This is a genomic window from Neobacillus piezotolerans (assembly GCF_003362805.1).
GTDB classification, from domain to species: Bacteria; Bacillota; Bacilli; order Bacillales; family Cytobacillaceae; genus Bacillus_D; species Bacillus_D piezotolerans.
This window is the reverse complement of sequence record NZ_QNQT01000001.1, coordinates 459,212-516,882: the sequence shown is the minus strand read 5'-3', so window position 1 is coordinate 516,882 and position 57,671 is coordinate 459,212. Positions and strand designations below refer to the sequence as shown.

The following is a 57,671-nucleotide window of genomic DNA, read 5'->3' as shown; positions in this document are numbered from 1 at the left end:
TTGATTCCATGACAGCTCCGGTATATTCCTCCGGTACATCGATTTGAACCCTCTCGATTGGCTCGCAGCGTACTCCATCTACTTCTTTTACAATAACTTCGGGTTTTGAAACCTGGAGTTCATACCCTTCACGGCGCATATTTTCAATCAGGATGGAAAGGTGAAGTTCACCCCTTCCAGAAACAATCCAGGCATCGGGTGAATCCGTGTTTTCAACCCTCAGGCTTACATCTGTCTGAAGCTGGGCCAGAAGCCGCTCCTCAATCTTCCTGGAAGTTAAATACTTTCCTTCCCTTCCCGCGAACGGGCTGTTATTGACAGCGAACGTCATTTGAAGAGTGGGTTCATCAATATGGAGTACAGGCAAAGCTTCCTGGTGCTCAACAGGGCATACAGTTTCACCGACATTGATGTCTTCCATCCCCGATACGGCAACGAGGTCCCCTGCAAAAGCTTCCTGGATCTCCTGGCGCTTCAGCCCAAAGAAACCGAACATTTTTGTAACGCGAAATTGTTTGACTGAACCATCAAGTTTCATTAATGCCACCTGCTGGCCGACCTTCATCGTCCCGCGGAAAACCCGTCCAATCCCAATCCTGCCAACATAATCGTTGTAATCCAATAAGGCTACCTGAAATTGAAGGGGTTCTTCGCGATTATCGGCCGGTGCCGGGATATGCTCGATGATCGATTCATAGAGCACCTGCATGTTTTCATCCTGTTGCTCGGGATTTGTGCTAGCTGTTCCATTTAATGCAGAAGCATAGATCACCGGGAATTCAAGCTGGTCCTCATTGGCGTCAAGCTCGATGAACAAATCGATAACTTCATCAATTACTTCTTCCGGCCGGGCGAAGTCCCGGTCGATTTTATTGACAACAACAATTGGAGTAAGCTTTTGTTCAAGCGCTTTTTTCAAAACGAACCTTGTTTGCGGCATCGTCCCTTCGTAAGCATCAACAACAAGGAGAACGCCATCGACCATTTTCATGATCCGTTCCACTTCTCCTCCAAAGTCGGCGTGCCCAGGGGTATCCAGGATATTGATTTTTGTATCTTTGTACTGGATCGCGGTGTTTTTTGCAAGGATCGTAATTCCTCTTTCGCGCTCTATATCATTCGAATCCATTGCCCTTTCTTCGACATGCTCGTTGGAACGAAAAATCCCCGATTGCTTGAGCAATTGGTCAACGAGGGTTGTTTTTCCATGGTCAACGTGGGCAATAATGGCTATATTGCGAATATCATTTCGTTTATTCAAGGTGGTTCACTCCTGCCTTTTATAAGGGATAAAGCTTTTTTGGCTTTTATTTCAAGTACAACTGAAACATTATAACACATATCATGTAGAAACCTATAAATTTTTTGAGTACAATAGGCTTTGAAGTCTATATTTTCCCCAAATTAATGAAGATTAAGCAAAATATACGTTGGGGAAAAGATAGGAGAGCCGATGAAAAAAATAAAATGGGACATCTTCGGGTTGGCGATTATGGCGGCCGCGTCCATTTCGGGCATAGGAATCGCGATTGGGGAACAGAGCATTCTTGGGATTCTGGCTTGTATCGCTGTTCTTTCTTTCGCAATGAGGGAAGGGTTTAAAAGGAAAAAGAAAGGCCAAAAAAAGCACTGAAGGGTACGGCTTCCGGCCCCCTCAGTGCTTTATTCGTTTATTTCCCCACTTTTAGGTACCGTTCGAGGATATCTCCATGAAGGCCCGGCCCAGCGGCGAGCACGGACGATTTGTTCAGCATATCGAGCTTACCTCCATTAAGGTTTGTCACACTGCCGCCCGCTTCTTCCACAATGAGAGCTCCGCCCGCATAATCCCATGGGGCCAGCCTTGGCGAAATATAGGCATTTACCCTGCCCGTCGCCACGTAAACAAGTTCAAGCGCAGCTGATCCATACGACCTTGTCCCTCTTGCTTCCCTGACAAGCGGAATGAGCAGGTTATGGTCAACCCTCTTATTTTCCAGGACCCAGCTGATATTCAACGCCACGATTGATTCTTTAACAGCGGCCCTTTCAAGCTTCGGCAATTCCTTTCCATTTAGAAATGCGCCGCTTCCTGCTATTGCATGATAAAGTTCATTGTGGACGATATCATAAACAAGGCCGATTTTCCCCTTGCCATTCTCATATATTCCAATTGATATTGCAAAGTTCCTTTGCTGGTGGATAAAATTCATCGTTCCGTCAATCGGGTCAATAATCCACACAACTCCTTCGAGATCTTGGAGTTTATCGCCGAATCCTTCCTCGCCAAGTATCCTATGCCCCGGGAAAACCGCTCTGATATTCTCGATGAAAAATTTTTCCGTGTCCCTGTCAATGTCTGTTACAAGGTCATTCGGATCAGATTTTGTATGGATATTAAGAGTTTTATCAAATGAAGATCGAATCTGTTCCCCCGCTTCAAGAATCCACTTTCTTGCCTGCCCAAACACATGGACTGTATCCATTAAGCCGCCCCCCAAAATAGTGTCCTCTTCAAATCCGTCCGTATTGTTTAGCTTATACAAATGCGGAGCGCCCATCAACCATTATGGTACCCTTCACCGCCAAAAAATAATAAACGAACTCTCCAGCATTGCCGGGAGTCCGTTTTAAGCTTCCGCATATTTATTTTCCCATTCCATTTTTGTATGGTCTTCCTCTCCGCTTCTTACAAGGCCTTTAATCGGAGAAGTTCCTGCCGGATCTTTTCTAGGCGCAATTTGCAATGTTTCTTCATCTCTTCATTGTTCTCCGCCATCGCATCATACAATGTTGCTAGCTCATAGTCCATTTCAAGCCTTAAAACCGCGGTCCTTTCCTTATCGAATGCCTTTTTTCTAGTCGTATTAATCAACTGTTTCATTAGTAAACACTCCTTCCGGCAATTATACTGATTTTTCAGATTTTTGATATTATAGTATGAAGCTCTTTGTAAATCTGCGACAAAATGTGATTGTATCCATCATATTAGTACAACTAATTTTAAGAGTCGGCTTCTGTATGCTAAAATAATTTCATCACTGTAATTTAGGAGGCCCATATGGAATTTAGTGGTTTCACCCAAGATGATTTTAATGTATTTTCTATTGACGGCCTGGAAGCGCGAATGGATGCTTTAATTACCCATGTCCGTCCAAAATTAACGTGGCTTGGGGAACATTATGCTCCTCTATTGTCCACGTTGGCAGGACAGGAAATGTTCGCCCATGTTGCCAAGCACGCCAGAAGAACCAAGAATCCCCCGAACGATACGTGGGTTGCCATCTCTGGTAATCCGAGAGGGTATAAAATGCTGCCGCACTTTCAGATTGGCCTGTGGGAAACCCACCTTTTCGTTTGGTTCGCGGTTATCTATGAATGCCAGGGAAAACCGCAAATCGGGGAAAACTTCCAGAATCACCTCGGTGACATCCATGCGGGAATCCCAAACAACTTTGTCTGGTCCGAAGACCACATGAAGCCTGGAGCGATCAGCCATGGCAGCCTATCAGCAAAAAATCTGAATGATTCCTTCCAGCGCCTTAAGGATGTAAAAAAAGCGGAAATCCTTTGCGGCTGTCACTTTGATCGCGATGAAGTTGTCAAGATGGGCCCATCGGATTTGCTTAAAAGTTTGGATGGTGTATTTAGACAAATATTACCCCTATATAAATTGACATAAACCTGCAAAATATAATGGAAAACAATTGTACCATAATAAGATAAAGTGCAGGCTGCCCTGCGTCATCCAAGCGTGGGATTCCCTTTCAAAATAACGAACCCCCTTACCTCGACAGGCAAAGGGGGTTTTAGTTTACTTTATGCGCAGTTTTCCTCCATCAGGGAGCTCTTTTGCTTTCGTGACAGCTTTATAGGGCGAATAGCCGCTTAGCTCCTCGAATTCCCCGCATAACTTCTTTTCTTCGGACTTTCCCGGAACAATTTGCTTGAAATTCCGGTATGCCGCCATAAATTGCTCCCGTCCTATTCCAGTTTCATATGCCTCCTCCACTGCCTGGAAGAAGTGGATAACCTGGACGGTCTCTTCAGTAGACCACGTGTAATCGATAGGATATTGGTAATCCATCTAAGCACCTTCTTTACATATTAATCCCGCGGATATAGTTTACCATCTTTTCGTGCCCACCGAAAATAAACCCGGATTCCCTGATTTAGTTTGAATTCCCCCATCGTTTACGGATTTCTGCTGCTTCGTCCAGAATCCTTTCAAACAATTCAGCGGTTGTTGGGATGTCATGGATTAATCCGATTGCCTGGCCTGCCCAAGCAAAACCTTCATCCACCTTTCCTTCATATATAAATCTCCGGTTTGCATCTCCGTTGATATATTCCTTTAATTGCTCATAACTGGAACCTTTCTTTTCAAGTTCAATTATCTTTTCCGCCCATATATTGTGGATGACCCTTCCTGGGGCACCGAGTGATTTTTTTATGATAAGGGTATCTGATTCGGCGCTTTCAAGCAATTTATGTTTATACTGGTCGCTCGCATGTACACATTCCTTTACAGCGATAAACCTCGTCCCCATTTCGATTCCCTCGGCGCCAAGCGCGAATGAGGCCATCAGACCCCTTCCATCCGCGATCCCACCGGACGCGATAACAGGAATTGAAACGGATTCGGCTACACGCGGAATGAGTACCATTGTTCCCAAATCCTCCTTTCCAAGATGGCCGCCTCCTTCCTGCCCGACAACCATTACAGCATCCGCTCCAAGCTGTTCCGCCTTGATCGCCTGTCTCCTTGAGGCAACCAAGACGAGTTTTTTACATCCAGTCCCGTTTAATTGCTCAAAGAGCGGCGCCGGATTTCCGCCTGTCATTGAGATGACAGGGACATTTTCTTCAATAGCGGCTTCCACAAATTTTTGGTATGGCCTCCCGTGCTGCCCAATGGCAAAATTCACGCCAAACGGCTTATCCGTTTTTTCCTTTGTTTTCAGGATTTCCTCCCGCAGCAATTCAGGGCTTTCCAGAGACATGGCTGTTATTTGGCCAAGGCCTCCAGCATTGGAAACTGCCGAAGCAAGTTCAGAATATGCAAGGTGGGCCAATCCTCCTTGTATAATCGGGTACTGTATACCAAGAAGTTCTGTTATTCTTGTATTCCACTTCATTTTCCCGCCTCCTCCATCCTCTTCCTTACTGTTATTCTCCTAATCCGGTTAATTTTCCTCTCTTAACGGGAAACTACATAGAAAACCGTAAATCCCATAAAGGAAATGAATATTTATTTGCAAACGTAAGCAGAAGTGCTATAATTCACTTGTTTTATGTCCTGCCGGCCATATTTTAATTTTGACAGGGGCCATTCCTCTGCAGGAACATAGTTGAACCTACCGATCATTCAGTAAAAGAGGTGTGGAAAATCTTGTCCCAATTTGATACGCCGTTGTTCACCGGCCTTGTTGAACACGCTAAAAAGAATCCAGTCCAATTCCATATCCCGGGTCATAAAAAGGGAGCCGGAATAGATCCAGACTTTCGAGAATTCATTGGCGATAATGCTTTAAGCATTGACTTGATAAATATTGGCCCGCTCGATGATTTGCATTCCCCGAAAGGGATCATAAAGCAGGCACAGGATTTGGCTGCCGAGGCGTTTGGCGCGGACCATACATTTTTTTCAGTCCAGGGCACAAGCGGAGCGATTATGACTATGGTCATGACTGTTTGCGGGCCTGGGGATAAGATTATTGTCCCCCGCAACGTCCATAAATCAGTCATGTCAGCGATCGTTTTTTCAGGTGCCATTCCAGTCTTCATTCATCCGGAAATTGATGAAAATCTCGGTATTTCCCACGGCATTACAACCGAGGCTGTGGCTAGGGCATTGGACCAGCACCCTGACGCGAAAGGAGTGCTCGTGATAAATCCCACCTATTTCGGGATATCCGCAGATTTAAGGAAAATCGTGGAAATCTCCCACTCTTACAACGTACCGGTCCTTGTCGATGAAGCGCATGGCGTCCATATCCATTTCCATGATGAACTGCCTTTATCCGCGATGCAGGCTGGCGCGGATATGGCCGCGACCAGCGTCCATAAACTAGGCGGGTCAATGACCCAAAGTTCTGTATTGAATGTCCGGGAAGGCCTTGTCTCTTCCAAACGCGTTCAATCCATTTTGAGCATGCTTACAACCACTTCGACGTCCTACCTTCTTTTGGCGTCATTGGATGTCGCGCGAAAAAGGCTTGCCACCGAAGGACGTGAATTAATTTCTAAAACGATTAGCCTGGCGCAGTCCATAAGGGACAGAATCAATGAAATCGACAGGCTCTATTGTGTTGGGCCAGAAATACTAAAATCAAAGGCGGCCTTTGATTACGATCCGACGAAGCTGATAATTTCTGTCAAGAATCTTGGCATTGCCGGATATGAAGTTGAAAAATGGCTTCGTGACAGGCATAATATCGAAGTTGAACTCTCCGACTTGTATAATATTCTTTGCATCGTCACACCTGGTGATACCGAGCGTGAGGCAGACATTCTTGTCAATGCGCTGCGCGAGCTTGCCGAAGAATGCGTTGGGGAAGCCGGAAAGCCGGAGCCATTACAGGTGTTCCTTCCGGACATCCCGCTTTTGGCCCTTACGCCAAGAGATGCTTTTTACTCCGAAACGGAAGTCGTTCCATTCGAAGAATCGGAGGGAAGGATAACAGCCGAGTTTATTATGGTCTATCCTCCAGGAATCCCAATCTTTATCCCAGGAGAGATTATTACGAAGGAAAACCTCCTTTATATCCAAAAGAACCTTGAGGTTGGCCTGCCGGTCCAAGGACCTGAAGATGATCAGATTAAGTCAATCAGGGTAATTAAGGAATACAAGGCAATAAAATAACAAAAAACAGGATTCCTGGGAATCCTGTTTTTTGTTTTGAAAATATAGTTGCCGCGGTCCTGTCTCAGGCTTTTCACCAGAGAATTTTAAAGATTTTCATCCTGGATGGAATGGCATTTATCACAAGTACATTTAGAGTAAAGGACAGTTACTTTTTCATCTTCGAAATGATCAATCGTCGAATTGCAAGTTTGGCATACAATCGTTCCCATGTTGATCAGCTCCCTTTAAAAATATGAAATGTAAGCGCTTAATAAGGTTTAACTATATAATAATATAACCTTTTTAGAATATCAACCGATATTGTATGTCATTATTAACCTTTTTAACGGCAATTATCACCATCAATCTTCGAAAAATGTAAAAACAGGCCATTGGATGGCCTGCCATGCTCATTCATATTGGGTGGTAAAGGGAACGGACGGAAGGATTTCCGAAAAGAATTCGACCAGTTCATTTGCCTGTCCTTCATCACTAATCCGAAAAACATGCTGCAAATGCTCTACGTCATCCAGGTCTTTAGGTTCGAGGAGAGTTGATCGGCCGGTTTGCATACAAACGACTAGAGGCTTTCCGAAAAACAAGGAGGAATAGACAACTCCAAAATCATAACGCGCATTTTCAGTAGTAAATCCAGTGAAACGAACCTTTACATTCTCGTGTTCATCATATAACTTTTCGAATTGATCCATAACACTCCTCCTTACATTTATTAGAATATTATTATAATTCAAATTTTTCTAAATTACAAACAAAAGGCCTGCTTCACTATTTGGCGGTTGTTTATCGAATTTAGTCAATGCTACAATGGGGTTGTACAGAAAAATGGATCAGGGGGGGAATGGTGATGGCTGAAAACGCTTTTATTAAACTTGTGCCTTCATCTGCAAAACAATCTGTTACACTTGATGAATTAAAGAAACTGTTCACTTATTACAAGGAAATCACTTCCAAAACAGGCACACAGGTTGGCTGGAATTATGACGAAAGCGCGTTTCCATACGAAATAAAGGAAACACCTGAAGGCAAGGGAGACTGGTTTTACCTCAATTCCACAGACCCCGACAGGTACCGGGCGATAGCGGTAGCAGTCGGAAAGGAAGCTGTGGAGACTGATGAGGGAACCCCGGCGATCCAACCCTATGTCCAGATAACTTTGCCTGACGGAGCGACTGCGGGAGACAAAGGGAAAGCAAATGAATTCTGCAAATTCCTGGCCAAAAAATTTCAGGCTGAGCTTCATCTATTTAATGGAAGAATCATGTATTACAATCCGAGGAAATAAATCAGCAAGCATCCCATCGAGGGATGCTTCGTTATTTTAGCAAGCTTCTATTTTTGCAAAATAGGAGGAAAGTGAAAATAGGATAGGACAATGTGGAAGGATGCGTACAGTCCAAGGCTGAATGCAGTAATAAATAGAACCTTTCTTTGCGATTGGATAAAATTTTCACCGATAACCACTGCAAGATAAAAAAACACCAAAAACATGAGACCATTATATAAAGGATGGTCGTGTTTCGATAGCCATTCCGTTAATGTATATCCGCTCCAAATAATAAACTGGATTAGGAACAAAACATACACCTTCATCCCTTTCACCGCCTGACCAACCCAGGAAAAACCTGGCCATTTACTGAAGTATATGCCAGGCCTCCCCTTGATATTTTTCAATTCTGTAACATTTGCATGACAAGGAAAAGTAGCCGCTATCCGTATGATAAAATGTGGTTGATGCCGTGTATTGCCAACTGCAGGAATCATTGACGAAATAATGGGGGCAAATGTTATGAAAGGTTTTCCTGTTTATCTAATTCTTTTCTCACTATTCATTACATCATCCTGCGGCAAAGGGGAGCAGGCAAGGCTATCAGTGGACAAAAACTCGAAGCAGGTTATTTTCTTTTCAGACGAAAAGCAATATAAGCGGGAAGCCGCCTATTACGATGCCTTGATAGAACTAAAAAAAGATTTTCCGGATGAAATGGAAAACCTGATGGTCCTTTCGAGCAAAGAAGAAAAAAAATACTATGACGAATTTGATATAAAATCGGGTCCAGCCCTGATTGTCCTATATAAGGAAAAGGTAATGGTCCGAATTCACGGCATTACAACCAAAGAGAAAATTATCCAGCCGGTTTCCAAAGCTTTGGATGGAAAGAACTTTAAAATGGATTAAAGCCCTTCCCGATGCGGGAAGGGCTTTATTGTTTTAGCAACTGTTACTTATTTTACGATGTGAATTGGGCTTCCGATTGCAACTTCCGCCGCTTCCATGGTGATTTCCCCAAGTGTTGGATGGGCATGGATTGTCATGGCCAAGTCTTCGGCAGTCATGCCGGTTTCAATTGCCAAGCCGAGTTCGGCAATCATATCAGATGCGCTCGGGCCGGCGATTTGCGCCCCAATAACTAGGCCGTCTTCCTTGCGAGTTACAAGCTTCATGAAGCCATCTGTCTGGTTGAGCGCCAATGCCCTGCCATTAGCGGCAAACGGGAACTTGGCGGCTATCACCTCAATGCCTTCTTCTTTAGCCTGTGCTTCAGTGTAACCAACGGATGCCAGCTCGGGATCCGAGAACACAACTGCCGGGATGGCAAGATAATCGATTTCAGCCGGATGGCCCGCAATGGCTTCCGCAGCAATCTTTCCTTCATAGGATGCCTTATGTGCCAAAGGAGGGCCTGGTACGATATCGCCAATGGCATAAATATTGCCGATGTTGGTCCGGCATTGCTTATCCACCTTTACAATACCCCTGTCAGTCAATTCGATTCCCACTTGTTCGAGGCCAAGTTCATCGGTATTTGGGCGGCGCCCAACCATAACGAAAACATAATCGGCTTCGACTGTTTTTTCCTCGCCTTTTACTTCATAAGTGACTTTTACAGAATCCCCGGATTCCTGAACACCTTTTGCCAGGGCTTTCGTAACAATTTCAGCACCCTTTTTCTTAAGGTTGCGTTTTACGAGTGAGGACATCTGTTTTTCAAAGCCATTGAGGATTTCGTCAGCACCCTCAAGAATGGTCACCTTTGTTCCAAAGCTTGCGTATGCTCCTCCAAGTTCTGTTCCGATATAGCCTCCGCCAATTACAACGATGCTTTCCGGAATTTCCTTCAGGGCAAGGGCCCCTGTTGAATCAAGGACGCGTTTGGAATATTTGAAGGCAGGCAATTCAATCGGACGTGAGCCTGTCGCGATGATTGCATTGTTGAAAGTATATGTTTGGGCGGAATTTTCATCCATTACCCTTAAGGTATTCGCATCTACAAAATACGCCTCACCGCGGACGATATTGACCTTGTTTCCTTTTAAGAGGCCCTCGACGCCGCCTGTAAGTTTTTTGACGACTCCCGCTTTCCACTCCTGGACCTTGGAAAAATCGACTGTGACGTTCTCGGCGTTAATTCCAATGTCACTGGAATGGGTTGCCGATTCGTACCTGTGGCCCGCTGCTATGAGGGCTTTGGAAGGAATACAGCCGACATTCAGGCAGACCCCTCCCAATGTTCCTCGCTCAACGATGGTCACTTTTTGGCCGAGCTGGGCGGCCCTGATTGCCGCCACATACCCGCCGGGTCCTGCCCCGATAACGATTGTATCTGTTTCTATTGGAAAATCTCCTACTACCATTTTATTACGCCTCCATTAACAAGAGTTCCGGATCGTTCAACAACCTCTTGATGTGGTTCATGAAATTCTGAGCGGTTGCGCCATCAATAACCCGGTGGTCAAAGCTTAAGGAAAGTGCGAGAACTGGCGCGGCAATGATTTCCCCATTTTTTACGATTGCTTTTTCCGAGATGCGGCCAATTCCAAGGATGGCAACTTCCGGATGGTTGATGACAGGCGTAAACCATTGTCCTCCCGCAGAACCGATATTGGTGATTGTGCAGGATCCGCCCTTCATTTCATCCGGGGCAAGCTTTCCGCTCCTTGCTTTGGTAGCAAGCTCGTTTATTTCATTGGAAATGGCGAATACCGATTTCCTGTCCGCATCCTTTACAACAGGGACAAGCAGGCCTTTATCTGTATCAGCGGCGATCCCAATGTTGTAATAATGCTTTTGAATGATTTCCCCCGCCTCATCGTCTACAGAAGTATTCAATGCAGGATACTCTCTTAGCGCGCTTGTAAGCGCCTTGACGACGTATGGAAGGAAGGTAAGCTTAATACCCTTCTCAGCCGCAACCTCTTTGAATTTCTTGCGGTGGGCGACAAGGCTTGCCACGTCCACCTCGTCCAAAAGGGTAACGTGTGGAGCGGTATGCTTGGAATTCACCATCGCCTTGGCGATCGCGCGGCGAATTCCGCTCATCTTCTCGCGTGTTTCAGGATATTGGCCCTGCGGAATTGGAGCAGGAGCCTGCTTCGCCTCTTCCGCTGCCGGAACAGTTTCATTGACAGCTGTTTGAGCCTCGTCTTTCGGAGCTGCCTGACCTCCGCTCAAGAATGCATCGATATCGCCTTTAAGCACCCTGCCATTGTTGCCTGAGCCTGAAACTTGGCGGATATCGACTCCTTTTTCCCGAGCATACTTCCTCACCGAAGGCATCGCTATGACTCTTCGGTTTGGGTCAACATCGACTTTTGGCGCTGCATTTGCAGCAGCAGCCCCCGCTCCAGTGGCTCCTTCAGATGCCGGAACTTGTGCTTCTTCCTTTTTAATCTGCTGGCCCGACTCAAGAGTTGATTGAACTTGGGATTCTGTTTTCTCGTTTGCAGGTTCTTCATCCTCATGGCTATCGCCTTTGAATTGAAGGTTTTCATAGCCTGGCGCATCAAACGTAACAAGCACCTGGCCAACAGTCGCCACTGTGCCTTCACCAACCAGTATTTCCTCGACGGTTCCTTCTACTGGGGAAGGGATCTCTACTACAGCTTTATCATTTTGCACTTCACATAGAACATCGTCTTCCTGTACTTTATCGCCTGGCTTAATGAACCATTTGACTATTTCGCCTTCGTGGATTCCTTCACCTATATCAGGCATTTTAAATTGGAATGACACTATGCCTCATCCTCCTAGTGTTACTTGAATATCTTCTGGCTTGAAAATTCCTTGCATGGGCGGCACTTGTCCAATTAGAACGTAAGTACTTTCCTGGCTGTTTCAATGACATCCTTGTAATTCGGCAGCCATACGTTTTCAGCCTGAGAGAACGGATAAACTGTATCCGCAGCCGCAACAGTAAGAACTGGCGCCTCAAGGCTCAGTACTGACCGTTCCATGATTTCACGGACAACATGATTTGCCGCTCCTGCCTGCCTTTGGGCTTCCTGGACAACGATAGCGCGCCCGGTTTTTTCAACAGAAGCAACAATAGCTTCAATATCCAATGGCATTAGGGTTCGAAGATCAAGTACTTCCACGGAATGTCCATCTTTTTCAAGTTCCTCCGCGGCTTTGAGTGATTCATGGACCATCGCGCCATACGTAATGATGGTCAAATCTTTGCCTTCCCTTTTAATATCCGCTTTTCCCAGTGGAATAGTGTATTCTTCCTCTGGAACCTCCTCACGGAAAGCACGATAAAGCTTTAAGTGTTCAAGGAAAATAACCGGATCGTTATCGCGAATCGAAGAGATCAGCAGCCCCTTGGCATCGTATGGAGTCGATGGAACAACAACCTTAAGTCCCGGCGTCTGCATCATTAGCCCTTCAAGGCTGTCGGAGTGAAGTTCCGGAGTATGTACCCCTCCGCCAAATGGAGACCTGACCGTAATCGGCATATTGTAGCGTCCCCCGGAACGGTAGCGCATCCTTGACATCTGGCCCGCGATGGAGTCCATCACCTCGAAAACAAATCCGAAAAACTGGATTTCGGGGATTGGGCGGTAACCTGTCAGGGAAAGGCCGATTGACAAGCCGCCGATGCCGGATTCGGCAAGCGGCGTATCAAATACGCGTTCTTCGCCAAATTCCTTTTGGAGGCCTTCGGTTGCACGGAAAACACCACCGTTTACACCAACGTCCTCCCCGAATACCAAAGTCTTCTCGTTATTGCGAAGTTCTATGCGCAAGGCATCCGTGATTGCCTGGATCATCGTCATTTGAGCCATGATTACTTCGACTCCTTTGCTTTGTAAATTTCATATTGTTCCTTTAAGTGGAAAGGCATTTCTTCATACATTATCGACATTAGGTCGGTTACCTTTTGTTTTGGAGCGGCGTCGGCCTTCTTGATTGCCTCTTTAATTTCCTCTTTTGCCCTTTCGATCACTTCATTTTCTTTTTCTTCGTTCCAAAGCCCCTTGCTTTCAAGGTATTTCCTGAAACGGACAAGCGGATCCTTCTTTTCCCACTCGTTGTCAAGGTCAGCCGTCCTGTAGCGTGTCGGATCATCCCCGGCCATCGTATGCGGGCCGTAACGGTATGTCAATGTTTCAATTAATGTTGGCCCTTCGCCATTTACCGCGCGTTCACGGGCGTCACTGACCGCTTTATAAACCGCAAGCGGATCCATACCATCAACCTGGATACCAGGAATACCGGCGGCAACCGCTTTTTGTGCGATTGTCTTTGCCGCGGATTGCTTTTCTACTGGCGTCGAAATCGCAAAGCGATTGTTCTGGACAACAAAAATGGCCGGGGCCTTGAACGCTCCCGCAAAGTTAATGCCTTCATAGAAATCGCCTTGTGAGGCACCGCCGTCGCCTGTGTAGGTAATTGCCACAGATTTAGAACCATTTTTCTTCAATCCAAGCGCAACTCCCGCGGCCTGAATATACTGCGCGCCAATAATGATTTGCGGGGACAGAACATTTACTCCTTCAGGGATTTGGTTACCCTGATAGTGGCCCCTGGAGAAAAGGAATGCCTGGTAAAGTGGAAGCCCCTGCCAAATAAGCTGAGGAACATCACGGTATCCCGGCAAAATGAAATCATCCTTTTCCAGCGCGTATTGAGAAGCCAACTGGGAAGCCTCCTGGCCGGCTGTAGGCGCATAGAACCCAAGGCGGCCCTGTCGGTTGAGGGAAATGCAGCGCTGGTCAAGGATTCGTGTGTACACCATCCTGCTCATTAATTCCTGAAGCTGTTCGTCACTTAATTCAGGCATTGCCGCTTCGTTAACGACCTTGCCTTCTTCATTTAAAATCTGGAGCGTTTCAAATTGCTGCTCAACAGCATCGAGCGTCTTTTTCGCATCGATTTGGGCGTTCTTTGTCTTAGAAGCCATTTGGTCACCATTCCTTTCTTTTTCACAAATTTTGTCTCTTACATTAAACACACTCGGGGTTTCTGTTTTAATGGGATACAAATACTCACTTATATTGCCCATAAAAGCGGCTAAATGCTCTCCCTATAAGATTGTAATTTTTCGATTAAAGCACGCCTGAAACACCAGTTTTACCAATATCGACTGGCCATATCTATATAGTTTTCCACAAGCACGGCTTCGGGAAACCCAAATTTCCACCGTACTGGTTTTTAGACTGTACCAGTTGTAAACCCCATTAAATTAATACAACTCCCCCTGCAAATCGAGTGTACACCATTCTCTTCCAAACCGTCAATAAACATGACCTATAAATTTTTCACTATACAAATATTAGAAAATATCCATAAAAAGGGTATATCTGTACTAATGTTTTTTATTCATCTGTATCAGTTCTGTTATATCCAAATATCTCCAATAAAACTTCCAAGGAACCCGTTCGCCCAAAAATAAAAGAAAAAGCAGGCATCTTCTGCCTGCTCCAGTTAGGATTCCTCGCCGATCAGCCCGGCTAATTCGTAAAAGTCGAGCTTTTCCTTGTTATATTTTTCGGTCAATTCATTAAACCTTTCATTCGCCTCAAGGATCTCTTTGTAATATTCATTAAGGGTGTTAACCTGGCCCTCCAGATTTTCCAAAGACACATCCTTGGCTTTCAAGGATGTATACAGTTGACGGTCGCCATCAAGCGCATTCATGTATTCCTTATAAAGCATTTCATGTGTTTCATATCGGTCTTTCATCGTTTTATATAGCAATTGGGCCTTTTCCTTCAGCTCCGGCTTTTTGATTTCCTTGAGAATCGTTAAGGCTTCTTCGAATTGTTTCCGGGATTCCTCCAGGCTCTGGCGCTCAAGGGCTATATGTTCCTTTCTCTTTTCGACAATCTCCAATGCCTCGTCGGAAAGAGTGGATATTTGGCTGTATTCCTTCAAGCCAAGACCCATGATCTTATCAAAAATCGCTTTTTCTTTTGTTTCAAGCTCAATGAGCGGATCTTGCTGTGCTTCAAACTGTTTTTCCGCCTTGACCGCTTTCTCCAGCACTTCGTACAGCTCGGTTTCAGGCGACTCCTTTCCGAGGCAGCCTGAAAGCACCAGAACGGCTCCAGCCAAAAGGAATAGTATTCTATTTATTGGAGAAAATAGCAAAATCAATCACTCCTTTTCTTAACAATTCAACTATATCGAGAGTTCATGTATTTGACAACTTTATTTGGCAGCAAAGCTTGTCCAGCCGATTAAAGTTTATTCTTGACAATCGTCATTTATGACTGGGCACTGGCCCAAACTATCCAGAGCTGGCTAACATAGGCTGTAATAGTCGCCCGATTAATAGGGCTGGCAAACATGATACTGAGGAGGTTCGCTTATGTACGGTTATGGATATGGCTATCCTGGATTTGTCGGATATGGTGGATTTTGCGGATGGGGCAGAGGTTTTGCCTTGATTGTCGTGCTGTTTATCCTATTGATTATCGTCGGCTCTGCCTGGCTATAATGTTAGTCAAGAAGAGGTGCCCGCCTCTTCTTTTTGTTGCCGCTTATTTCCCTTACCGCCTTTCTTTACTTTGCGCTAAATCTCCTTCATACCGAAAAGATAATTCCATGTAATTAACTTTTCGCCGATTGTCTGATAGACTAATGGCATACTTCTTCCCTATTGGAGGGTTGAATAAATGTACTGTTTTACAGGAGTGGACTAAAATGATAACTATGGACGATATTATTCGCGACGGTCATCCAACTTTAAGAAAAACCGCCTCTCAAGTTCCGATGCCGCCATCTGAAGAAGACAAGCAAATTCTTGCGAGCCTCCTGGAATATGTTATAAATAGCCAGAACAGCGAGATTGCTGAAAAATACGGACTTCGCCCAGGCATAGGCCTGGCAGCCCCGCAAATAAATGTGCAAAAAAGGATGATTGCGGTGCATGTGCATGACGAGAAAGGGAATTTGCACAGCCACGCGCTTTTTAACCCAAAGATCGCCAGCCATTCCGTGGAACTGGCATACCTTACTTCAGGTGAAGGGTGCCTTTCTGTTGATGAGCCTTACCCGGGATATGTCCCCCGTTACGCACGCATTACCGTGAAAGGATACGATTCGGAGGGAAATGAAGTAAAGCTCCGCTTGAAAGGGCTAACTTCCGTTGTCTTCCAGCATGAAATCGACCATTTGAATGGCATTATGTTCTATGACCATATCAATAAGGAAGACCCGTACAAACCAATCGAAAATGCAATCGCGATTGAAAGGTAATAAAACGGCTGCCCAATTTTAATGGGCAGCCGTTTTTACGCTGAAAATCCTCAATAATTGGAAAATAGGTATAAAACCATTTTCCTCGTCCTAATTATCCCCATGAATGGCCCGGATAGCTGAGAGTGCTTTTTTCTTTAATGAAGAGATAAAAACACCAAAGAAAATTAAACCAAGTCCAGCAAGCATCGATAAATGGATTTGCTCCTCCAGAAGGAACGCACCCCAAATGATTGCGAAAACCGGAGCAAGGTATGTAACTAGCGCGGCAAATTCCGGACTTCCTTTTTGCACGAGAAAATAATAAATAAGATACGCGATTCCGGATCCTATCGCGCCAAGTCCCAAAAACGCCCCAATGTTGGCCAGGCTGAAGAAAACCGACGGCTCGGGCAGCCCCGTTGCAAGCATGGCGATAAAGCTTGCCGCCGAAGAAAAAGCAAGTGTATAAAGTGACAGTTCAAATATGGGAATATCATTGGCAAATTTCTTCGTTAGCTGTGATCCAATGCCATAGCAAAGAGCGGCCCCGCTCATCATCAGGATGCCGGCCAAATTGCTCCTCCCAAAGGCCTCCGACCCGAAATCGGATAGAATGAAAATTCCGCAGAACCCAATAAAAGCACCGGCCCACTGGTTTTTCCGAAGCCTAGCCGAAAAAAATAAAAATCCGATTAACAAGGTCCAGATAGGGGTAGTAGCATTAATGATTGAAGCAAGGCTTGATGTTATTTTTGTCTCCCCTGCGGATATAAGCAGCCAGGGCAAAATATTATTTGCAAGGGCGATCCCAATAAGTTTTGCATGGGGAAGCTTCCTGAAATTCCGCATTGATTTTTTCGCCGCAAAAGCAATGACTAAGAGCATAGCGGCCCCAAAGAATGTCCGGCCGAATACCACTTCTGCTGGATCCAGCGTTTTTAAAAGAATCTTGATGAACAGAAATGAAGTTCCCCATATTATACCCAATCCAATCAACGAAGCATAAAGCCTGCCCAACCTAATTCCCCCTGACCTCTTTCAATAGTAAAAACATTAATCTTTTAAAAATATTTTGTCAATTTGCAAACAATTGCCAATTCCATGATTAACCATGAAGAAATTGAACCAACAGACATATACTAGTAGTAACCAGAAGGACGATTTTATTCGTTTCACGTCCAAAAACAAGAAAAATACGCCCAATAATTCACCTGGCTGCTTTACTTTGGACAAGGATGGTATAAAATAAGGGTAAGGAGATGATCCACTATGTTAAAGAAGCTACGAAAAAAGCTTTTAAAACAGTGGAGAGATTTATTACGAAAAAAATCCATTGCCTAATGTTTTGAGCCCTTCAAACTTGCGAAGGGCTCCTTCCTTATTGTAAATTGAATAACAGCAGCATAATGGGATAATGTTAGCGTTTCCCCCGGCGTCCGGCACAGGAAGGGAACTCGGGCCTGGGGATTTATAATAGACAATGCAATTGTGGAGATAGGAGCGAGATATCATGTTATTCAAAGTATACTACCAGGAGCGCCTCAACGAAGTGCCAGTAAGGGAAAATACCAAATCCCTTTACACCGAGGGAGAGTCCGAAAGGGATGTCAGGAAAAAACTTGGCGACCGCGGATATAATATTGAGTATGTCCAAGAAGTCAAAGGCGCCTTCCTGGAATATGAAAAACAAAATGAAGATTTTAATGTATTGGAGATATGATAATTTATGAAATTCGTTAAAAATGACCAAACCGCTGTTTTCGCCCTTGGCGGCCTTGGCGAAATCGGGAAAAATACGTATGCAGTCCAATTTCAGGATGAAATCATCGTTATTGATGCCGGAATCAAATTTCCGGAGGACGAACTTCTTGGAATTGATTATGTCATTCCGGATTATTCCTACCTTGTAAAAAATGTCGAAAAAATCAAAGGGCTTTTTGTTACTCATGGACATGAGGACCATATTGGCGGGATTCCCTATTTATTAAGGGAAGTGAATATACCGATTTATGGCGGAAAGCTTGCCCTTGGGCTGATAAAAAACAAATTGGAAGAGCATGGACTTCTTAGGACAGCGAAACTGATTGAAATAAAGGAAGATGATATCATCAAGTTCCGGAAAACATCGGTTACTTTCTTCCGTACAACTCACAGCATCCCTGATTCCTATGGCATTGTTGTAAAAACCCCGAATGGACAAGTTGTCCACACTGGGGATTTCAAGTTTGATTTTACGCCAGTAGGCGAGCCGGCCAATTTGACGAAGATGGCGGAAATCGGAAAAGAAGGCGTCCTTTGCCTTTTATCGGATAGCACAAATAGCGAAATCCCTGATTTCACGATGTCAGAGCGCCGTGTTGGCGACAGCATTGATGATATTTTCAGGAAAGTGGATGGAAGGATCATTTTCGCCACATTCGCTTCCAATATCCACAGGCTTCAGCAGGTCGTTGAAGCGGCGGTCACAAGTGGCAGGAAGGTCGCTGTCTTCGGACGGAGCATGGAGGCGGCCATTAATATTGGCCAGGAGCTGGGCTATATCCGCGCTCCGAAAGAAACCTTTATTGACGCCCAGCAAATCAACAGGCTCCCGGCTAACCAGGTGACCATACTTTGTACTGGCAGCCAGGGTGAACCGATGGCGGCCCTTTCGAGGATTGCAAACGGCACACACCGCCAAATTCAAATAATACCTGGTGACACTGTTGTATTCTCTTCCTCCCCGATACCGGGGAACACGATCAGTGTTAGCAGGACAATCAATATGCTGTTCCGCGCTGGCGCCGATGTCATTCATGGAAAGCTGAGCAATATCCATACATCCGGCCACGGAGGCCAGGAAGAGCAAAAGCTAATGCTGAGGCTTATCAAGCCGAAGTTCTTCATGCCAATCCATGGCGAGTACAGAATGCAACGGATGCATTCAAAGCTTGCCGTCGATTGCGGTGTACCTGAAGAAAACTGTTTTATTATGGACAACGGCGAAGTCCTCGCCCTTTCAGAGGACAGCGCGCAAATCGCCGGCAAAATCCCTTCCGGCTCCGTCTACATTGATGGAAGCGGGGTTGGCGACATCGGGAACATCGTCCTTCGCGACAGGAGGATTCTATCCGAAGAAGGCCTTGTCGTTGTCGTCGTCAGCATCAATATGAAGGAATTCAAGATTGCTTCTGGCCCTGACCTAATTTCACGCGGATTCGTTTATATGAGGGAATCCGGTGATCTGATCAACGATGCGCAGGCTTTGATAGCCAAGCATTTAAACAAAATTATGGAGCGAAAGACGACCCAGTGGTCCGAAATCAAAAACGAAATTACGGACACACTCGGCCCATTCCTTTATGAAAAAACAAAGCGCCGCCCAATGATTCTCCCCATCATTATGGAAATCTGATAAGGGTGTGAAGAATATTAAAGAAGGAAGCTTGCAGCCGCAAGCTTCCTTTTTAGTCTTCGATTACCTTCTTCCGGAACCTTTCAATATCCGTATCAGCCCCAATTACGATTAAAATATCGCCAAGCCAGATTTTCTCGCTTGCCAGCGGTGAGACGATGATATCACTTCCCCTCTTTATTGCGACAATGTTTATTCCATACCTTGCCCGGATGTTCAGTCCAATGATCGTATTGCCTCCAAGCCGTTCATTCGCGACAATCTCGACAATGCTATGCTCGTCGGATAGCTCCAAATAGTCAAGTACGGTGCTTGTTGAAATATTATTGGCGATGCGGATGCCCATATCCCTTTCTGGGTGCGCAACAACATCGGCGCCGATTTTTAAAAGCACCTTTTCATGGTAGTCATTGAGCGCTTTAGCTGTCACATGTTTTACCCCAAGTTCCTTCAGAATCAGTGTCGTAAGGATGCTTGCCTGTATATTGTCCCCTATCGCGACGATAACGTGGTCGAAGTTCCTGATTCCAATTTCCTTCAGGACCGCCTCATCAGTGGAATCACCAAGAATTGCATGGGAGGCTATCGATGCGTATTCGTTAACCCTTTCTTCGTTGTTGTCCATCGCAAGGACTTCCATCCCCAGTTCGGACAGCCTGCGGCAAATACTGCCGCCAAAACGGCCAAGGCCGATTACCGCAAAATCTTTCTTCACTCAGATTCCTCCAAGGATCATATTTATCCCTATAGTAGCAAAAAAGTGCCTAAACCGGAACATTACTTTTCTTAAAAGATATAAACGGTGTCGAACAGGGGCTCTTCATCAGCCTCCCCTTCTTTTTATGCCTTTTTTAAAGAAAAGGAAGATAAGTAGCAGGACAGCTGCAAGAAAGAGAAGTATGGGCAGGTTTCCAAGGAAAAAAACTGTCAACCCCGACCCAACGGAGAGAAGGAAGTTCGTGCTGCTGATGAATTGTTTCTTCGTCCTGGCCCAAGTATCCAGTTCCTTAGGGCTCGTCGCCTTTGCAATTATTTTCCTTTCAAAAAGGGAAATTTTTATTGTCGACAATGATGACTGATTTTGAAGATACTTCATTTTTCCGGTGATTTGCTCAATTTCTTCCTGAACCTCTCCAAGGTCAGCTGAAATTTGAAGGAGGTCCTCCGTTTTGGCCGCGCCTTTCATGAATTCCAGGAGCCTCGCTTCAACAGCCTTTTTGGACTTCAACCGGGAATCCAAGTCGACATATTGTTCCTTCACATCCTCGCCGCGGATCGAACGATCAAGTACTTCCGCTGCATCCTTTTCCGCTTCATTCAAAAAGCTTTCGAAATGCGGCGCAGGAACACGGACTGTCATCATCCCGCTCATCTGCTCGTCACCATCCCGGGAAGCAGATGATTCGACAATATACCCTCCATATTTTTCAGCCTTTGCTTCGAATGATTTTTGTGCATTTTCAAAATTCTTAACACGCAAGTGAAGCTCCGCGTTCTTAATGACCATCCTGTCCGAAACACCTTCTGTGGGCTTGGCCCCATCGGCAGAGGCCGATTTTTCTTTTGCTTCCTCCGTCCCTCCAACCGAGTCGCCGTAATCCCTCTCGACCTTGTTTTGATCCGCACTGCCGGACTTCGCTGAATCTGACTGGCCCGCGTTGCTGCATGCCGCCAATACGGCAAACAGGGAAAGGACAAGTGCTAGCATCCCCTTTCTAAATCTCTCCATAACTCGCACCCCCGCTTCTTTTACAGATTAGACGGAAGATGATGTTCCTTTGTGTCAGCCATAATGGAAAAAAACATTAAAGGGGCCAGGCATCCTTAAGTGCCTGGCCCCATAGTATCTATTCCGCTTTTTCCGTTTCATCCAAAACACGGTTAACGCGCTTTTCTAGCATTTTCATGCCGCTTCCGCCCGCCTGGAAATGCCTTAGCTTGCCTTCCTTATCAAAAACATAATACGCGGGAACGTATTGATTCTCAAAGGCTTCTGTAAGCTTATGTTCACTATCCACGAAAATCGGCTGGGTGATGCCGTGTTCGGACGCGACTTTCTTAACATCTCCAATATCCAGGTCATCCTCGGACCTTGGCATATGGACGGCCAAAACATTCAGCTTGTCCTTATAGTCATCACGGAACTGGTTTACCTGCGGCATCGCTTCTTTGCACAGATGGCAGCTTACAGACCAGAAATGAATCAGTGTCGGCTTTTCCCCAATTAGTTGGTCCCTGGTTACCTCACCGTTCAGCCATTCGACCGCGCCGGTTAGTTCTGGCATTGGTTCACGTAATTTCACATTAATTACCTCCCGTTATATCATTGCTTTATACTCTTTTTACTTGGTCGTTGATCCGCCCACGGCGCACAAGCTTTCCGCAGGGGCGCCAGCACATCTGCATAGGCTATTTCATGAAATGATTAAGGGTTTTCGAGAAGTCGGCGCCCTTCGTACACTGGCTACAACTAAGACTTGCGAAAAAAAGACCTAACATATGAATCGGTTAGGTCTATCTCTAAAAACGTTCAGTATAGTTTTATAATCGCCAAGCCTATTATACGTTAAGGGTTTTTTGTCCAGGCTTCCAGTTGGCCGGACATAGTCCGCCTGTTTGGAGGGCCTGAAGGACGCGGAGTGTTTCATCTACATCGCGGCCAATATTATTATGGTTGACTACCTGGTACATCATTTCGCCTTCAGGGCTGATGATAAACAGGCCGCGAAGCGCAACGCCTTCTTCTTCGATCAGCACGCCATAATCGCGGGAAACCACATGGTTTGTATCGGCAGCAAGCGGATACTTCAAATCGCCAAGGCCATTATCCTTCCTGTCCGTTTTAATCCAGGCAAGATGGGTATGGATGGTGTCTGTTGAAACACCGATTACTTCGGCATCAAGGTCTTCAAATTCGTCATACCGATCGGAAAGGGCCGTGATTTCAGTTGGGCAAACAAAAGTGAAATCCATCGGATAAAAGAATAGTACAGTCCACTTGTCGTTTTTCATGTTTTCTTCAAGGCTTACTTTGCTGAATTCCTTATTCGGCATTACAGCTTCCATTTCAAATCGCGGTGCTTGTTTTCCCACCATACGTTCCGGCATGAAAATCCCTCCAAAAAAAGATTTTATTTACGGGATATAAGCTATGTACGTTATCCCTTTCACAACGCCTATTATAGGGCAACCCCTTCATGCAGTCAATTTTAACCAACCAATGCCTCGGCCAAAAAATTATAATCACCAGGAAGTGCCGCCCTTATAGTGTTGCCCATTTCCTTCCTGAAATAATCAGTGGAATGTGCCCATATACAACTCTAGCAATCGCTGCTTAAAAACTAGAAACAGTTTGCTCACAGGCTGTCCGTTGGGCCGGATTTGAACGAGATATATTGTGACAGGAGCCTAATAGCGATCGGGATTGCCTCTTCATCGGGCATCAGCCTTGAGTGGTGGAGGCCATTCGGGGAATTGACCCCAAGCCAGAACATAAAGCCAGGAATTTCCTTCAGCATATAACCAAAATCTTCTCCGGTCATCGCCTCCCTGCAGCGGATGGCTTCGATTTCCTTCAGGGACGCTGCAAAATTAAAAAATTCGGATGTGAGCGCCGGGTCATTGAAAACCTGGTGATACATTGAACCGTAATCGATGGCGGCTTCACATTCAAACCCTGTCTTGATTCCGTTTACAACCGCTTCAATCCGCCTCTTGACTGTCTTCATCGACTCCGGAGACAATGTCCGGATCGTCCCCTCGAGCCTCGCTCTTTCAGCAATGACATTTTGAACGGTCCCACCGGTAATTTTGCCTATGGTTATAACCGCACTATCGAGCGGGTCCACATTCCGCGAAATAATCGTCTGGAGCTGGGATACAAGATTGCAGGCGGCAACGACCATGTCGTTTGCCTGATGTGGAAAAGCGGCATGCCCCCCTTTTCCCTTAAGATCGATAAACAATTCAGATGTATTTGCAAAAAGCAATCCTTCTTTTAGCGCAATCGTCCCTACGGGATATTCGGGAGCAATATGGAGTGCGACAATCATATCAGGCAACCATTCCCGCATGATTTCGGACTTCAGCATTGGTTCCGCTCCGCCAGGGCCTTCCTCGGCCGGCTGGAATATGAACAGCAAATCATCTCCAATAGGATTTTCGGCAAAGTTCTCCACAAGCCCAAGGGCGATGCTCATATGAAAATCGTGGCCGCATGCATGCATGTTTCCTGGATGGATGGAGGAATACGGATAGCCTGTTTCTTCCTGAATCGGCAACCCATCAATGTCAGCCCTGTAGCCAATCACCTTTTTTGGATTGAGGCCGTGAATTTTCACGAACAGCCCGGTTCTCCACTTTTGGACCGTCAGCCTGTCCTGCGGGAGTCCGGCCAGGTAGTTAAGCAAATACTCCTGCGTTTTATATTCCTGAAAACCAAGCTCTGGTATCCGGTGAAGGTCGCGCCTTATTCCAATAAATGAATTCATGGATATTTCCCCTCTTGCAAAAAGTTTCGTTGGACATTGCAAAAGAAAGCGCGGATTTGCTCCACGCTTTCTTGATTGATATTACTTTATAGCTGGCGCAGCTGAGCCATAATTTCTGTCTTCGACTTGGTTTTCTCATCGATTTCCTTAATCACCCTTGCTGGTGTCCCAGCTACAAGTGTATTTGGCGGCACATCGTCAAGGACGACCGCTCCAGCGGCTACGACCGCGCCCCGGCCGACAGTTACGCCTTCTATTACGACCGCGTTCGCGCCGATCACCACTTCATCCTCAATGACGACTGGCTTTGCGGAAGGCGGTTCAATAACTCCGGCGAGGACTGTACCGGCGCCTATATGGCACTTTTTACCCACCGTAGCCCTTCCGCCGAGGACTACATTCATATCAATCATTGTACCTTCGCCTATAACCGCACCGATATTGATGACCGCGCCCATCATAATGACGGCGTTGTCCCCAATCTCAACCTGGTCTCGGATTGTGACGCCAGGTTCAATGCGGGCCTTAATGTTCTTTGTATCAAGCAATGGAATAGCAGAATTTCGGCGGTCGCTTTCAACGACATAATCATCGATTTTTGCCTGCTTCCTTTCAAGGACCGGGTTAATGTCGGCCCATTCCCCGAAAATTACCCCCGTATTGCCCGTTATGAACGTTTTTGTATCGGAGCCGAAATCAATCCCTTCCAGTTCGCCTTTTATGTATACCTTTACAGGAGTCGATTTCTTTGCATTTTGAATAAACGATATAATTTCATTTGCGTCCATCATCTTCATTGCTATTCCTCCAATATGTATAGGCTTGAAAAATACTTTATCAGACTGCCTGCCTGAAAACAAGAAAAAATAAGCGTTATTGCCCTTCATTTATATGCTCAAGCACAAGCTCTGTAAACGCCCTTACTTGTTTTAGTTCAAACGCGGATTCATATCCAAGAAGCCATGTGTCCCGTTTGATTGGCCTGTTCCATTCATCCAGCAGCGAAAGCTTGAAAATATCATCGTCGGCGCCATGTAGCGTAATTTCCGGGAGAATCGCATAGCCAATGCCGTTGAAGGCCATTTGTTTGCATGTCTCGATTTGGTCGACAAGCACAGTTCTTTTAGGCGGCAGCTTGAATTGGCGATGCCACCATTCCTGGATTTCCTGGTAGTAATTAGAGTCGCTTTTAAATTGGATGAAGGGCCTGTCTGTTTCAAGGACCTGACTGATATTTGAAATCTCCCTATCCACAAGAAATAGCCGGTCTTCGAACAAATGGACCTTTTTCCCCTTCCATTCCGGCGCCCCTCGTATAATGCCAATATGGACTTGGTGGTCATAAAGCGACTTGAGGATTTCGCTGCTCCAGCCGGTAACAAGAGATATCTTTGCCTGTGGATACCTCTCGATGAATTTTTTCAGCACCTTCGGGAGCCAGTGCTGCCCCACTATTGTCGCGACAGCGATTTTTAGGGTGCCGGCCACTCCGGAGTCCATGGAATGAATGGCTTCCCGTACCTTTTCCTCTTCACCAAGGACGCCATTGACAAACCTTATGACCTCTTCACCCTGGGGAGTAAGGGCGAGGCCTTTTTGCGATCGGATGAAGAGCTTCGTGCCCCAATCCTTTTCAATGGACTGCAGGCGCTGGCTAAGGGCGGGCTGCGAAACGAATAATCGCTCTGCAGCCTTGCGCATATTCCTTTCCTGGGCCAGCACGGATAAGAGATGAAATTCGGAAAGTGAGGACATTTTAAACCCCCATAAGTTTTTCTTATATTATAACTTATTCATGTGCAAAAAAATAACCCGGGTTTCCCCGGGATTTCTAGGCTTGTTTCTTTTTTGGCAAAAATACAATTAAGGCCATGCTGATTACAGCGAATAATAATACGCCTATATAAACGGTATGGAGTGAGACTGTCAACCCTTCCTGAAGAAGGGACTTGACGTTGCCTGGGAGCGCGGCCCGCTCATTTGCATCCAATAGGAGATTGGCTGTTTCAAGCGACGGATTTCCTTCCGCGCCTGTCCCGTTTTTCTCCAGGTAAGCCATAAACCGGCTATTTAGGATGCCCCCAAGCAATGCCGCTCCAATTGTATTTCCGAGATTCCGCATGAACATGTTTGATGCCGTAGCAATGCCGCGCTGCTGCCAGCCAACCGTACCTTGAATCAACAGGATAAAGGCGGTAGATGTTAGACCCATGCCCACACCTGTAAAAAAGGATCCAACCGCCGCCCAAACCGGGCCCGCCGCGGGAGACATCGTCGCGAAAAATGCACCACCAACAATAAGCATCAACCCGCCCGCCATGCATGTGAACCTATAGCCCTTCGCAAGTGAAATCTTTCCAGCGAACGTTGATGCGATTGGCCAGCCGATGGACATCGCCGTCAAGGCGAAGCCCGCCACAATTGGGGATTGTTCCATTACGCCCTGGACAAATGCCGGAAGAAAACTGGAAATGCCAATTAGCATGACCCCTGTTGTAAGCGAGACGATATTCGCGATGAAAATCGATTTTTCCTTCCAGATCGAAAATGGCATCATCGGTTCAGCCGCCCGTTTCTCATTGAAAACAAACAGCGTGAGTGCCACGAAACTGATGAGGAAAAAGGCTGCTGATGGCAACGACAACCAGTTCCAGCGATGCCCGCCCTCAACAAGAATGTACATCAGCGAAGATATTCCGACAGTAAGCAAGATTGCGCCTATGTAATCAATTTCATGATCTTTCTTTTCGACCTTTTCGTGCAGGAACACCCAAAGGCCGAGCATGGACAGGATTCCAAGGGGAATGTTGACCCAGAAAACATAATGCCAGCTTACATATTCCACTAGCAGCCCGCCAATTGCAGGGCCAAGGATGGCGGATATCCCCCATACACTCGAGAGGTAACCTTGAATTTTCGCGCGCTCTTCCGTATTGTAAATATCACCAACAATGGTCGTGGCAATCGGCATCACGGCGCCCGCACCGAAACCTTGTATTAGCCTGAACACAATCAGCATTTTCATATTCTCTGCAAGACCGCACAGTATCGAACCAATCATAAAGACTGTTAGGCCAAAGAGAAGGACCGGTTTCCTTCCAAATAAATCAGCCAGTTTTCCATAAATGAGGACTGTTACAGAGTTCATCAGCAAATAAGCTGAAAACACCCAGCTATAAAGGGAAAAACCTCCCAATTCCCCAACGATTGCCGGCATCGCCGTCGACACGATTGTTGCTTCAATCGCTCCCATGAACATGGCAAGCATAACCGACGCCAGAACGAATGGCCGCCGTGTTTGCTTCTTCCCGGCAAGCTCCTTTTTAAAGCCTTCCCCCATAGGCTGCACCTCTTTCAATTCAAAATAGCACCGCATGAAAATAATAGCCCCCGGGGCGGGAGCCATTTATCACGATTTACTTTTTATTTTGCTTCTTTAAATGCTTATTCAACTGGTTCAGCACGGTGCTGCGGGGCAAGATCCCTTCAAATAGCCCGTCACCCGATTCAACGCATAAAAACGGATAGTTAATCAAAAGTTCGACGCAGCGGTTAATGGACGCACTCATTTTCACACGCGGTACGGAACGGTTCATGATTTCCTCAACCTTTTTTTCTTCGAGCTTCTCAAATTCGATTCTTTCAAGCCCGAGGAGTGAATCCATGATAAGTGTTGTACTTATCAGTCCATGGAGCCTGTAGTTCGGATCAAGGACAGGAATGGCGGTATAACCGCTCTTTGTAAGGACAAGCAGGGCATGCTCCAGGTTATTCCCCATTTGAACATGGGCCACCCGCTCGGATGGAATCATAAGATCCCTAATGCTTATTTCTATAAATTCTCCACTATGAAGACTTATCATTACGGAATGCTCCTCATATTTGTTTTACACCATATATATTCTAACATAGTTCGTAGAGGCACTGGTTACTTTTTAGCCTTCCGATCCAGAATTGAAAAAGGAACCCGGCGAGGTTCCTGTGGCAATTATTGAATCAGGTCAAAAATTTCAATTGTAATCATATCGATATTATCGAATTGGTAACGCTTCGGCTTTTCTTTATCATTGTATACTTCCAGTTCGAACGTTTCTGTCTTCGGGTGGAAAGTAACCTGGCATTTCCGCTCACCATTTACCTCGAAATAACGCTGTGCGGGTTCTCCGCCGCCCGACTGTTCCTGAAGATTTTTTAAGCGGGTAATAATCCCTTGTAGCTGTGACATGCTTTCTCTCCTTTCAAAACACAAACAAGCTTTTGCTATTAGAATTCTCTCCCCGCACGTTTCTATCCATACGGATCATCCCAGAATTTCTTCTGGTATTCCTTGTTTGCCAATAATAACAGCATAAATTAGTTTTGTACAAACATACAAGTAAAAACTAATTAAACATGTAAATTTTTAATTATCTGCAAAGAAAACCGCCCCATTTTTTGGGCGGCTCTGAAGGAAAAGTGGTCATTGCACAACTAAAGCTTCATTCTCCCCGTTATTTTCATCAGCGGCACCATTTTCGTCTTGCCCCTTACCAATAAATGCGGCGTATTGGAACAAACCGCCAATTGGATTCATGCCGAGCTGAAACCGGATCGCCGCGGCTTGTACGTCATTATCCTGCTCCACGGCCCCAGAACTTTCCTCTTCGCCGCGTTCATTCATCGCTGCCTGTGTTTCCGACTGGGCGATGACCGAATCAGGAATATCATCGTACAAGTACTTTGAAACTTTCCAGCCCTCGTCAGACCTTACAAGAAGCAATCCTTCATAATGGCTTTTATATCCAACAGGTCCGTCATTGCTTTCAGGGAAAAACTCAAAAACGTATGCTTTATTTTTCCCTGCCACAAACTTGGTGTTGTCAGAAAATCCGTAATACGGTATATAATATTGGCCGAAGTCGGTACCATATGTAATATATTTCCCTTCTTCCTCCACCAGGTTCGTTTCGAGGAATAACTCTTTGTATGCATCTGTAAAATAAGGAGCGAGGATTGCATCGACTTCCTCTCTTGTCCGAAGCTGCTCCCCAAGGGACAATTGTGCTTCAAACGCTTTCCTTAGAATTGAGAAGGCCTCGTCCCTCCTCATTTCCCCGCTTGTTTCAGCCTCGGTATAAAGCGGCATAATCGGCAAAAACAGTATAAACGCACAAATCAGCAACAATGATTTTTTCACGAATATTCCCCCTGTTTCGCCCTTTTGGGGCAATTATTCCTTTGTCGGATTAATTGAATCCTTAGGCCTTAGGAAAAATCTTTTTGTATTCCTTGTCCTTTACCCATAATTAATGGCCCTTAACCCAGTTGAGCGGCAATGGAAAAAATAATTCTTCCTGGCTGTTCATGATAGTTTTGGCAGATGGCTTTACTTTTAGCAATAAACGATCCGGAAAACACAACTATATGCACATTTTGGAGGTGATTTGTTTGAAGAAAGGTTATTACCTTTATCTTGCGGCGTTATTTGTAATCACAGGCTGCAATGGGGAGGCCAATACAAATATAACGCAACAATCCCAGCCGCCCGCTGTAATCACATATGAAAATGAACCAGAAAAAACAAAAGGCGGGACAGTTTTTACGATGCCGGAAAAAATAATGCTTGACGTCCCGCTCATTAAACAAAATCCCGAACTTAAATACGGCTGTGAAGTTACAAGCCTTGCAATGGTCCTGAATTACGCAGGAGTGAAAGTTGATAAAATGGAGCTTTATCGAGGGGTCAGGAAAGAATACGATCCTCTCGACAATCCTGGAGGGAACAATATAAAGAAATGGGGGGACCCCAATAAGGGATTTGTTGGAGATATGACAGGAAATTTTCCCGGTTACGCTGTGTTTGAAAAGCCGATTGTCGAGTTAATGGACAAGTATTTGCCTGGAAGGACGGTCAATTTGACTGATATGGAATTTAACGATGTATTGAAGCACATCGGAAATGGATTTCCTGCGGTCATCTGGACTACTGGAGATTTCAGGCTTCCTGACAGATGGGAGTCCTGGCTCCATGGAAAACGGACAATCCGGACTCCCTTGGACCTTCACGCAGTCGTACTAGTGGGCTATGATTCAGAAAACGTATATGTGAATGATCCACTATCAGGCAAAAAACAGCATGGGGTGAACAAAGAAAAGTTTATCCTATCATGGAAAGCTTTAAAAAAACGCACCGTCAGCTATAAATAATGATTTACTACTCGAATAGCGATGCAACTTTTCACCTTCATTTTCAGCCGAAAAAAACAAATATAATTTGCGGATCAACGTTTTCCATTACATTAGGCTTTTTAAAAAGGAAACTGGTTCAGCCATTGGCCACCATCCATTGTTATGCACTCTCCATTAATATAAGACGCATTTTCGGAAAAGAGGAAATAAGCCAATTCGGCAATTTCTTCGGGCTTTCCGAGCCTTCCAAGCGGAACGCTCTCAAGTGTCCGCCTGGCAGCTTCATCCGATTCCCAAAGCTTTTCCGCGCCCCCGGTCCTTTCTATCGGTCCCGGGGCGATGGCGTTTACCCTAATGCCATATTTCCGACCCCACTCAACAGCAAGCGTCCTCGTCATTGAAAGGACCCCAGCCTTGGCAGCCGCAGAATGGATGACTCCGGCCCCCGCATCCCAAGCGTATGTGGCAACCATATTAATGATCCTGCCTTCCACCTTATTCTCGATCCAATGCTTCCCAACCTCGCTGCTGCAATAAAAAGTCCCATTCAACACAATGTCGATAACCGATTTCCAGCCATTTGAAGTCAACTTTTCTGCGGGGCAAATAAAATTCCCCGCAGCATTATTGACCAAATAATGTACATTCCCAAATTCACCGATGGTTTCTTTCACCATCCGCGCGACATCATCTGTATTCCTTACGTCCATTTCAATGGTGAGGATGTTTCCTCCTAATAGGGCCATTTCCTCTTTCGCTTTTAGCAGCCTGTCAAGCGACCGGCCAGTTATCGCGACATTCGCACCGGCCGTGGCGAATCTTTTTGCCATATGCTTACCCATGCCGTTTGAACCACCCGTAACAATAACCGTTTTTCCTTTCATCTTTTTGCCCCCATCGATGTTTTTCCCAAGCATATCATAAATCGAAAGAATTTTCCGATAATTACTTCCGTATGATAGAAGTGAATTCCGCTTCATTTCCACCTTTTAGTTTGATAGTATTAGAGCTGTATGCATAGAAATTTCAGAGTTTACAAGACAGGCTGGTAGATAGATGATGGCAAAAAAACAATCACGCAGGACGTTTCTAAAAACACTATTAGGCGGGACGCTTGCGGTGTTTGGGTTGGGGTCGGGAGGATATTTCTACGCAAGGGAAATCGAGCCAATCCTGCTTGACATACAAACACATGTAATCGCCCACAGTTTAATCCCCGCTCAACTCGATGGCATCCGCATCATCCTGTTCAGCGATACGCATATTGGCTTTCAGTACACACTTGAACGGTTAAATACTCTTGCGCGAAAAATAAACAACCAGAGGCCCGATATAATTATCTTTAGCGGGGATTTGATGGATGAACCGAATAAATATGAATCCGCCCAAGCCATCGTCCCGATACTGAAAGGCCTGGACGCCCCCCTCGGCAAGTATGCCATCTATGGGAACCACGATCATGGCGGATATGGGACAAAGCTATATAAAACGTTAATGGACGCCTCCGGATTTACGACCCTTGTCAATGAAAACGTAGCCGTCACCCGGAATGGCCAATCCATTTATCTCGCAGGGATCGACGATGCCATGTTAGGTAAACCGGACATTGAATCTTCGGTTAAAAACATCCCCCAGGGAGCCTACAAGATTCTACTGTCCCATGCCCCTGATCTAGCGGATGACGCCTCCCGATTCGGTTTCCATTTGCAGTTAAGCGGCCATAGCCATGGCGGCCAGATTAAAATCCCTTTCTTTGGCGCGCTCGTCAAGCCCCCTTTCGCGGAAAAATACCATGAAGGGTTTTACACAATCGCAGGGGATGATCCTCTTACCCTTTATGTCAACAGGGGTTTAGGAACAACCAGGCTTCCATTCAGGTTTATGTCCAAGCCTGAATTAACGGTTTTTACCTTAAAAAAATCTTCCGAGTAACTCCCGGGCCAAAATTCCAAATCGGAGCCAAAAAAAGAGAACCCGTCATCGGTGATGAAGGGTTCTCTTTAGCTGTATTCCCGTAATGCCAGCTGAGGCAGTTTTAAATAGGCTTCCTCCAATTCACGTGCGGGGACGGGCCTTGCGAAATAAAAACCCTGCGCCTTATGGCAGCCTTCCATCGCGAGGAACTCAGCCTGTCCGGCTGTTTCAACACCCTCGGCGATTACTTCGACCCCCAGGCTTTTGCCAAGATGGATAATTGCCGACGCGATTGCAGCATCCTTTGCATTCTCACTTATATCCTTGACAAAGGATTGGTCAATTTTCAGCACATCGATAGGAAACTTTTTCAGGTAGCTTAAGGACGAGTACCCTGTCCCAAAGTCGTCGACCGAGACGGTGACACCGATGCTTTTGATGCTCTTGAGTACGGGGGCGGCCTCTTCCGTATTTTGCATCGAACTCTCGGTTATTTCGATTTCCAGATATTCCGGGTCAATTGAATGCCGCTCCATCGCGGCTTTCAGAAAGGCAGGGAAATTCGGCTGCTGCAGCTGCTTCGGAGATATATTAATGGCTAACCTGAACCCTCCATACCCCTGTCGTTTCCACTCCTTGATTTGCCTGCACGCTTTTTCGATCACCCAATTCCCAAGAGGGACGATTAAACCAGTGTCTTCAGCAAGAGGGATGAAGACTCCGGGGGAAATTGGTCCCAATTCCTTCGAAGTCCAGCGCAGAAGGGCCTCGAAACTTGTCGCCTCCCCTGTCATTAAATCCACCTGGGGCTGAAAATGAAGGCTCAATTCCTTTTTCTCAATTGCCTTGCGGAGGTGGGTTTCAATCGAAAGGATATTTGTCAGGGAAGAATTCATGCCTGTCCTGTAGAATTGGAAATGCGCGCGCCCCCGATCCTTAACCCGGTAAAGGGCTTCATCGGCATTCTTCAATAACGTTTCCGCATCTGCCCCGTCATTTGGATACATGCTGATTCCGATGCTCGGTGAGATATAATATTCCTGTGAATTAAAGTAAAATGACCGCTTAAACATAGACATGATCCTTTGAGCAAAAAAAGTAGTGGCCTTCCTCGTCGTATCGAGCAGAAGGATAATGAATTCGTCCCCGCCCTGGCGGAACACAAGACAACTATCATTTTGGCATTCTAGCAGCCTGGATGCAGCCTTCTTCAGAATTTCGTCGCCTACAAGATGCCCTAGGGAATCATTCAGGTATTTAAAGCGGTCCAAATCAATGGAAATGAGCGCAAACTCCTTTTCAAGCCTTGATGGGGAAAAAAGCTGCTCATTCAGCTTATCAAGTAGCGCCCTCCTATTCAGCAGGCCCGTCAGCTGGTCATGGAAAGCCATATATTTAATCATTTCCACGTTTTTTGATTGCTCGGATATATCACGGATAATGACATAGATTCCTTTCATTTCCCCAAAGACGATAATCGGAACGGTCTTGATGTGCAGCGTCAGCAGATGCCCTTTCCTGTGGGTGAACCTGCAGTCGAGCGATTCAAGTGATTGGCCAGTTCCTGTATTTTCGACAAGGGCCTTAAAGCCCGCAAAGTCCAAATCGGAAACCAGGTCGTATATCGAGCTGCCAATAAGCTGTTGTTCACGAAAGCCTGTCAGCTTCGCGGCGGCGGGGTTTGATTCGAGTATTTGCCCGTCCAATGCAATCGAAAAGATTGCATCCATGTTGTGGTCCACGATTGACCTGTACCTTTGGCCGCTTTCGATGATTTTATTTTTTTCAAGAAGGTAATCGGTTATATCCCTTGTAATGGCCACAATATATTGGATAGCGCCTGTTGCGTCCCTTACAGCGGATAGTACGGTTTCACCGAAAAACTCTTTTCCTTCTTCCATGAATGAAGCATCGAACACGGAATTCGCCCCATTGGATGAAAGAAATCTCGTATATTCTTTTTGGAGTTTTTCCGCAATGATGGGAGGCAGGACATCCTGAAATGTTTTCCCGATTGAATCCGGCGAAATTCCGGCCCTGATGAAGCCGGTTTCATTCGCAAACAAATAGCGGTAAGAAGGGCCCTCTTCAACTTTCATAATGAAGACCATATCCTTCGCATGCCGGAATACCAGGTCAAAAAGGATACTCTCCACATTTTCCGAACCCTTGCCGGCTGTTATGCCCATATCAAAAATGTTGTTAAACTCCATAGGATCATCCTCAAAATTTTTGCGAGTTTGTTTGGTTCTTATTGTAATTAACCTGACAAAAAGATTGACTATTCTACAAATTACCTCCTTCTATCATACTATAATTTTTTCCAGACTGGGGAAAAAATCGAAAATTTTCCCTATTTGTCCATTGAAAGTTATTGCCATTTCCTTACGTTATCATATATCATATTGATATATCATATTGATAGAAGGAGGCACCCATGTCAACCGAGCATGCAATTTTAGCCGTATTAAGCTTTAAACCGAGCTCCGGCTACGATATTAAAGCGGAATTCGAACATGAAGCCGCGGGTTTATTTTGGGGTATGAGCTATGGAAGCATTTACCCAAAGCTAAAAAAGCTTCAAGAACAAGGACTAATTAAAACATATGAAAGTTCTTCCGATGGCAGGCGAAAAACGATTTATGAACTGACTCGCTCCGGTTGGGCTGAACTGGAGAGCTGGCTTCTCACTGCACCTGAATACCCTGTCGTTAAGGATGAGCTTTTCATGAAAATGGCCACCTGGCACGAAGGAATGGATAACAATTCCCTAGTATCCCATCTGCGGGCGCGGCGTGAAAGAACAAACGAAATTCTCCGTTTTGTGATCGCCTGGCCCGAAAATAATACTTCTTATGTAAGCGGGGTTGGAAAGCTGGCAATCCGGTATGCAAAGGCACGGCTCCAAGTTGAGCTGGATTGGATAGATAATACGATCGCGGCACTCGAAGAAGGCATCCTTCCCGAACCGCAGGATCCTTTTGGAATGGGCGAAGGCATTAAGAAGAGGCGTCAGCAGGCGATGGAGGGAGAGGACCAGGTTGAAGAATAATATGTTTGAAGTGCTGAGAAACAAGGCTTTCAGATCCCTTTTCACCGCCCAGGTGTTTTCCGATCTCGGAAACTGGCTTGATTTCATCGCCATCCAGGTCGTCGTCGCCTACCATTGGAATCTCGGCGAGGAAGCCATTGCCGCGGTCATTATCGTCCTTGCGCTTCCTTGGGTAGTAATCGGCCCATTTGCCAGCGTTTTTGTTGAACGGATGTCTAAAAAGCAGGTTATGATTGCGACATTGCTCCTTAGGGCTGTTTTCGTCGCAGGTCTCTTTTTTTCTCCAAACCTCTATATCCTACTCATGTTTTTATTATTAAAAAGTACGGCGGGCGCGTTATATGACCCCGCAAGGCAAGCCATGATCCGGGAGATTGTGGATGAAGAGGATCTTCCCCGGGCGGTGACACTCAGCCAGTTGTCGTTGAACTCGATGAAGATCATTGGTCCCGCGCTTGGAGCAGGCCTCATATCCGTATTTGGAGAGAAAAGCCCGTTTTTGTTTGAAATTGGCGGGTTCCTTCTCGGAACGGCTTTCCTGTTTCTCCTGCCTTCCACGGGAGATATGCCTTTAACCGTTGACAAAAACAAGCCGGCGGTTGAAAAGCCTGGTTTTAAAAAGGAACTGGCCGAAGGAATCCGGCATATCTTCAATGTACCCGTGTTGAAAGTATCGGTTATCCTTACAGCCGCCGCTTTGTTTATCATTTTCCTATATGATGGGCTTTTTGTCTTTATCGCCAAGGAAATCGGCTTCAACGGGGAAAGCTTCGGGCTGCTTGTCAGCGCGGTGGGGCTTGGCAGTGTTGTTGGCTCGATTCTATTGGGAAGCTGGACCCGGTGGAAGTCCCTTCCCGTTCAACTAATGTCGGCTTCCGCCCTTTTCAGCGGCCTTCTCATTGCCTGTATTGGGCTTGGGGGGCATAAAGTATTTACCCTGGCGGATTGGGGCTGGCTTTCTGGTGCATTTTTGCTCGGTGCCCTTGGTGCGAGCCAATCAGTCCCGTACGGCTTTGTACTGCAATCCGAAACCCCTGGACATTTGATGGCCAGGGTGTCGGCCGCCGCCTCCGCCTTGCAGACATTTTCGATGCTTGTGGCACCGGCTGCTGGCGCCTTGCTCGCAAAGGCAATCGGCGTCCCCAATGTCCTTCTTTTGGCTGGAGCCGCAACAACCCTGCTAGGGGCGGGCGTCCTTTCCGCATATCTTTCCAGGAGAAAAACCGTTCACACCAAAGCAGGTGCTTGAATTAAGGCCGTCCTAAAATGGACGGCTTTTTCGCTTCCGAATGGAGGTTTGTTTGAAGAAATCGAAATAAAATAGCTTCAGGCTAATTTTCCTATTGTATATCCTGTAAAGGGAAAGATTTCATTTTACCTGGAAAAGCGCTATAATAGATACAAATGCAATTTTTGAAAGGAGACTTTGCTTGGACAGTACGAATCCCCGGTTCCCAGAACTATCTATTAAAAACCTCTCCCAGGCAATCTATATTGTCAATAGGCATGCGAAAACTGCCCCAGACCCTAAATTCCTTTATCTTTTAAAACACGAAGCATTAAAAAAACTTCTCCGGGAAGGAAAAGCGAGAAAGGTCGGACTGCATTTTTCCAATCATCCTAAAAACAGCAAGCAGCAATCAGATGTCCTTGTGGAATGCGGTGACTACACCTTCCATATCCCGCCGGAGAAAAAAGACTTTGCCGACCTCCCTCATCTAGGGTCGCTCGATGGATTAGTAAGAAACCCCAAAGCGGCGCTTTCCCTCACGCAATCGAAATTAATCCTTAAACAATATACAGGCATAAAAGAGCCCCAGGAGCCCACCCAGGGAAAGAAGGCTTATCAAAAGCCGGTGTTCAAAAGGCTTGGGGAAAGCTATTAAGCACGGGATCACTGATTAGTTTCTTTAACACAAAAGCCGGCGGCCGCCGGCTTTTCCTCTTTTCCTTTCATTCTATTTATGTGTGTTGCCTGGGCCAATCTACACATTCTCCTCCTGGATTCTCCTATGCACAAGGAGCCCGGCAAGCGTAAGGATGATAAGCGAACCAAGGGCAAGCCTGCTTGCGATATTTCCGTAGTCGGCAAAAATGAGCGTGATGCTCCCATACAGAAGCGGCCCGACGATGGACGATACCTTTCCCGAAAACGCAAACAGCCCGAAGAGTTGCCCCCGTTTGTCTTCCGGGGTCAATTCGACGATATAAGTCCTTGTCGTCACCCACATAGAACCAAGGGCAACCCCGAACATGCTGCCGGCAACCCAGAACATCGCTCCATTGATCGCAAGGCAGGCAATGATGAGCGCCGCCAAAAGCAGAATACCAACATAGTAGACAGCGAGCCTCGCTCCAGTCCTTTTTGTAACGTAGCCGAAAATAAACGAACCAATAATGCTTGAAATTGTGGATACAAGATAAAGCAAAATGAATTGTCCTGTTGAGAAGCCAACGATTGTCTTGGCATAAACCGCCATCATCGCAATCGTTGTAGCCAATGCGTCATTCAGGAAGAAATATGCGACCATGAATGTAAAGATGTTTTTATGCGCCTTCATTTCTTTGAATGTCGCGACGATTTCCTTATAACCAGAAAGGAACGATTCCTTTTTTGGTGATGGGTGCGGCTTTTCTTTTACAAAGAAGAAAATTGGAAGTGAAAAAATCAGGAACATGATCCCTGTTGGAATAAACGCCTCATGAAACCCATCATTCCCGACAAAAGGGTAAACCGCCAATCCGACAAGCGTGCCGACATAGCCGATTGCAACCCCAAAGCCCGAAATTAATGGGATTTCCTGTTTCGTTCCAAGGTCGGTTATCATCGCATCATAAAAGACAAGGCCTGAATGGTAAAAGAACTTCGCAATAATGAAAAAAATAAGAACCAACACAAGCGGAATTGGCATGCCAAGCCATTTCCCACTGAGGCCGGCACCGCCGAAAACCCCCATAAGAATAGTCGAAACAGCGGCTATTACTGTAAAAATCATAATATACTTCTTTTTTTGGCCTGTCCGGTCAATCATAACCCCGTAGAGCGGCGAAAAGACCACTAGGAAAAAACTCGCAATCGCATTCGCATATGAAACGAACGTGCTTGCGATTTGGTTTAAAACTTCATTGTTGCCGATCGCTTCCGTCATATAGAACGGAAAGAAGATCGTATTAATATTGGATGAAAAAATGGTGTTCGCAAAATCATACAAGGCCCAGGAAAAAATGGGCAAGGTCAAATAAAGCTTCCAGCCCGTCCGGTTTACTTCCCCCTGTGTATACGCGGGGTTCGATTGTTCTGTTTGTGCCATCGGTTCATCTCCTATTTGAAAAATGCCTAGCCAATTTGAAGGGTTCTTTCGACTAGTATATCATTAATATTTTCACTTTTTACAAATTTTTAGAATATTTACCAATTCCACACAAAATGGATTTGCAGGGGGATTGCATTTGCATGTCCTTTTCTTGTAACATGTTAGAATATCAAACCGAAGGAAAATGAGGTTGAAAGGCGGTTAGCGAACGTGGAACATTTAATAAATAAAAGGATAAAAGAAATTGAAATATCGGGCATCAGGAAATTTTTCAACATGGTATCCGGTGTCGAGGATATTGTTTCATTGAGCATTGGCCAGCCAGACTTTCCAACCCCCGAACATGTAAAAGAAGCAGCAATTCAGGCCATCACAGAAAATAAAACTGCCTATACCCACAATGCCGGGCTTATTGAAACCAGAAAGGCCGCCGCTGAATTCATGGAAAGGAAATACGGGCTAAAGTATAATCCCGAATCAGAAATAATTGTGACCACTGGCGCGAGTGAAGCAATCGATGTTGCCTTCAGGACAATCCTTGAAGATGGCTCTGAAGTAATCCTGCCTGGGCCTGTATACCCAGGGTATGAGCCGATCATCCATATGTGCGGGGCAATTCCCGTCTATGCCGATATCCGGGATAACGGATTCAGGTTTACCGCCGAAATCATAATGAAATACATAACCGAAAAAACCCGCTGTGTCGTTCTGCCGTACCCGTCCAATCCTACTGGTGTCAGCCTTTCGGTTGATGAAATCCGTGAAATAGCCGACTTGCTGAGGGGCCGGGATGTTTTTGTCCTCGCGGATGAAATTTACAGTGAATTGCTGTATGGCATGAAGCATGTATCCATTGGTTCATTTTTAAGGGATCAAACGATTGTCATCAACGGTCTGTCAAAGTCCCATTCAATGACAGGATGGAGAATTGGCCTCCTTTTCGCGCCGGAAGAAATCGCTCGCCACATATTGAAGGTGCACCAGTACAATGTAACTTGCGCAAACTCAATTGCCCAAGCCGCCGCAGCCGTCGCTCTTACGGATGGAATCAATGATGCAGTACCAATGAGGGAAAAATACGCAAAACGGCGTGACTATGTTTACAATCGTCTTATGGAGATGGGACTAGAAACGGTAAAGCCGGATGGGGCGTTTTACTTTTTCGTCAAGATTCCCGAATCCGCGAAGCTGGATTCTTTCGAGTTTGCGATTGACTTGGTCAATAAATCGAAAGTGGCAGTCGTACCGGGCAGTGCATTTTCAGATTTTGGGGAAGGTTATTTCCGTCTCTCGTTCGCCTGCTCCATGGAAACACTGAAGGAAGGATTGGACAGGCTTCAAGCTTACTTAAATTACTTTCCCAAAAACAAAAATTCCCCAGAGCTGGAGTAAACCAGCTTATTTCGAATTATCTGCAAGGTTCGATTTTAAAAATTCATAACACAAATAAAACCCCCGCTTTCCTGCGGGGGTTCCTTTTATCCCATTTTTCTGATGAACCGGACTTCCCGGTATCCTTCAATCCTGTCGGTTGTAAAGAGGCCGATTTCCACGAAACTGCCCCTAAGGTTCGAAAGGATTGCTTCAAACTCATCGGGGGACCTTGGTTTTGTGTAACCAAGCCTCCGGATTTCCTCCATTAGGATTCGGAACCCTCCATCCGTTTCAATATGGCTGAATTTCACCGGCAAAGTCCCCTTTACCTCATTCATCAGTGTAAGATCCCACTTGATGGGCCTGGCACCGTTCACGGTTTTTTCCCTGCTGAAGCCTTCAATCCTGACAAGATACCGGCCATCTTCAAGCTCATTGAACTTTTCTTTAATATCCTCAAACTGATTCATCCCAATCCCCTCCTTCATAGAAAGGGTATTAAGGGCGTCGGGATTTTAGAAGATTAAGTGAAACTTCATAGCCCCTTATTCCCAGTATTTATAAAGGGCTTGTGTTCCGCTATTTTCTTCGCCTTTTCCAGCGAGTTCATCATAAAGCGATTTTGCAAGCGTTAAACCCGGTGCTTCCATTCCCATCCGTTCCGCCTCTTCCAGAGCGATGCCCATATCCTTGATGAAATGCTTTATGTAAAATCCAGGAGCGAAGTCGCCTTTCAGCATCCTTGGCGCAAGATTTGATAACGACCAGCTCCCCGCCGCGCCTGTGGAGATGCTTTTCAAAACGTTTTCCGGATCGAGGCCAGCTTTTTTCGCATACACCATCGCTTCCGCCACGCCGATCATATTCGAAGCAATCGCGATCTGGTTGCACATTTTCGTATGCTGTCCCGCACCCGCTTCCCCTTGGTAGACAATATTCGTCCCTAATTTTTCAAGCAGCGGCCGCACATCCTCGAATGCAGATTTATCCCCGCCCACCATAATGGCTAGCCTGGCTTCCCTAGCTCCAATATCACCTCCGGAAACCGGAGCATCCAATGCGTGCATCCCGCGCTTTTTCGCTTCTTTATAAAGCTGTTTCGCAAGCGTCGGAGTGGATGTGGTCATATCGACAAAATAAGTCCCTTCCTCCGCATTTTCAAATAGTCCATCTTTGCCAACATATACTTCTTCCACGTCAGCCGGATATCCCACCATTGTAAAAACAACCTTCGCGTTCCGGACTGCCTCCCCCGGCGTGCCCGCCCATTTCGCTCCCTTTTCGAGCAGGCTTCCGGCTTTTTCTTTTGTTCTTGTGTAAACGGTAAGATTGCAGCCGGCATTCAATAAGTGTCCAGCCATGCTTTTTCCCATTACGCCAGTTCCGATAAATGCGATGGCAACAGTTTCTGGTGCTATCATGGAATCATTCCTTTCCTATTCTTTCCCTTCTATTTTAGCATGCGTTTTTTTCCCACGAAGCTTTTTTTAAAAAAGAAAAACCCCGGGGCGACAGATCCCGGGGTGGTGTGCCAATCTCCAATTATGCACCTTCCCATTATTCCCTGAAGGCGTCCTCCTTAATCCTAGAACTCGGATGAAAAATTCGTTAGATTGCCAGTACCGAAAACTTCTTTGCCATTATAAACCTCAATTGAAACTGCTTGGCCTCCGGCAATGATTTTTTCAAGTTCTGCGATATGCAAGTCAATTTTCAAAGGAAGAGGGTCCATATGAATATAATTGCCTCCATCCTCTTTTACTTCTATGTACTCCCCATTCAGCACTTCTTCTTCCCCATAAATAATTTCCTCCGTGCCGAGTGCTTCCGCGAGCTTTTTATTGTGGATGTTTACTTTAACCTTAAACATATCCTCCCCATTCAAATAGTCTTCGTTAATTTTAAACCTGAACTGAAGTTCATTATTTTTGGTTAGATACGCCTCGGCGTACTTGTTTACGAGAATGTCTTGATCCATAAACAGGCCGCATCCTGAAATTGGAAGCAACAATAAAAAGAAGCAAAAAAATCGGGTATTCATACTTAAACTTTTTCCCATCCCTACCACTCCTTTACAATAACCTTAGCCAAAAGGCAGGAGGGGTAAACGCGGTTTGTGGAAAAAAGAAGGCTTTTACCAAGACAAGAGCCCCTGAACGGCAGGGGCTCTTGAATTACTCTGTTTCCACTTTATTCTTCTTTTTTGGAGCTCCAAGGGATTGCATTTGATTCATCAGTTTATCACGTGATTCCTTGTTCCTCATTAAATAAGCCGCACCCAGCGCCACAGTTGTCATCAGCATTTTTTTCCTATCCATAAAATACTACCTCCTTGATTATCTACGTTCATAAGAAAAAATTCCCTAATGACGCGGGATATAAACACAGGCAGTGAAAAAAGAATTTTACCAAACATTCCTTTTTATTCCATCTGCAAAATATAAAAAAATCCGGCTGCAATCGCAGCCGGCAAAAGGGGGAAAATGAGAATGATTAGCTTACACTAAATCATACTAGTTGCTTGGTAGTATTTTACCCGGAAACTTGCCCCTAAAACATTTTATATATTTCATTTATGTTACAAATCTGTTGCGTTTTTTACAGATTGGATAACTTCGTCCACCGTACCTAGGGAAAGTGCTTTCCGGGCCAGTTCTTCCATTTCTGATTTGCTTAGTTTTTTCATCAGTGACCTTGCTCGCAGAATGGACGTGGCGCTCATCGAAAACTCATCAAGCCCGAGGCCGACAAGAAGCGGGATTGCCATAACATCGCCCGCCATTTCCCCGCACATCCCAGCCCATTTACCTTCCGCATGGGCGGCATCAATCACCATCTTGACAAGGCGGAGAATTGCAGGGTTATATGGCTGATATAAATAGGAAACCCTTTCATTCATTCGGTCCGCAGCCATGGTGTATTGGATCAGATCATTTGTGCCAATGCTGAAAAAGTCGACTTCCTTGGCGAATTGATCGGCCAAAACCGCAGTTGAAGGGATTTCAACCATGATCCCGACCTCTATCCGGCCTGAAACTGTCGCCCCTTCTTCCTCCAGCTTTGCTCTCTCTTCTTCCAAAATCCCTTTTGCCTTCCTGAATTCATCAAGGGTAGCAATCATTGGGAACATGATTTTAAGATTCCCATAGGAGCTTGCCCGGAGCAGGGCCCTTAGCTGGGTACGGAAGATCCCTTCCTGATCGAGGCAAAGCCTAATCGCCCTGTAGCCAAGGAATGGATTCATTTCTTTAGGAAGGTTTAAATAAGGAAGTTCCTTATCTCCGCCTATATCAAGCGTCCTAACCACGACTGGCTTTCCTTCCATTCCTTCTAGAACAGCTTTATACGCTTCGAATTGCTCCTCCTCGGTCGGCATCTGATCCCTTCCCATGTAAAGGAATTCGGTCCGGTAGAGGCCGACAGCTTCGGCTCCATTTTCAATAGCCCCTTTTAAATCCATTGGAGTACCGATATTCGCTCCAATTTCAATTTCGTGGCCATCGGCGGTGACAGTCTTTTCATTTATCAATTTAGCCCATTCAGCCTTTTGCGCTTCATAGTCGGCTTTCACCTGCTTATAAGCCTGGATTAATTCTGGAGTGGGGTTGATGTGGACTTCACCCTTCAGTCCGTCGACAACAACCGTATCCCCATTATTGATTTCGTCGGTCGAAGTCCTGGTTCCTACCACTGCCGGAATTTCCATTGAACGGGCCATAATTGCGGAGTGGGAAGTCCTTCCTCCAATATCGGTGGTAAAACCTTTGACAAATTGCCGGTTTAACTGGGCGGTATCTGACGGTGTCAAGTCTTCCGCGACAATAATGACTTCTTCGGCGATCATTGAAGGGTTCGGCAGCTGTACGCCCAAAAGCCGGGCCAGTACGCGTTTGGTGACATCGCGTATATCCGCAGCCCTTTCTTTCATATATTCATTGTCCATTTGTTCAAACATGGAAATGAACATGCCAGCGGTCTCATTTAAGGCGAATTCTGCATTGACCTTTTCGCCCTTAATCCTGTCCTCAATTGGATTTACGAGTTCAGGGTCGGAAAGGACAAGAAGATGCGCTTCAAAAATGGCGGCTTTATCCTCGCCAAGGCTTTCCCGCGCCATGTCGCGAATCTGCGCCAATTCAGCCTTGGATTGCTCAAGAGCAGCCCTGAATCTTTCGATTTCCTTATCAGGATTCTCAACGGATTGCCTGCTGAAGGACAAATCAGGCTCAATCAACCTATATGCTTTGGCAATCGCGATCCCGTTCGAGGCAGCAATTCCCTGTAAATATGCCATTATTCAGCCAAGCCTTCTTTTTTCAATGTTTCTTCTAAAGTGCGGAGCGCGTCTTCCGCATCTCCACCTTCTGCCGAAATGGAAATCGTCGAGCCCTGGCCGATTCCCAGAGACATAACACCCATGATTGATTTCAGGTTTACTTTTTTTCCTTTATATTCAAGGTTGATGTCGGAATCGAACCTGCTCGCCGTTTGCACAAGTAGGGTTGCCGGCCTGGCATGGATTCCTGTGTCTGCAGTAACCGTAAACTGTTTTTCTGTCATATTTATTCATTCTCCTTCTACATTAAATTGATGGACTGCCTTCCAGGACGATTCCCTTTAATATGGTAAACAAAATAACAATCAATAAAAATCGCCCTTAACCTTTTTAACTTAACCAATAATTTATATATAGTCAAATAAACAGGCAGGCCGGCTTTATTTTACCCTTTTTCAGGGAAATCAAAGCAAACCTGCCTAGCATACATTTGATAGTAGCTACCGCTAAAGGAGCTTATTCTCGCTTCTTTTGCTTCTTCTTAAGCTCTTTACGTTTCTCCTTAATGGATTCCCTGATTCCCTTTAGTTCACCCCGTGCGAATTCAAGTTCAGGCTGGCCAATGTCCTTGTTCCCATAACGGACACCTTCGTAAATGCCGATCAATTTCTGATTGGAAAGTATTCCAATCCTGCTCAGCCATTCCCCGACGGTTTCCGCCTCAAATCTTCCAAACCCGTTTTTGAGCGCGTAATACTCAAGATTGAAAACCTCCCGCCGGAGCGGGTTATCTGGAGCGGCAGGCTTCTTCTTTTTGGCGATTCCCCCGGCTGGATTCATGATTCGAGAGAGCCCCGCGGAATTTGCTTTGGTATAATCAAATTGGACGCGGTTCCTCTTTATATACAGATAAATGAATAGGCCGATAATTATGAGCCCTGCAAGCACCATTAGCCCCAGTTCACTGTATTTTTGCATTGCTTGTTCGCGCATGACTTTTGCAACGCCTGGCCTTTCAATGACCTCAATTTGATTGGCCCCGTCGGGATCGGTCCACAAATTGACTGTTTCAGACCACTTAAGTATAGGTGTTGCCATCATGCCGAAAATCCAAGCTACTCCTTTTAGGACCATAAAGAACGCGGCCTGGATATAATCCATGGCGAGTGCGATTAGGCCTCCTGCCAAAACGATTGGGATGACGAGTTTACCGAAAAACGCCAGATAAGCCGCCTTTTCCTTTTGTTCCCCTTCCATCTTCGCAAGATTTAAAAGGAATCGTCCTGTTAGGACCACCAAAACCTGCATAAGAACTAAAATGATTGTAATAAGGAAAATCGTTTCATTCTTTGTATGAGCGCCAATCATTGCCGGAAACGCGGCCATGGCTGAAAAGGTCGCGAGCAAAAGGTCATGGTCCTCATTCTTTCTCCCGGCAAGGGAATTTCCCCTCCAGAAGAGAAAGGCAATCCCGGTTGCCACGGGAACCGGGTGCAGGCCGGAATAAAAAGTCCCAATGGCATAGAGCGCTGGGAGGAAAATGGCCAAAAACAAAATCTTCGCCTTCTCGCCCAACCTGGCCAGGAGCCATGTATAAAGGATGAAGACAATTAGGAAAAGGGAAAGACCAGGAAACACCTGCCACCCTTTTTCCTTTGGCCAGAAATATGGATATATCAGCATTGCCGTGAAAAGCAATTCAATTAAAAATAAATAGAGCCTTTTCATCAAGATGACCGCCTTCCTTCCATGGAAGGTGAAAACGGGGAAAGCTCCGCTTTATCGTGAATCGTTTTTAAAACAAGCAGCCTAATGCCCCGATTCTTAAACTCATCCAGCTTGGCCGCTGTAAATCCCGGCATTGACCCCGCATGGATTAGGCATGGCAGCATATGGAGGTTCCTGTCCATATAGGAGAGCATCTTGTCATACGGAAAGGGAGCGAAAGAATTTGCGAGCGCGAGCATCTCATATATTTTCTGCAGCTGCTCCCTCCCATTTCCCGGTGGAAGGTAAAAGAATGGTACATCGCCGGCATTCCTCATATTCATGCAAAGTGAAACCGGTATTTGTTTCGAGTAGGCAAAATAAGCAAGATCGGCCGCGCTTTCGAGCATTTCTTCCAAGTTTGCGGGAACAGAATAGCCATCGGCGACGTTTACGCAAATAACGATGCCTTTCTCCGAAACCTGGTCAAACAGTTTCGTTTGGAGTTTCCCGGTCCGGGCACTTGCTTTCCAGTGAATCTTATGAAAACCGTCCGAATAAGTGTAGTCCCTGGTTCCCGCCGGTGAAAGCGTATCTTCATAGAGCGAATAAGGGGTAAATTGGGAGCCCGGCTTCAATGAAACCAAATCCATTTTATTCACTACTTCGAGCCTGTCCGGATAAACGATAGCCTCCTGGGAAAGAGGAAATCTGTATTCAAGATTTACTTTCCCGAAACCAAACAGGTTAGGGATTTGAAGTTCAATCTTCCTTATTTTCGCCAATCCCCTGTATTTGGTTGTAAATGGAAGTTCCACCTTTCTCGCCCCTCCCATACTGACGGATAGAGGAAATGAAACTTCATTCAGCCATTTCTTATCATTTTCTTCCGCGCCAGGAGGCTCGACAGTGGAATCGAAGTAAACCTTCGCCTCCGCATTTAAAATCGGCCATCCTCCATTTCTGAAGACCATTTCCCATTTGCCTTGTTCGCTTATGAAATAACGGTCCCTTCGCCTCTCCATAACGACTTCAAGGCCTTCCCCTACCTTTTTTTCATAGAGAAAATTCAGGGAAATCAATACAAACGATAGAACACCCGCGAAAAATAAAAATTTTGAATCAAGATATAGTGAGAGCAGGACTAGAATAACCGCCGTGAATTGGATGGGGATGATTTTCCCTTCTGAAAATGAATGTTTCCCCCACGACATTAGCTAGCCCCCGCTTCAACCGGGACAGGCACACTTTCCATGATTTCCGAAATAATTGCCTCCGGGCTTTTTGTAAGGGAACCCTCTGTCGATAAATAAATGCGGTGTCCCAACACAAATGGGGCAACGGCTTTAACATCATCCGGCACGACATAATTCCTGCCTGCCAGAAAAGCTTTCCCCTGCGCCGCTTTCATCAAGGCAAGCGTTCCCCGCGGGCTGACTCCAAGTTCAATAAGCGAATGTTCCCTCGTCTTCCTGGCAAGTTCAAGAATATACGTTTCAACCTCGTCATTTATTTGAACCTTTTTTGCCGCGTTTGACAGTTCCCTCAGTTCATCCTTATCAAGAATCTGCTCAATCCTGGAGGCAATGATGCCGAATCGGTGAATCTTCAGGATTTCCTTTTCCGCCTCAAACTCAGGGTACGCCGCATTCAATTTAATGAAAAAACGATCCATTTGCGCGACAGGCAGAGGGAACGTTCCCTGTTGCGACTCAACCGGATTTTGCGTTGCGATGACCATGAAAGGCCATTCCAGTGGAAGGGTATGCCCATCAATCGTTACCTGCATTTCCTCCATCGCTTCAAGAAGGCTTGACTGGGTCCGCGGCGTAGCCCGGTTTATTTCATCCGCAAGCACAATATTCGCCATAATCGGGCCATGCAGCAATTCAAATTCCTGCTTCTTGGGATTGAAAAACTGGATCCCTGTAATATCACCTGGCAGAACGTCCGGGGTGAATTGAATCCGCGAAAAACTTCCGCCAACCGCCTCGGAGAACTTTTTTGCAAGCATCGTCTTTCCTGTTCCTGGAACGCTTTCCAGAAGGACATGGCCATTGAATAGTAAAGATATAAACATCAGTTCGATTTCCTGCTCCTTGCCGACCAAATGGACTCCTATTTCTGTTTTAAGCCTGTTGCCAACCTCTAAAACTCCCATTTTCCCACTCCTATAATGTTCTTTTTTTTCTAGAACCTACTCTTCGTACATCATCTTCTTCGTCATTCCGCCGTCTATGATGATATTTTCTCCTGTGATGAAGTTATTTCTGGGATCGGCGAAGAAAAGGCAAGCCCTGGCGATATCCTCCGGCTTTCCGACCCTGCCGCTTATATGCTGGCTGTGGTCATGTTCCTTAAGCAACTCGTAGCCGCCTGTTTCAATCCAGCCGGGGCTGATGCAATTAACCGTAATTCCATATGGCCCAAGGGTCCGGGCCAATGCATGGGTCAAGGCGATAATGCCGCCTTTTGACGCGGAATAAGCTTCCGTATTTGGTTCAGACATAAATGCCCTGGTCGAAGCAATGTTGATAATCGCACCGCCCCTTCCTTCCTTCATTGTCCTGGCCGCGGCCTGAGCGCAAAGAAAAACACTGCGGAGGTTTGTGTTCAAAATATCATCCCATTGGCTGGGAGACATCTCAAAAAAATCATGGAACTGGGATATACCAGCATTATTAACGACAACGTCAACATGGCCAAAACGGGAAACAACTTCATCAAACAGTTTGCGAACGCTTTCTTCATCCCGGACATCGGTCTGCAGGAAGATTGCCTTGCTCCTATCCTCCAGCAGGCATTTCTCAGCCCGGAATCCCGTTTGGCTGTCTAAATCGGAAATCACCACATTTGCGCCGTTGACACCAAATTCTTTTGCAATCCCCAGCCCAATCCCATTTCCGGCCCCTGTCACAATGATTGTCCTGCCATTAAACTGCATCAGGCATCCCTCCCAGCATGATAATTATCGGAAAAAACAGGCGCCCAGCAATAAAGCTGGACGCCCTTGGCCGTTTCAAATTTTCAAAGCCAGTGAGCAGGATAAACCGTCAACATTCGTCTTATTATGCAAGTTGAGCAAATCGTCCAGTTCCCTGCTAATATTAAGGGTTTTGGTGCTGGTTATTCCAGTTTTCGAAGCAGCCAAAATCATTTCATTCCGCTTGCTTTCAATTTTATAAAGCAGATTGTCACGGGATGACAATTGTCCTTCACCCTCACTCCGCATGAGTTATTGAATTCATTTTACACTGATAGGTAAAAATTCACAATATTTTAACAAAATTTTCATAAAAATATCAGAAAAATTATTCAACTCCTTGGTTCAGGCAAATATTCATATATAACACTGCCGCCTCGCTGGGCAATTCCGCGGAAATGCTTAAAATCCTCCCTCATAACGAGAACTTTCCGAAATGGAAGGAAATCTTCATTTGTAACGTAATATTCCGCAAGTTCACCGCTCTTCAGCCTATCCAGGATTTCATTGATTCCTTTTTCATCCATGTCTGCTCACCACCTAAAAACACAATAATTATTGGTTACTCCATAGTAAAAATCATAAATGAGCGCTTTTTTTATGTCCAGTATCCCGGCCAAATAGAAAAATGAACAATAAGTAGAAATTTTTAGAAAAGAAAGCCTTTACGTTTTCATAAAATTAGTGCAAACTGTTTATAAAATCTTTTCCCTTGTATAGTGTTTGAGAAAGTGAACCTTCCAGCATAGGCTGTTTGTCATCCGTTGGGAAGGTGAAACCTATCCGGCCTTTACGGGCAGTCTTTCCCCGCCTATCTTCTTCAATTCCTGTTAAGCCTGAGGTGGGGCCTCATTGCCCGTTAATAGGGAATCATTACTTATTCTATTTTAGAAAGCTTCCAGGTAAAGAAGCTGTTAAAATTAGGGATGAAAAGGAGAGAGACAGTTGAAGAGAGCAGAAGTAGGGAATATCATTGAATTCCGCGGCGGGCTGCAAGGAATTGTAGAAAAAGTAAATGAAAACTCTGTTATCGTAGACCTGACTTATATGGAAAATTACCGGGATCTTGAATTGGATCAACGGACAGTTATTAACCATAAAAACTATAAAATTATTAAAGAATCGGCTAATTAAATATAATTGCAAAAGCAGCGGAAAAAATCCGCTGCTTTTGTTGTTTATTCAGCCAGTTTTTTGCCATGCCTCGCGATTTCACTTAGGAAACACCTTTGTTGAATCCCACAGACTTTTTTTGATCCCTTCTATTTGCTACAATAGGTTCAATGCACGAAAGGAGACAGACGCTTCAATGGTATCTGAGAAAATTGATTACCGCCTAATCGGCGGCTTTTTGCTAGCACACATCTTGCTCTACTTCACTTTCCAGGATAAAAATATTTTCTGGTACATCTTCCCTGCTAGCCTGCTGGTTTTAACAATCTGGACAATCCTCCATGAGGACGTGGATGACAGGATATCCTTTATCCGCTATATATCGGCAGGCATTCTTTCCGGGTTATTATTATATGGGCTCTTCCATTTAGGGAATAGCCTGATCCATCTTTTCCATCTGCCGCTTGGCGACAATATTGGAAGGCTATACAAGTGGTTCGCACCCGAACAATTCTGGCAGTACATTGCCCTTGTATTAATTGCCGTTCCCGGCGAGGAGTTATTTTGGAGGGGATTTATCCAAAAACGAATCCTTAAGCGTTTCCCTTCTTTCTGGAGCATTGTTATATCGGCTGCCATGTACGCCTCGGTCCATCTTTATTCCTCTGAAATGATCCTCGTTTTCGCGGCATTCGTTTCAGGTATTGTCTGGGGCTTATTGTTTGCATGGAAAAGGAGCATTCCGCTTGTTATCGTATCCCACCTTGTTTTTGACCTGTTGCTCTTTATACTCGCCCCACTCTATTAATGAACAGGCCGCCGGGATCCGGCGGCCTTACTTCATACCTGGCAGAGGCTTTACCCACAGAAGAATGAGAAACAGGAGGCTGACGTAGCCGAACAGAGGATATAGGAAGGATAGAAGTGTTCCGTAGTGGATGAGGCTCGCAGCGTATGAAACAGCAAAAATTCCCGCGGTTATCGTTATGGTGTGGAACGGCACATATTTTCGAATCTGGCGTTCGAGCCCGTAAATATTCCCGATGACCGATGTAAAAATTTCCGCATAGACAACCGCGACGAAAACCCAATGAAATCCATTCGCCACACTCCTCATAACTTCGGCCATCGGGATGTCATACGACTCAAGATTCGGCAGCATAACAAGCGTAAGATGGCTTGAAATCAAGATAATGGTGAGCGCTGAACCGCCAATGATACCACCCCATTTAATCGTCCAATCGTCCTTAACCTCAAACGCAATCGGGACGAGGACAGCCTGCGAGAGGCCAAGATTGAACGCTATATATAAAAATGGAGAAATGGCACCTTTCCAGTTTCCCCCTATTCCCCCTGTCTTAAGGAAAGCCTCGGAAAATCCAGGCATTGAAATTGAGAGTGTCATGAGAAATAGGCTGAATAAGATCATCATGGGAACGATGAATGTATTCACAGCGAATAACGCCTTTGTCCCAAATACCATCACGATTATGGAAAGGGCGATCGTTAATGCGATGCCAGAATTCCTTGAAGCGCCAAGCTGCTCCTCGAACACCGCCCCAGCTCCGGACATCATTACCGAGGTCACGCCAAGAAGCATGAGAAGCATCAGGACGTTTACCGCCTTAGCTGCCCGGCCAAACAGGAATTCATTGAACCCCTGATATGTATCTACATTTGCCCTTGCAGCTGCCCGCATTAATTTCGCACCCATAGAAATAAGAAGAAACCCACTGACTAATATTCCGAAAAAACCTACCAACCCATAACGGGAAAAAAATTCGACGATTTCCCTGCCTGTTGCAAAACCCGCACCGACCACCGTACCTACATACACGGCCGCGATTTGGAACGCACCAGCCCAATTCCGTTTCACACAATCCCCTCCCCTTAAACACTATATGGAAATTGGGACAAACAATGCCATTAATTTCCCAAGCTTGCAAACCAGGACCGTTACCAAAGGCAAATTTAAAAATGTTTGAAAGGCCAGGTGTGGACATCCGTTTTTGGTAAAAATTACATATGCGATATTATTGAAAGTCAAAGAAGGTCAGAGTATACTAATATCAGAAGGTCAAAAATAGTCAAAGACAAAAATGGCCTTTCAGATTTTTAAAAGGAGGCAGATATATGCTTTGCCAACTATGCAACCAATCTCAGGCGAATGTACAACTAAAATTAATGGTGAATGGCAGAAAAAAAGACTTCATGCTTTGCCAGGATTGCTTTAGCAAAGAACGCCAGGCAATCGGGGGCTCATTCGGGCCATCTGCCGGATTTCCATCATCTTTTTTCAATCAATTCAATCAGCAGCCATTCGGCAATATGGGTTTCCCAGGCCAAATGGATGAACCGATACATGAACAGCCGAAAAAAACGGGGGGCAACGGGTTTTTCGATCAATTTGGCAGAAATCTTACCCAACTTGCCAAAGCAGGCCTAATTGATCCTGTTATTGGACGCGATGAAGAAGTAGAACGGGTAATTGAAATTTTGAACCGGCGGAATAAAAACAATCCGGTTCTCATCGGGGAACCCGGGGTCGGTAAAACGGCGATCGCGGAGGGCCTTGCCTTGAAAATAATTGAAGGGAAAGTACCCGCCAAGCTCCTGAACAAAGAACTTTACCTGCTGGATGTGGCGTCCCTTGTTGCCAACACAGGCATTAGGGGCCAGTTTGAAGAACGAATGAAGCAACTGGTTTCAGAACTTCAATCCAAGAAAAACATTATCCTTTTCATTGATGAAATCCATCTTCTGGTGGGCGCGGGTTCTGCCGAAGGTTCCATGGATGCCAGCAACATTCTTAAACCAGCACTGGCCAGGGGCGAGCTTCAGGTAATTGGCGCCACCACTCTGAAGGAATACCGCCAAATTGAAAAGGATGCGGCGCTTGAACGCAGGTTCCAGCCAATCCATGTCCACGAACCATCAGTGGAAGCCGCGGTTGAAATCCTTAAAGGAATCCAATCAAGGTACGAAGATTTCCATGAAGTAACGTATTCCAAAGATGCAATTGATGCGTGCGTGCAATTATCGCACCGCTACATCCAGGATCGCTTCCTGCCGGACAAAGCCATTGATTTGCTCGACGAAGCAGGTTCGAAGCTGAATCTTTCTTCCGCCGGTGTTTCTTCAAAAGAAGAAATCGATGAAAGGCTGAGGAAGATAGCATCGGCTAAAGATGCAGCGTTAAAAGAGGAAAATTATGAAAAAGCTGCTGAACTTCGGGATGAGGAAGCAGAGTTAGAAAAAATGCTTAAATATGCCGGTACGGCAAACCGCCCGGTTGTCGAGGCGAAGCACATCCAGGAGATCATTGAGAAGAAAACCGGCATCCCTGTCGGCAAGCTTCAGGAGGATGAACAGCAAAAATTAAAACACCTTGATGAATCGCTGAACGGAAAAGTCATCGGCCAGGAGGAAGCTGTCCGCAAAGTAGCCAAAGCCATACGCCGAAGCCGTGCCGGCCTGAAAGCAAAGCAGCGGCCAATCGGCTCATTCCTGTTTGCCGGCCCTACCGGCGTCGGTAAAACGGAGCTTACAAAGAGACTCGCGGAAGAACTTTTTGGTTCAAAGGATGCCATGATCCGGCTTGATATGAGCGAATATATGGAAAAACACAGTGTATCCAAGCTGATTGGCTCCCCTCCAGGTTATGTCGGACACGAGGAAGCGGGACAGTTAACTGAAAAAGTCCGCCGAAATCCTTACAGCATCCTGCTCCTTGATGAAATAGAAAAGGCCCACCCTGATGTACAGCACATCTTCCTGCAAATCATGGAAGACGGACGACTGACCGACAGCCAGGGACGGACCGTAAGTTTTAAGGATACTGTGATCATTATGACAACCAATGCCGGCGTTGGCGTTAAGCCAATCCATGTAGGCTTCGGCAACAGCGGCGCCGAAGCTGAAAGCGCCCTGCTTGAATCACTGGGAAGCTTCTTCAAGCCGGAATTCCTAAACAGGTTTGACAGCATTATCGAATTCAGCATCCTTAAGAAGGAAGATCTTCTTCAAATTGCCGAATTGATGGTAAAAGAGCTCCAGGAAAACCTCACTGAACAGGGTCTTTCCTTTACAATCAGCCCAGAAGCCCTGGAGAAACTGGCCGAGCTTGGCCACCATCCCGCATTCGGAGCGCGCCCGCTCCGCCGTGTGATCCAGGAACAGCTTGAAGATAAAATTGCCGATTTGATACTTGACGAACCTGATACTGAAAGGTTTAAAGCCATATTGGATGGCGGCGAGATTAAAGTACAACCGCTCCCAGCTGCTATTGAATTAAATTAATCACCATAAGTAAGAAAAAGCCCGTTCCCCAGAAAGTAAAAGTCTGGAGCGGGCTTTTTACATATTACAGTTTTTTGTCGTCGATTGAATTCAGGTAGTCCTCGATAACGCCGACAACCGATTCAACACAGCCTTTTTCAAATGGAGAGATAAGGCCGGCCTCCTTGACAAGCCCGGTAAAGGACTGGCTGCCTCCAAGCGTGCACAGGCGGGCATAATCCTTCCATGCGGATTCGCGGTCTTCCCTGGATTTTTTCCAGAATTGGAATGCGCAAATCTGCGCCAACGTATAGTCGATATAATAGAACGGGGAATTATAGATATGTCCCTGCCGCTGCCAGAATCCGCCACGAGCCAGATAGTCATTATCTTCATAATCCTTGTGCGGCTGGTATTTCCTTTCGATATCCCGCCACTTCGCCTTTCTTTCCGCGGGCGTTGCTTCGGGATTTTCATACACCCAATGCTGGAATTCATCAACGGAAACGCCGTACGGAAGGAACAGCAGGGAATCGCTAAGGTGCTGGAACCTGTATTTTTCAGTGTCTTCCTTGAAGAACAGTTCCATCCACGGCCAAGTGAAGAATTCCATGCTCATCGAATGGATTTCACAAGCCTCATAAGTCGGCCAGTAGTATTCAGGCACATCAAAATGGCGGCTTGAATACACTTGGAAGGCGTGGCCGGCTTCATGCGTCAGCACGTCGATATCTCCTGATGTACCGTTGAAATTCGAGAAAATGAAAGGAGACTGATAATCCTCGATGTATGTGCAATAGCCGCCGGAAGCCTTGCCCTTTTTGGCGACAAGATCCATTAGGCCATTGTCCTGCATGAAACGGAAAAACTCACCTGTTTCAGAGGAAAGTTCGTCGTACATTTTCTGGCCATTTTCAATAATCCACTCAGGGCTTCCTTTTGGAGTCGGATTCCCTGAAGTGAAACTGAATCCTTCATCATAATAGTAAAGATTGGCAACGCCAATGCGTTCTTGCTGGCGTTTTTTTAGCTTTGTGGCGATTGGAACGATGAACTCCTCGACCTGCTTCCTGAAACCAGCAACCATTTCCGCGTTGTAATCGGTACGGTGCATCCTGTAATAGCCCAGCTCCACAAAGTTTTTATAGCCAAGTTCATGGGCAATTTCAGTCCTTACCTTGACAAGGTCGTCATAAATCCGGTCGAAGGCTTCTTCATTCTCGCTGAAAAAGCCAAACTTCGCTTCGCTTGCCCGTTTCCTTGTGTCCCGGTCCACGGATTGAATGAATGCATCAAGCTGTGCGAGGGTACGTTCTTCCCCGTCAAACTCAATTTTCGCGGAAGCGACAAGCTTCGTGTATTCGGTTGTCAGCCTGTTTTCCTTTTGCAGAAGCGGAACGATTTCCGGCTTGAAAGTTTTCAACTGCCCTTCCGCGAGCGCGAACAGCTGGCGTCCCCACTTTTCTTCAAGCTCCAAACGGAATTTCGAGTTCGTCAATGCTTCATAGTATTTTGTGATAAGTCCTTCAAGTTCAGGGCCAATTTCGTCAATATGATCCTGCTCCGCCTTGTAAAACTCATCCTCCGTATTGATTGTATGGCGGACTGAAGCCAGGGATATCATCGTCCCGATATGATTCCTCTGCTCGTTGATTTTCTGGATCGCATTTTCTTGCTCCGCCGCGCTGCCAGCGGAGTTGAATTCTTCCAGCGCCGTTTCAAACTGCTTTTTAATCTCATCAAGGTCCGGCCTTACATATGTATAATCCTGAAATTTCAATGAAACCCCTTCTCTCTAAATAAAATTCCTTAATACTTTCGACATTCGGCCCGGCAATTCCTCCATGAGAAGCAAAATCCAGAAAAAAATTTCGGATTTCGGAAGAATAGATTCTTAAGGGGAGTGATTCATGATTTTTTTCAATATAAAAAAGCGGCAATAATGCCGCTTTCAAAATATTTGTTAAAACTTACCGGATGGCAGCCCCAGTTTCTTCAAGAGAGTAATTGCCTGTTCGCGTTCTTCATCAGTTAGGCGCGACATCAATTCATGGATGTTCCGTTCATGCTCGGGAAAAACTTCCTCGATGAACGCTTTGCCTTCATCGGTAATTCGCGCATAGGTCACTCTTCGGTCACTTGGGCACGCGACCCTTTGAAGATACCCTTTTTGCTCAAGCTTATCGACGACATACGTAATGCTGCCGCTCGCTATCAGGATCTTCCCGCCAATTTGCTGAAGAGGCTGGTCGCCTTTGTGGTAAAGTAGCTCAAGGACCGCGAACTCGGTCGGGTTCAGGCCATTCTCCTGAATAAACTTATTTACCTGCTCATTAATAGCTTTATAAGCCCGCGATAGGACAATATAAAGCTTTAGTGATTGTGAAGTAGATTCTTTTTCCATTTAAATCAAATCCTTTTATGGCTAATAAAATAATCTTGAATTCAAGATAATTATAATAAACTTTTTCGCCCTTGTCAACGGCTCTTCTTACAGTAACTTCCATACACTACTTTACCCATAAATTAAACTAAAAATTGATTCTTTTTATTTTTAACGGGACGAAAATGCTGTAATATAGGGGGGACAAACTTAAGGGGAGTTTTCCACATGAACCAGGCAGCAGTAATCCAAAAACCCACCCAAGCCGAACAGGCAACTGCATATAAAATCCTGTTTATCATTGGCGTATGCCATTTGTTGAATGATTCGCTCCAGGCGGTCGTTCCTGCCATGTTCCCGATTATCGGCAAATCTCTGGGTCTTAGCTTCACCCAGCTCGGCATGATCGCCTTCGCGCTGAATATCGTTTCCTCCGTCATGCAGCCCGCCGTCGGATTGATGACAGATAAAAAACCAATGCCATATGCACTGCCGGCCGGTCTTGCCTGTTCAATGGCAGGTATTCTTGGCCTCGCTTTCGCTCCGAATTTTGTACTAATCATTCTTTACGTTATTTTTATCGGAATCGGCTCAGCGATTTTCCATCCTGAAGGATCCCGTGTCGCCTATCTGGCGGCTGGACCGAGAAGGGGACTTGCCCAATCCATTTACCAGGTCGGCGGGAATTCCGGCCAAGCTTTGGCTCCGTTAATCACAGCACTAATCCTTGTCCCATTCGGGCAGAGAGGGGCGGCTTTGTTTTCCGTAGTAGCAGGAATTGCTGTAGTCCTGCTCGTGTATATTGCACGCTGGTACTCTGGAAGGCTTTCTGCGGCAAAGAGTGCGGCAGTAAAACAAGTGGGGAAAAGCGCCGGGAAGAACCCTCTGGCGAAAGGCGTCATTCCGGCGCTGGCA

The 57,671-nt window shown here is 45.8% G+C and carries 61 protein-coding genes (2 of these 61 running past the window's edge); 19 read left to right on the top strand and 42 right to left on the bottom strand.

Translation table 11 applies throughout. The features are described from left to right. Positions 1–1,261, bottom strand: partial view of a translational GTPase TypA gene (typA, locus tag DRW41_RS02390; protein ID WP_115450354.1) — the 5' portion only. 578 nt of this gene lie to the left of the window's left edge; only the first 1,261 of its 1,839 coding nucleotides appear in the window; its start codon is at positions 1,259–1,261; the stop codon falls past the left edge of the window. Positions 1,262–1,453: 192 nt separating this feature from the next. On the opposite strand from typA, the gene DRW41_RS02385 reads away from it, so the two are divergent. Beyond that, positions 1,454–1,633: a DUF5325 family protein gene (locus tag DRW41_RS02385; RefSeq protein WP_115450353.1), complete on the top strand. Its 180-nt coding sequence runs from the start codon at positions 1,454–1,456 to the stop codon at positions 1,631–1,633. Between the two features lie 37 nt (positions 1,634–1,670). On the opposite strand, the gene DRW41_RS02380 is transcribed toward DRW41_RS02385, so the two are convergent. Beyond that, a complete protein-coding gene (locus tag DRW41_RS02380; protein WP_115450883.1) occupies positions 1,671–2,465 on the bottom strand; it encodes an inositol monophosphatase family protein in 795 nt (264 codons plus the stop codon). Positions 2,466–2,668: 203 nt separating this feature from the next. Continuing rightward, positions 2,669–2,863, bottom strand: a complete 195-nt coding sequence (locus tag DRW41_RS02375; protein ID WP_053366055.1) for a YkzI domain-containing protein — start codon at positions 2,861–2,863, stop codon at positions 2,669–2,671. Positions 2,864–3,040: 177 nt separating this feature from the next. Between DRW41_RS02375 and DRW41_RS02370 the strand changes: the two genes are divergently transcribed. Then, positions 3,041–3,661: a YktB family protein gene (locus tag DRW41_RS02370; RefSeq protein WP_115450352.1), complete on the top strand. Its 621-nt coding sequence runs from the start codon at positions 3,041–3,043 to the stop codon at positions 3,659–3,661. A gap of 132 nt (positions 3,662–3,793) precedes the next feature. Here DRW41_RS02370 and DRW41_RS02365 read toward each other — a convergent pair whose 3' ends face one another. Both DRW41_RS02365 and DRW41_RS02360 read right to left on the bottom strand, forming a co-directional pair. Further along, positions 3,794–4,066, bottom strand: coding sequence for a UPF0223 family protein (locus DRW41_RS02365; protein WP_115450351.1), 273 nt, complete (start codon positions 4,064–4,066; stop codon positions 3,794–3,796). Between the two features lie 85 nt (positions 4,067–4,151). Further along, positions 4,152–5,117, bottom strand: coding sequence for an NAD(P)H-dependent flavin oxidoreductase (locus tag DRW41_RS02360; RefSeq protein WP_115450350.1), 966 nt, complete (start codon positions 5,115–5,117; stop codon positions 4,152–4,154). Between the two features lie 254 nt (positions 5,118–5,371). On the opposite strand from DRW41_RS02360, the gene DRW41_RS02355 reads away from it, so the two are divergent. Next, entirely contained in the window at positions 5,372–6,844 is a 1,473-nt protein-coding gene (locus DRW41_RS02355; protein WP_115450349.1) for an aminotransferase class I/II-fold pyridoxal phosphate-dependent enzyme, read from the top strand. Positions 6,845–6,930: 86 nt separating this feature from the next. Here the strand turns inward: DRW41_RS02355 and DRW41_RS02350 are convergent, their stop codons facing one another. After that, positions 6,931–7,056 (bottom strand): GapA-binding peptide SR1P, encoded by a 126-nt coding sequence (locus tag DRW41_RS02350; protein WP_115450348.1) that lies wholly within the window; start codon positions 7,054–7,056, stop codon positions 6,931–6,933. 180 nt (positions 7,057–7,236) lie between these two features. Beyond that, entirely contained in the window at positions 7,237–7,536 is a 300-nt protein-coding gene (locus tag DRW41_RS02345; protein ID WP_115450347.1) for a DUF3055 domain-containing protein, read from the bottom strand. Between the two features lie 155 nt (positions 7,537–7,691). Here DRW41_RS02345 and DRW41_RS02340 point away from each other — a divergent pair, with 155 nt between their 5' ends. Then, positions 7,692–8,129: a DUF1885 family protein gene (locus DRW41_RS02340; protein WP_115450346.1), complete on the top strand. Its 438-nt coding sequence runs from the start codon at positions 7,692–7,694 to the stop codon at positions 8,127–8,129. A 504-nt stretch (positions 8,130–8,633) separates the two neighbouring features. Continuing rightward, on the top strand, positions 8,634–9,023 hold the full coding sequence (locus DRW41_RS02330) for a small peptidoglycan-associated lipoprotein (RefSeq protein WP_115450345.1): 390 nt from the start codon (positions 8,634–8,636) through the stop codon (positions 9,021–9,023). 47 nt (positions 9,024–9,070) lie between these two features. Here DRW41_RS02330 and lpdA read toward each other — a convergent pair whose 3' ends face one another. The 5 genes from lpdA to DRW41_RS02305 all read right to left on the bottom strand — a co-directional run bounded on the left by lpdA (position 9,071) and on the right by DRW41_RS02305 (position 15,218). Then, positions 9,071–10,480: a dihydrolipoyl dehydrogenase gene (gene lpdA, locus DRW41_RS02325; protein ID WP_115450344.1), complete on the bottom strand. Its 1,410-nt coding sequence runs from the start codon at positions 10,478–10,480 to the stop codon at positions 9,071–9,073. 4 nt (positions 10,481–10,484) lie between these two features. Then, entirely contained in the window at positions 10,485–11,858 is a 1,374-nt protein-coding gene (locus DRW41_RS02320; RefSeq protein ID WP_115450343.1) for a dihydrolipoamide acetyltransferase family protein, read from the bottom strand. Positions 11,859–11,932: 74 nt separating this feature from the next. Next, positions 11,933–12,910 (bottom strand): alpha-ketoacid dehydrogenase subunit beta, encoded by a 978-nt coding sequence (locus tag DRW41_RS02315; RefSeq protein WP_115450342.1) that lies wholly within the window; start codon positions 12,908–12,910, stop codon positions 11,933–11,935. A 2-nt stretch (positions 12,911–12,912) separates the two neighbouring features. Next, positions 12,913–14,028 carry a pyruvate dehydrogenase (acetyl-transferring) E1 component subunit alpha gene (gene pdhA, locus DRW41_RS02310; protein ID WP_115450881.1) on the bottom strand — a complete coding sequence of 372 codons (1,116 nt, stop codon included), beginning with the start codon at positions 14,026–14,028 and terminating at the stop codon, positions 12,913–12,915. A 524-nt stretch (positions 14,029–14,552) separates the two neighbouring features. After that, on the bottom strand, positions 14,553–15,218 hold the full coding sequence (locus DRW41_RS02305) for a YkyA family protein (RefSeq protein ID WP_181884385.1): 666 nt from the start codon (positions 15,216–15,218) through the stop codon (positions 14,553–14,555). Positions 15,219–15,438: 220 nt separating this feature from the next. On the opposite strand from DRW41_RS02305, the gene DRW41_RS02300 reads away from it, so the two are divergent. Together DRW41_RS02300 and def are read left to right on the top strand one after the other, a co-directional pair. After that, on the top strand, positions 15,439–15,567 hold the full coding sequence (locus tag DRW41_RS02300) for a YjcZ family sporulation protein (RefSeq protein ID WP_115450340.1): 129 nt from the start codon (positions 15,439–15,441) through the stop codon (positions 15,565–15,567). A gap of 206 nt (positions 15,568–15,773) precedes the next feature. Further along, positions 15,774–16,328 (top strand): peptide deformylase, encoded by a 555-nt coding sequence (gene def / locus DRW41_RS02295; RefSeq protein WP_115450339.1) that lies wholly within the window; start codon positions 15,774–15,776, stop codon positions 16,326–16,328. A 90-nt stretch (positions 16,329–16,418) separates the two neighbouring features. On the opposite strand, the gene DRW41_RS02290 is transcribed toward def, so the two are convergent. Beyond that, the gene (locus DRW41_RS02290) at positions 16,419–17,327 is read right to left on the bottom strand and encodes a DMT family transporter (protein WP_115450338.1); all 909 of its coding nucleotides are present in this window, start codon (positions 17,325–17,327) and stop codon (positions 16,419–16,421) included. A gap of 493 nt (positions 17,328–17,820) precedes the next feature. Between DRW41_RS02290 and DRW41_RS02285 the strand changes: the two genes are divergently transcribed. Next, positions 17,821–18,030, top strand: coding sequence for a DNA-dependent RNA polymerase subunit epsilon (locus DRW41_RS02285; RefSeq protein ID WP_115450337.1), 210 nt, complete (start codon positions 17,821–17,823; stop codon positions 18,028–18,030). A gap of 6 nt (positions 18,031–18,036) precedes the next feature. Beyond that, positions 18,037–19,704: a ribonuclease J1 gene (rnjA, locus tag DRW41_RS02280; protein ID WP_115450336.1), complete on the top strand. Its 1,668-nt coding sequence runs from the start codon at positions 18,037–18,039 to the stop codon at positions 19,702–19,704. A 52-nt stretch (positions 19,705–19,756) separates the two neighbouring features. Here the strand turns inward: rnjA and DRW41_RS02275 are convergent, their stop codons facing one another. The 11 genes from DRW41_RS02275 to DRW41_RS02225 form a co-directional block, all read right to left on the bottom strand. Further along, on the bottom strand, positions 19,757–20,419 hold the full coding sequence (locus DRW41_RS02275) for a potassium channel family protein (protein WP_115450335.1): 663 nt from the start codon (positions 20,417–20,419) through the stop codon (positions 19,757–19,759). A gap of 108 nt (positions 20,420–20,527) precedes the next feature. Continuing rightward, complete coding sequence (locus DRW41_RS02270) at positions 20,528–21,433, bottom strand: DUF4349 domain-containing protein (RefSeq protein ID WP_115450334.1); 906 nt, start codon at positions 21,431–21,433, stop codon at positions 20,528–20,530. A 118-nt stretch (positions 21,434–21,551) separates the two neighbouring features. Next, positions 21,552–22,007 (bottom strand): TlpA disulfide reductase family protein, encoded by a 456-nt coding sequence (locus tag DRW41_RS02265; RefSeq protein WP_115450333.1) that lies wholly within the window; start codon positions 22,005–22,007, stop codon positions 21,552–21,554. 256 nt (positions 22,008–22,263) lie between these two features. Further along, positions 22,264–22,812 (bottom strand): peroxiredoxin, encoded by a 549-nt coding sequence (locus DRW41_RS02260; RefSeq protein WP_115450332.1) that lies wholly within the window; start codon positions 22,810–22,812, stop codon positions 22,264–22,266. A 248-nt stretch (positions 22,813–23,060) separates the two neighbouring features. Next, a complete protein-coding gene (locus DRW41_RS02255) occupies positions 23,061–24,194 on the bottom strand; it encodes an N-acetyldiaminopimelate deacetylase (protein ID WP_115450331.1) in 1,134 nt (377 codons plus the stop codon). Positions 24,195–24,280: 86 nt separating this feature from the next. Then, complete coding sequence (dapD, locus tag DRW41_RS02250; RefSeq protein WP_115450330.1) at positions 24,281–24,991, bottom strand: 2,3,4,5-tetrahydropyridine-2,6-dicarboxylate N-acetyltransferase; 711 nt, start codon at positions 24,989–24,991, stop codon at positions 24,281–24,283. Between the two features lie 76 nt (positions 24,992–25,067). Continuing rightward, a complete protein-coding gene (gene ccpC / locus DRW41_RS02245) occupies positions 25,068–25,949 on the bottom strand; it encodes a transcriptional regulator CcpC (RefSeq protein WP_115450329.1) in 882 nt (293 codons plus the stop codon). 76 nt (positions 25,950–26,025) lie between these two features. Then, a complete protein-coding gene (locus tag DRW41_RS02240) occupies positions 26,026–27,534 on the bottom strand; it encodes an MDR family MFS transporter (RefSeq protein WP_115450328.1) in 1,509 nt (502 codons plus the stop codon). Positions 27,535–27,610: 76 nt separating this feature from the next. Continuing rightward, positions 27,611–28,057, bottom strand: a complete 447-nt coding sequence (gene cbpB / locus DRW41_RS02235) for a cyclic-di-AMP-binding protein CbpB (protein WP_115450327.1) — start codon at positions 28,055–28,057, stop codon at positions 27,611–27,613. A 125-nt stretch (positions 28,058–28,182) separates the two neighbouring features. Beyond that, complete coding sequence (locus DRW41_RS02230) at positions 28,183–28,419, bottom strand: YkuJ family protein (RefSeq protein WP_115450326.1); 237 nt, start codon at positions 28,417–28,419, stop codon at positions 28,183–28,185. 234 nt (positions 28,420–28,653) lie between these two features. Next, positions 28,654–29,370, bottom strand: coding sequence for a DUF3993 domain-containing protein (locus tag DRW41_RS02225; protein WP_115450325.1), 717 nt, complete (start codon positions 29,368–29,370; stop codon positions 28,654–28,656). A 251-nt stretch (positions 29,371–29,621) separates the two neighbouring features. On the opposite strand from DRW41_RS02225, the gene DRW41_RS02220 reads away from it, so the two are divergent. After that, entirely contained in the window at positions 29,622–30,380 is a 759-nt protein-coding gene (locus tag DRW41_RS02220) for a C39 family peptidase (protein WP_245959318.1), read from the top strand. A 101-nt stretch (positions 30,381–30,481) separates the two neighbouring features. Here the strand turns inward: DRW41_RS02220 and fadH are convergent, their stop codons facing one another. Then, positions 30,482–31,246, bottom strand: a complete 765-nt coding sequence (gene fadH / locus DRW41_RS02215; protein ID WP_115450880.1) for a 2,4-dienoyl-CoA reductase — start codon at positions 31,244–31,246, stop codon at positions 30,482–30,484. Positions 31,247–31,421: 175 nt separating this feature from the next. Here fadH and DRW41_RS02210 point away from each other — a divergent pair, with 175 nt between their 5' ends. Further along, positions 31,422–32,294, top strand: coding sequence for a metallophosphoesterase (locus tag DRW41_RS02210; RefSeq protein ID WP_115450323.1), 873 nt, complete (start codon positions 31,422–31,424; stop codon positions 32,292–32,294). Between the two features lie 68 nt (positions 32,295–32,362). Here the strand turns inward: DRW41_RS02210 and DRW41_RS02205 are convergent, their stop codons facing one another. Next, positions 32,363–34,489, bottom strand: a complete 2,127-nt coding sequence (locus DRW41_RS02205; RefSeq protein WP_245959317.1) for a sensor domain-containing protein — start codon at positions 34,487–34,489, stop codon at positions 32,363–32,365. 224 nt (positions 34,490–34,713) lie between these two features. Between DRW41_RS02205 and DRW41_RS02200 the strand changes: the two genes are divergently transcribed. The 3 genes from DRW41_RS02200 to DRW41_RS02190 all read left to right on the top strand — a co-directional run bounded on the left by DRW41_RS02200 (position 34,714) and on the right by DRW41_RS02190 (position 37,214). After that, entirely contained in the window at positions 34,714–35,328 is a 615-nt protein-coding gene (locus DRW41_RS02200) for a PadR family transcriptional regulator (protein ID WP_115450322.1), read from the top strand. Beyond that, complete coding sequence (locus DRW41_RS02195; RefSeq protein WP_115450321.1) at positions 35,318–36,577, top strand: MFS transporter; 1,260 nt, start codon at positions 35,318–35,320, stop codon at positions 36,575–36,577. Before DRW41_RS02200 ends, DRW41_RS02195 begins: the two co-directional genes overlap by 11 nt. A gap of 181 nt (positions 36,578–36,758) precedes the next feature. Next, positions 36,759–37,214 (top strand): YkyB family protein, encoded by a 456-nt coding sequence (locus DRW41_RS02190; RefSeq protein ID WP_115450320.1) that lies wholly within the window; start codon positions 36,759–36,761, stop codon positions 37,212–37,214. 99 nt (positions 37,215–37,313) lie between these two features. Here DRW41_RS02190 and DRW41_RS02185 read toward each other — a convergent pair whose 3' ends face one another. Beyond that, entirely contained in the window at positions 37,314–38,639 is a 1,326-nt protein-coding gene (locus DRW41_RS02185; RefSeq protein WP_115450319.1) for an MFS transporter, read from the bottom strand. A gap of 213 nt (positions 38,640–38,852) precedes the next feature. Here DRW41_RS02185 and DRW41_RS02180 point away from each other — a divergent pair, with 213 nt between their 5' ends. Continuing rightward, entirely contained in the window at positions 38,853–40,034 is a 1,182-nt protein-coding gene (locus DRW41_RS02180; RefSeq protein ID WP_115450318.1) for an aminotransferase A, read from the top strand. A gap of 86 nt (positions 40,035–40,120) precedes the next feature. Here DRW41_RS02180 and DRW41_RS02175 read toward each other — a convergent pair whose 3' ends face one another. The 12 genes from DRW41_RS02175 to ykzS form a co-directional block, all read right to left on the bottom strand. Then, entirely contained in the window at positions 40,121–40,486 is a 366-nt protein-coding gene (locus DRW41_RS02175) for a hypothetical protein (RefSeq protein WP_115450317.1), read from the bottom strand. Positions 40,487–40,561: 75 nt separating this feature from the next. Next, entirely contained in the window at positions 40,562–41,437 is an 876-nt protein-coding gene (locus DRW41_RS02170) for an NAD(P)-dependent oxidoreductase (protein WP_115450316.1), read from the bottom strand. A gap of 164 nt (positions 41,438–41,601) precedes the next feature. Beyond that, positions 41,602–41,994, bottom strand: a complete 393-nt coding sequence (locus DRW41_RS02165; protein ID WP_245959316.1) for a hypothetical protein — start codon at positions 41,992–41,994, stop codon at positions 41,602–41,604. 196 nt (positions 41,995–42,190) lie between these two features. Beyond that, complete coding sequence (locus DRW41_RS22800) at positions 42,191–42,334, bottom strand: hypothetical protein (RefSeq protein ID WP_181884384.1); 144 nt, start codon at positions 42,332–42,334, stop codon at positions 42,191–42,193. A 260-nt stretch (positions 42,335–42,594) separates the two neighbouring features. After that, a complete protein-coding gene (gene ptsP, locus DRW41_RS02160) occupies positions 42,595–44,310 on the bottom strand; it encodes a phosphoenolpyruvate--protein phosphotransferase (RefSeq protein ID WP_115450315.1) in 1,716 nt (571 codons plus the stop codon). Then, positions 44,310–44,576, bottom strand: coding sequence for a phosphocarrier protein HPr (locus DRW41_RS02155; RefSeq protein ID WP_115450314.1), 267 nt, complete (start codon positions 44,574–44,576; stop codon positions 44,310–44,312). Before DRW41_RS02155 ends, ptsP begins: the two co-directional genes overlap by 1 nt. 232 nt (positions 44,577–44,808) lie before the next feature. Then, complete coding sequence (locus tag DRW41_RS02150) at positions 44,809–46,020, bottom strand: hypothetical protein (RefSeq protein ID WP_115450313.1); 1,212 nt, start codon at positions 46,018–46,020, stop codon at positions 44,809–44,811. Continuing rightward, a complete protein-coding gene (locus DRW41_RS02145; protein WP_115450312.1) occupies positions 46,020–47,213 on the bottom strand; it encodes a DUF58 domain-containing protein in 1,194 nt (397 codons plus the stop codon). Before DRW41_RS02145 ends, DRW41_RS02150 begins: the two co-directional genes overlap by 1 nt. Further along, positions 47,213–48,160 carry an AAA family ATPase gene (locus tag DRW41_RS02140; RefSeq protein WP_115450311.1) on the bottom strand — a complete coding sequence of 316 codons (948 nt, stop codon included), beginning with the start codon at positions 48,158–48,160 and terminating at the stop codon, positions 47,213–47,215. Before DRW41_RS02140 ends, DRW41_RS02145 begins: the two co-directional genes overlap by 1 nt. A 36-nt stretch (positions 48,161–48,196) precedes the next feature. Further along, on the bottom strand, positions 48,197–48,943 hold the full coding sequence (locus DRW41_RS02135; RefSeq protein ID WP_115450310.1) for an SDR family NAD(P)-dependent oxidoreductase: 747 nt from the start codon (positions 48,941–48,943) through the stop codon (positions 48,197–48,199). 75 nt (positions 48,944–49,018) lie between these two features. Then, positions 49,019–49,207, bottom strand: coding sequence for an aspartyl-phosphate phosphatase Spo0E family protein (locus DRW41_RS02130; protein WP_245959315.1), 189 nt, complete (start codon positions 49,205–49,207; stop codon positions 49,019–49,021). Between the two features lie 107 nt (positions 49,208–49,314). After that, a complete protein-coding gene (ykzS, locus tag DRW41_RS02125) occupies positions 49,315–49,509 on the bottom strand; it encodes a protein YkzS (protein WP_115450308.1) in 195 nt (64 codons plus the stop codon). 418 nt (positions 49,510–49,927) lie between these two features. Between ykzS and DRW41_RS02120 the strand changes: the two genes are divergently transcribed. Together DRW41_RS02120 and DRW41_RS02115 are read left to right on the top strand one after the other, a co-directional pair. After that, positions 49,928–50,116 carry a YkvS family protein gene (locus DRW41_RS02120; RefSeq protein WP_115450307.1) on the top strand — a complete coding sequence of 63 codons (189 nt, stop codon included), beginning with the start codon at positions 49,928–49,930 and terminating at the stop codon, positions 50,114–50,116. A 175-nt stretch (positions 50,117–50,291) separates the two neighbouring features. Continuing rightward, positions 50,292–50,903: a CPBP family intramembrane glutamic endopeptidase gene (locus DRW41_RS02115; RefSeq protein ID WP_115450306.1), complete on the top strand. Its 612-nt coding sequence runs from the start codon at positions 50,292–50,294 to the stop codon at positions 50,901–50,903. 27 nt (positions 50,904–50,930) lie between these two features. Here the strand turns inward: DRW41_RS02115 and DRW41_RS02110 are convergent, their stop codons facing one another. Next, entirely contained in the window at positions 50,931–51,971 is a 1,041-nt protein-coding gene (locus DRW41_RS02110; RefSeq protein ID WP_115450305.1) for a YkvI family membrane protein, read from the bottom strand. Between the two features lie 257 nt (positions 51,972–52,228). On the opposite strand from DRW41_RS02110, the gene DRW41_RS02105 reads away from it, so the two are divergent. Then, complete coding sequence (locus tag DRW41_RS02105; RefSeq protein ID WP_115450304.1) at positions 52,229–54,394, top strand: ATP-dependent Clp protease ATP-binding subunit; 2,166 nt, start codon at positions 52,229–52,231, stop codon at positions 54,392–54,394. 64 nt (positions 54,395–54,458) lie between these two features. Here the strand turns inward: DRW41_RS02105 and DRW41_RS02100 are convergent, their stop codons facing one another. Beyond that, positions 54,459–56,153: a M3 family oligoendopeptidase gene (locus DRW41_RS02100; RefSeq protein WP_115450303.1), complete on the bottom strand. Its 1,695-nt coding sequence runs from the start codon at positions 56,151–56,153 to the stop codon at positions 54,459–54,461. A gap of 183 nt (positions 56,154–56,336) precedes the next feature. Continuing rightward, entirely contained in the window at positions 56,337–56,777 is a 441-nt protein-coding gene (locus tag DRW41_RS02095; RefSeq protein WP_115450302.1) for a MarR family winged helix-turn-helix transcriptional regulator, read from the bottom strand. 207 nt (positions 56,778–56,984) lie between these two features. On the opposite strand from DRW41_RS02095, the gene DRW41_RS02090 reads away from it, so the two are divergent. After that, positions 56,985–57,671: the 5' portion of an MFS transporter gene (locus DRW41_RS02090; RefSeq protein WP_115450301.1), read on the top strand. The gene runs 540 nt beyond the window's last position; the window shows 687 of its 1,227 coding nt (coding positions 1–687); it begins with the start codon at positions 56,985–56,987; its stop codon lies off the right edge, out of view.

Coding starts and splice junctions, on each gene's coding strand:
- DRW41_RS02385 (WP_115450353.1), top strand. CDS start 1,454: ATGAAAAAAATAAAATGGGACATCTTCGGGTTGGCGATTATGGCGGCC.
- DRW41_RS02380 (WP_115450883.1), bottom strand. CDS start 2,465: ATGGATACAGTCCATGTGTTTGGGCAGGCAAGAAAGTGGATTCTTGAA.
- DRW41_RS02375 (WP_053366055.1), bottom strand. CDS start 2,863: ATGAAACAGTTGATTAATACGACTAGAAAAAAGGCATTCGATAAGGAA.
- DRW41_RS02370 (WP_115450352.1), top strand. CDS start 3,041: ATGGAATTTAGTGGTTTCACCCAAGATGATTTTAATGTATTTTCTATT.
- DRW41_RS02365 (WP_115450351.1), bottom strand. CDS start 4,066: ATGGATTACCAATATCCTATCGATTACACGTGGTCTACTGAAGAGACC.
- DRW41_RS02360 (WP_115450350.1), bottom strand. CDS start 5,117: ATGAAGTGGAATACAAGAATAACAGAACTTCTTGGTATACAGTACCCG.
- DRW41_RS02350 (WP_115450348.1), bottom strand. CDS start 7,056: ATGGGAACGATTGTATGCCAAACTTGCAATTCGACGATTGATCATTTC.
- DRW41_RS02345 (WP_115450347.1), bottom strand. CDS start 7,536: ATGGATCAATTCGAAAAGTTATATGATGAACACGAGAATGTAAAGGTT.
- DRW41_RS02340 (WP_115450346.1), top strand. CDS start 7,692: ATGGCTGAAAACGCTTTTATTAAACTTGTGCCTTCATCTGCAAAACAA.
- DRW41_RS02330 (WP_115450345.1), top strand. CDS start 8,634: ATGAAAGGTTTTCCTGTTTATCTAATTCTTTTCTCACTATTCATTACA.
- lpdA (WP_115450344.1), bottom strand. CDS start 10,480: ATGGTAGTAGGAGATTTTCCAATAGAAACAGATACAATCGTTATCGGG.
- DRW41_RS02315 (WP_115450342.1), bottom strand. CDS start 12,910: ATGGCTCAAATGACGATGATCCAGGCAATCACGGATGCCTTGCGCATA.
- pdhA (WP_115450881.1), bottom strand. CDS start 14,028: ATGGCTTCTAAGACAAAGAACGCCCAAATCGATGCGAAAAAGACGCTC.
- DRW41_RS02300 (WP_115450340.1), top strand. CDS start 15,439: ATGTACGGTTATGGATATGGCTATCCTGGATTTGTCGGATATGGTGGA.
- def (WP_115450339.1), top strand. CDS start 15,774: ATGATAACTATGGACGATATTATTCGCGACGGTCATCCAACTTTAAGA.
- DRW41_RS02285 (WP_115450337.1), top strand. CDS start 17,821: ATGTTATTCAAAGTATACTACCAGGAGCGCCTCAACGAAGTGCCAGTA.
- rnjA (WP_115450336.1), top strand. CDS start 18,037: ATGAAATTCGTTAAAAATGACCAAACCGCTGTTTTCGCCCTTGGCGGC.
- DRW41_RS02270 (WP_115450334.1), bottom strand. CDS start 21,433: ATGGAGAGATTTAGAAAGGGGATGCTAGCACTTGTCCTTTCCCTGTTT.
- DRW41_RS02260 (WP_115450332.1), bottom strand. CDS start 22,812: ATGCCGGAACGTATGGTGGGAAAACAAGCACCGCGATTTGAAATGGAA.
- DRW41_RS02255 (WP_115450331.1), bottom strand. CDS start 24,194: ATGAATTCATTTATTGGAATAAGGCGCGACCTTCACCGGATACCAGAG.
- dapD (WP_115450330.1), bottom strand. CDS start 24,991: ATGAAGATGATGGACGCAAATGAAATTATATCGTTTATTCAAAATGCA.
- ccpC (WP_115450329.1), bottom strand. CDS start 25,949: ATGTCCTCACTTTCCGAATTTCATCTCTTATCCGTGCTGGCCCAGGAA.
- DRW41_RS02240 (WP_115450328.1), bottom strand. CDS start 27,534: ATGGGGGAAGGCTTTAAAAAGGAGCTTGCCGGGAAGAAGCAAACACGG.
- cbpB (WP_115450327.1), bottom strand. CDS start 28,057: ATGATAAGTCTTCATAGTGGAGAATTTATAGAAATAAGCATTAGGGAT.
- DRW41_RS02230 (WP_115450326.1), bottom strand. CDS start 28,419: ATGTCACAGCTACAAGGGATTATTACCCGCTTAAAAAATCTTCAGGAA.
- fadH (WP_115450880.1), bottom strand. CDS start 31,246: ATGAAAGGAAAAACGGTTATTGTTACGGGTGGTTCAAACGGCATGGGT.
- DRW41_RS02210 (WP_115450323.1), top strand. CDS start 31,422: ATGGCAAAAAAACAATCACGCAGGACGTTTCTAAAAACACTATTAGGC.
- DRW41_RS02205 (WP_245959317.1), bottom strand. CDS start 34,489: ATGGAGTTTAACAACATTTTTGATATGGGCATAACAGCCGGCAAGGGT.
- DRW41_RS02200 (WP_115450322.1), top strand. CDS start 34,714: ATGTCAACCGAGCATGCAATTTTAGCCGTATTAAGCTTTAAACCGAGC.
- DRW41_RS02185 (WP_115450319.1), bottom strand. CDS start 38,639: ATGGCACAAACAGAACAATCGAACCCCGCGTATACACAGGGGGAAGTA.
- DRW41_RS02175 (WP_115450317.1), bottom strand. CDS start 40,486: ATGAATCAGTTTGAGGATATTAAAGAAAAGTTCAATGAGCTTGAAGAT.
- DRW41_RS02170 (WP_115450316.1), bottom strand. CDS start 41,437: ATGATAGCACCAGAAACTGTTGCCATCGCATTTATCGGAACTGGCGTA.
- DRW41_RS02165 (WP_245959316.1), bottom strand. CDS start 41,994: ATGGATCAAGACATTCTCGTAAACAAGTACGCCGAGGCGTATCTAACC.
- DRW41_RS22800 (WP_181884384.1), bottom strand. CDS start 42,334: ATGGATAGGAAAAAAATGCTGATGACAACTGTGGCGCTGGGTGCGGCT.
- ptsP (WP_115450315.1), bottom strand. CDS start 44,310: ATGGCATATTTACAGGGAATTGCTGCCTCGAACGGGATCGCGATTGCC.
- DRW41_RS02155 (WP_115450314.1), bottom strand. CDS start 44,576: ATGACAGAAAAACAGTTTACGGTTACTGCAGACACAGGAATCCATGCC.
- DRW41_RS02150 (WP_115450313.1), bottom strand. CDS start 46,020: ATGAAAAGGCTCTATTTATTTTTAATTGAATTGCTTTTCACGGCAATG.
- DRW41_RS02145 (WP_115450312.1), bottom strand. CDS start 47,213: ATGTCGTGGGGGAAACATTCATTTTCAGAAGGGAAAATCATCCCCATC.
- DRW41_RS02140 (WP_115450311.1), bottom strand. CDS start 48,160: ATGGGAGTTTTAGAGGTTGGCAACAGGCTTAAAACAGAAATAGGAGTC.
- DRW41_RS02135 (WP_115450310.1), bottom strand. CDS start 48,943: ATGCAGTTTAATGGCAGGACAATCATTGTGACAGGGGCCGGAAATGGG.
- ykzS (WP_115450308.1), bottom strand. CDS start 49,509: ATGGATGAAAAAGGAATCAATGAAATCCTGGATAGGCTGAAGAGCGGT.
- DRW41_RS02115 (WP_115450306.1), top strand. CDS start 50,292: ATGGTATCTGAGAAAATTGATTACCGCCTAATCGGCGGCTTTTTGCTA.
- DRW41_RS02105 (WP_115450304.1), top strand. CDS start 52,229: ATGCTTTGCCAACTATGCAACCAATCTCAGGCGAATGTACAACTAAAA.
- DRW41_RS02095 (WP_115450302.1), bottom strand. CDS start 56,777: ATGGAAAAAGAATCTACTTCACAATCACTAAAGCTTTATATTGTCCTA.